Source organism: Pseudomonas marincola (assembly GCF_900682675.2).
GTDB classification, from domain to species: Bacteria; Pseudomonadota; Gammaproteobacteria; order Pseudomonadales; family Pseudomonadaceae; genus Aquipseudomonas; species Aquipseudomonas marincola.
Genome location: NZ_LR215729.2, coordinates 633732 through 690140, shown reverse-complemented (window position 1 = coordinate 690140; position 56409 = coordinate 633732). Strand labels below are relative to the sequence as shown.

The 56409-nt window shown below is 56.4% G+C and carries 54 protein-coding genes and 1 tRNA gene (2 of these 55 running past the window's edge); 26 read left to right on the top strand and 29 right to left on the bottom strand.

The window, feature by feature from the left end; all coding sequences use genetic code 11:
* On the top strand, positions 1-1383 hold the 3' end of the coding sequence (locus PMYSY11_RS03015) for an EAL domain-containing protein (RefSeq protein WP_239655531.1). The gene continues 2301 nt to the left of window position 1, outside the view; the window shows 1383 of its 3684 coding nt (coding positions 2302-3684); its start codon lies off the left edge, out of view; its stop codon occupies positions 1381-1383.
* A 15-nt stretch (positions 1384-1398) separates the two neighbouring features.
* Positions 1399-1475: transfer RNA gene (locus PMYSY11_RS03010), tRNA-Ile, on the top strand.
* A gap of 188 nt (positions 1476-1663) precedes the next feature.
* Here the strand turns inward: PMYSY11_RS03010 and PMYSY11_RS03005 are convergent.
* The 4 genes from PMYSY11_RS03005 to PMYSY11_RS02990 are packed head-to-tail and all read right to left on the bottom strand — an operon-like array spanning position 1664 to position 6828.
* A complete protein-coding gene (locus tag PMYSY11_RS03005) occupies positions 1664-2713 on the bottom strand; it encodes an XdhC family protein (protein ID WP_150548289.1) in 1050 nt (349 codons plus the stop codon).
* A gap of 15 nt (positions 2714-2728) precedes the next feature.
* Entirely contained in the window at positions 2729-4075 is a 1347-nt protein-coding gene (locus PMYSY11_RS03000; protein ID WP_150548288.1) for a c-type cytochrome, read from the bottom strand.
* A gap of 15 nt (positions 4076-4090) precedes the next feature.
* Positions 4091-6346: a xanthine dehydrogenase family protein molybdopterin-binding subunit gene (locus PMYSY11_RS02995; RefSeq protein WP_150548287.1), complete on the bottom strand. Its 2256-nt coding sequence runs from the start codon at positions 6344-6346 to the stop codon at positions 4091-4093.
* The gene (locus PMYSY11_RS02990) at positions 6346-6828 is read right to left on the bottom strand and encodes a (2Fe-2S)-binding protein (RefSeq protein ID WP_069902594.1); all 483 of its coding nucleotides are present in this window, start codon (positions 6826-6828) and stop codon (positions 6346-6348) included. The genes PMYSY11_RS02995 and PMYSY11_RS02990 overlap by 1 nt, the downstream gene beginning before the upstream one ends.
* A 651-nt stretch (positions 6829-7479) precedes the next feature.
* Here PMYSY11_RS02990 and PMYSY11_RS02985 point away from each other — a divergent pair.
* The 5 genes from PMYSY11_RS02985 (at position 7480) to PMYSY11_RS02965 (ending at position 13069) form a co-directional block, all read left to right on the top strand.
* On the top strand, positions 7480-8619 hold the full coding sequence (locus tag PMYSY11_RS02985; protein ID WP_150548286.1) for a Fic family protein: 1140 nt from the start codon (positions 7480-7482) through the stop codon (positions 8617-8619).
* A 104-nt stretch (positions 8620-8723) separates the two neighbouring features.
* On the top strand, positions 8724-9494 hold the full coding sequence (locus PMYSY11_RS02980) for a nuclease-related domain-containing protein (protein WP_150548285.1): 771 nt from the start codon (positions 8724-8726) through the stop codon (positions 9492-9494).
* Between the two features lie 38 nt (positions 9495-9532).
* The gene (locus PMYSY11_RS02975) at positions 9533-10453 is read left to right on the top strand and encodes a restriction endonuclease (protein WP_150548284.1); all 921 of its coding nucleotides are present in this window, start codon (positions 9533-9535) and stop codon (positions 10451-10453) included.
* 59 nt (positions 10454-10512) lie between these two features.
* Positions 10513-12216, top strand: coding sequence for an AAA family ATPase (locus tag PMYSY11_RS02970; protein ID WP_150548283.1), 1704 nt, complete (start codon positions 10513-10515; stop codon positions 12214-12216).
* Between the two features lie 25 nt (positions 12217-12241).
* Complete coding sequence (locus PMYSY11_RS02965; protein ID WP_150548282.1) at positions 12242-13069, top strand: hypothetical protein; 828 nt, start codon at positions 12242-12244, stop codon at positions 13067-13069.
* Positions 13070-13201: 132 nt separating this feature from the next.
* On the opposite strand, the gene PMYSY11_RS02960 is transcribed toward PMYSY11_RS02965, so the two are convergent.
* Positions 13202-13453 (bottom strand): helix-turn-helix transcriptional regulator, encoded by a 252-nt coding sequence (locus PMYSY11_RS02960; RefSeq protein WP_150548281.1) that lies wholly within the window; start codon positions 13451-13453, stop codon positions 13202-13204.
* Positions 13454-13994: 541 nt separating this feature from the next.
* Here PMYSY11_RS02960 and PMYSY11_RS02955 point away from each other — a divergent pair.
* On the top strand, positions 13995-14315 hold the full coding sequence (locus tag PMYSY11_RS02955; protein ID WP_150548280.1) for a hypothetical protein: 321 nt from the start codon (positions 13995-13997) through the stop codon (positions 14313-14315).
* 109 nt (positions 14316-14424) lie between these two features.
* On the opposite strand, the gene PMYSY11_RS02950 is transcribed toward PMYSY11_RS02955, so the two are convergent.
* Positions 14425-16023 (bottom strand): GMC family oxidoreductase, encoded by a 1599-nt coding sequence (locus tag PMYSY11_RS02950; RefSeq protein ID WP_069902587.1) that lies wholly within the window; start codon positions 16021-16023, stop codon positions 14425-14427.
* A gap of 125 nt (positions 16024-16148) precedes the next feature.
* On the opposite strand from PMYSY11_RS02950, the gene PMYSY11_RS02945 reads away from it, so the two are divergent.
* Positions 16149-17177, top strand: coding sequence for an AraC family transcriptional regulator (locus PMYSY11_RS02945; RefSeq protein ID WP_150548279.1), 1029 nt, complete (start codon positions 16149-16151; stop codon positions 17175-17177).
* Between the two features lie 19 nt (positions 17178-17196).
* Here PMYSY11_RS02945 and PMYSY11_RS02940 read toward each other — a convergent pair whose 3' ends face one another.
* The 4 genes from PMYSY11_RS02940 to PMYSY11_RS02925 form a co-directional block, all read right to left on the bottom strand.
* The gene (locus PMYSY11_RS02940; protein WP_239655530.1) at positions 17197-18216 is read right to left on the bottom strand and encodes a GGDEF domain-containing protein; all 1020 of its coding nucleotides are present in this window, start codon (positions 18214-18216) and stop codon (positions 17197-17199) included.
* Between the two features lie 221 nt (positions 18217-18437).
* Entirely contained in the window at positions 18438-19733 is a 1296-nt protein-coding gene (locus tag PMYSY11_RS02935) for a TRAP transporter large permease (protein WP_069902585.1), read from the bottom strand.
* A complete protein-coding gene (locus PMYSY11_RS02930; RefSeq protein WP_069902584.1) occupies positions 19723-20199 on the bottom strand; it encodes a TRAP transporter small permease in 477 nt (158 codons plus the stop codon). Before PMYSY11_RS02930 ends, PMYSY11_RS02935 begins: the two co-directional genes overlap by 11 nt.
* A gap of 96 nt (positions 20200-20295) precedes the next feature.
* On the bottom strand, positions 20296-21291 hold the full coding sequence (locus PMYSY11_RS02925) for a DctP family TRAP transporter solute-binding subunit (protein ID WP_069902583.1): 996 nt from the start codon (positions 21289-21291) through the stop codon (positions 20296-20298).
* 337 nt (positions 21292-21628) lie between these two features.
* On the opposite strand from PMYSY11_RS02925, the gene PMYSY11_RS02920 reads away from it, so the two are divergent.
* The 3 genes from PMYSY11_RS02920 (at position 21629) to PMYSY11_RS02910 (ending at position 26464) form a co-directional block, all read left to right on the top strand.
* Positions 21629-23095, top strand: a complete 1467-nt coding sequence (locus tag PMYSY11_RS02920; protein WP_150548277.1) for a sigma-54 interaction domain-containing protein — start codon at positions 21629-21631, stop codon at positions 23093-23095.
* 307 nt (positions 23096-23402) lie between these two features.
* Entirely contained in the window at positions 23403-24788 is a 1386-nt protein-coding gene (locus PMYSY11_RS02915) for a GntP family permease (protein ID WP_069902581.1), read from the top strand.
* Between the two features lie 113 nt (positions 24789-24901).
* Positions 24902-26464: an acyl CoA:acetate/3-ketoacid CoA transferase gene (locus tag PMYSY11_RS02910; protein WP_150548276.1), complete on the top strand. Its 1563-nt coding sequence runs from the start codon at positions 24902-24904 to the stop codon at positions 26462-26464.
* An 18-nt stretch (positions 26465-26482) separates the two neighbouring features.
* Here the strand turns inward: PMYSY11_RS02910 and PMYSY11_RS02905 are convergent, their stop codons facing one another.
* The 7 genes from PMYSY11_RS02905 to PMYSY11_RS02875 form a co-directional block, all read right to left on the bottom strand.
* Complete coding sequence (locus tag PMYSY11_RS02905; RefSeq protein ID WP_150548275.1) at positions 26483-26794, bottom strand: hypothetical protein; 312 nt, start codon at positions 26792-26794, stop codon at positions 26483-26485.
* 109 nt (positions 26795-26903) lie between these two features.
* On the bottom strand, positions 26904-28898 hold the full coding sequence (locus tag PMYSY11_RS02900) for a beta strand repeat-containing protein (protein WP_172970658.1): 1995 nt from the start codon (positions 28896-28898) through the stop codon (positions 26904-26906).
* 51 nt (positions 28899-28949) lie between these two features.
* A complete protein-coding gene (locus PMYSY11_RS02895) occupies positions 28950-29480 on the bottom strand; it encodes a hypothetical protein (protein ID WP_090515775.1) in 531 nt (176 codons plus the stop codon).
* A 321-nt stretch (positions 29481-29801) separates the two neighbouring features.
* The gene (locus tag PMYSY11_RS02890) at positions 29802-30650 is read right to left on the bottom strand and encodes a CsgG/HfaB family protein (protein ID WP_069902576.1); all 849 of its coding nucleotides are present in this window, start codon (positions 30648-30650) and stop codon (positions 29802-29804) included.
* 24 nt (positions 30651-30674) lie between these two features.
* Positions 30675-31088 carry a curli assembly protein CsgF gene (locus tag PMYSY11_RS02885; protein WP_069902575.1) on the bottom strand — a complete coding sequence of 138 codons (414 nt, stop codon included), beginning with the start codon at positions 31086-31088 and terminating at the stop codon, positions 30675-30677.
* Positions 31085-31474: a curli production assembly/transport protein CsgE gene (gene csgE / locus PMYSY11_RS02880; RefSeq protein WP_150548273.1), complete on the bottom strand. Its 390-nt coding sequence runs from the start codon at positions 31472-31474 to the stop codon at positions 31085-31087. The genes PMYSY11_RS02885 and csgE overlap by 4 nt, the downstream gene beginning before the upstream one ends.
* A gap of 5 nt (positions 31475-31479) precedes the next feature.
* Positions 31480-32115, bottom strand: a complete 636-nt coding sequence (locus PMYSY11_RS02875) for a helix-turn-helix transcriptional regulator (RefSeq protein WP_150548272.1) — start codon at positions 32113-32115, stop codon at positions 31480-31482.
* A gap of 117 nt (positions 32116-32232) precedes the next feature.
* Between PMYSY11_RS02875 and PMYSY11_RS02870 the strand changes: the two genes are divergently transcribed.
* From PMYSY11_RS02870 to PMYSY11_RS02855, 4 genes are all read left to right on the top strand, one after another.
* Complete coding sequence (locus PMYSY11_RS02870; protein WP_204881721.1) at positions 32233-32505, top strand: hypothetical protein; 273 nt, start codon at positions 32233-32235, stop codon at positions 32503-32505.
* 500 nt (positions 32506-33005) lie between these two features.
* On the top strand, positions 33006-33569 hold the full coding sequence (locus PMYSY11_RS02865; protein WP_069902571.1) for an NADPH-dependent FMN reductase: 564 nt from the start codon (positions 33006-33008) through the stop codon (positions 33567-33569).
* Positions 33570-34013: 444 nt separating this feature from the next.
* Entirely contained in the window at positions 34014-34607 is a 594-nt protein-coding gene (locus PMYSY11_RS02860) for a c-type cytochrome (RefSeq protein ID WP_069902570.1), read from the top strand.
* A gap of 11 nt (positions 34608-34618) precedes the next feature.
* A complete protein-coding gene (locus PMYSY11_RS02855; protein WP_150548271.1) occupies positions 34619-35677 on the top strand; it encodes a c-type cytochrome in 1059 nt (352 codons plus the stop codon).
* Between the two features lie 138 nt (positions 35678-35815).
* Here the strand turns inward: PMYSY11_RS02855 and PMYSY11_RS02850 are convergent, their stop codons facing one another.
* The 3 genes from PMYSY11_RS02850 to ettA form a co-directional block, all read right to left on the bottom strand.
* Positions 35816-36157: a cupin domain-containing protein gene (locus PMYSY11_RS02850; RefSeq protein WP_150548270.1), complete on the bottom strand. Its 342-nt coding sequence runs from the start codon at positions 36155-36157 to the stop codon at positions 35816-35818.
* A 38-nt stretch (positions 36158-36195) separates the two neighbouring features.
* Positions 36196-37602, bottom strand: coding sequence for an NAD(P)/FAD-dependent oxidoreductase (locus tag PMYSY11_RS02845; protein WP_150548269.1), 1407 nt, complete (start codon positions 37600-37602; stop codon positions 36196-36198).
* 215 nt (positions 37603-37817) lie between these two features.
* Positions 37818-39485 carry an energy-dependent translational throttle protein EttA gene (gene ettA / locus PMYSY11_RS02840; protein ID WP_069902567.1) on the bottom strand — a complete coding sequence of 556 codons (1668 nt, stop codon included), beginning with the start codon at positions 39483-39485 and terminating at the stop codon, positions 37818-37820.
* Positions 39486-39921: 436 nt separating this feature from the next.
* Between ettA and glyA the strand changes: the two genes are divergently transcribed.
* Positions 39922-41175, top strand: coding sequence for a serine hydroxymethyltransferase (glyA, locus tag PMYSY11_RS02835; protein WP_150548268.1), 1254 nt, complete (start codon positions 39922-39924; stop codon positions 41173-41175).
* A gap of 63 nt (positions 41176-41238) precedes the next feature.
* On the opposite strand, the gene PMYSY11_RS02830 is transcribed toward glyA, so the two are convergent.
* Entirely contained in the window at positions 41239-41745 is a 507-nt protein-coding gene (locus PMYSY11_RS02830; RefSeq protein ID WP_069902564.1) for a DUF3015 domain-containing protein, read from the bottom strand.
* A 200-nt stretch (positions 41746-41945) separates the two neighbouring features.
* Here PMYSY11_RS02830 and PMYSY11_RS02825 point away from each other — a divergent pair, with 200 nt between their 5' ends.
* Positions 41946-42317, top strand: a complete 372-nt coding sequence (locus tag PMYSY11_RS02825; protein WP_150548267.1) for a PilZ domain-containing protein — start codon at positions 41946-41948, stop codon at positions 42315-42317.
* A 16-nt stretch (positions 42318-42333) separates the two neighbouring features.
* Here PMYSY11_RS02825 and radA read toward each other — a convergent pair whose 3' ends face one another.
* From radA to PMYSY11_RS02810, 3 genes are all read right to left on the bottom strand, one after another.
* Positions 42334-43707, bottom strand: coding sequence for a DNA repair protein RadA (radA, locus tag PMYSY11_RS02820; RefSeq protein ID WP_069902562.1), 1374 nt, complete (start codon positions 43705-43707; stop codon positions 42334-42336).
* Positions 43708-43769: 62 nt separating this feature from the next.
* Positions 43770-44039, bottom strand: coding sequence for an HP1242/YdcH family protein (locus tag PMYSY11_RS02815; protein ID WP_090515753.1), 270 nt, complete (start codon positions 44037-44039; stop codon positions 43770-43772).
* 81 nt (positions 44040-44120) lie between these two features.
* Positions 44121-44369, bottom strand: coding sequence for an HP1242/YdcH family protein (locus PMYSY11_RS02810; protein ID WP_069902560.1), 249 nt, complete (start codon positions 44367-44369; stop codon positions 44121-44123).
* A 239-nt stretch (positions 44370-44608) separates the two neighbouring features.
* On the opposite strand from PMYSY11_RS02810, the gene mscL reads away from it, so the two are divergent.
* Complete coding sequence (gene mscL / locus PMYSY11_RS02805; RefSeq protein WP_090515751.1) at positions 44609-45019, top strand: large-conductance mechanosensitive channel protein MscL; 411 nt, start codon at positions 44609-44611, stop codon at positions 45017-45019.
* A gap of 77 nt (positions 45020-45096) precedes the next feature.
* On the opposite strand, the gene PMYSY11_RS02800 is transcribed toward mscL, so the two are convergent.
* Positions 45097-45873, bottom strand: coding sequence for a ferredoxin--NADP reductase (locus tag PMYSY11_RS02800; protein ID WP_150548266.1), 777 nt, complete (start codon positions 45871-45873; stop codon positions 45097-45099).
* A 177-nt stretch (positions 45874-46050) separates the two neighbouring features.
* On the opposite strand from PMYSY11_RS02800, the gene PMYSY11_RS02795 reads away from it, so the two are divergent.
* The 4 genes from PMYSY11_RS02795 (at position 46051) to PMYSY11_RS02780 (ending at position 49902) form a co-directional block, all read left to right on the top strand.
* Positions 46051-47175, top strand: coding sequence for a methyltransferase (locus tag PMYSY11_RS02795; RefSeq protein WP_150548265.1), 1125 nt, complete (start codon positions 46051-46053; stop codon positions 47173-47175).
* A 151-nt stretch (positions 47176-47326) separates the two neighbouring features.
* Positions 47327-48124 (top strand): transporter substrate-binding domain-containing protein, encoded by a 798-nt coding sequence (locus tag PMYSY11_RS02790; RefSeq protein ID WP_069902556.1) that lies wholly within the window; start codon positions 47327-47329, stop codon positions 48122-48124.
* A 148-nt stretch (positions 48125-48272) separates the two neighbouring features.
* On the top strand, positions 48273-49157 hold the full coding sequence (locus tag PMYSY11_RS02785; RefSeq protein ID WP_239655581.1) for an amino acid ABC transporter permease: 885 nt from the start codon (positions 48273-48275) through the stop codon (positions 49155-49157).
* A 19-nt stretch (positions 49158-49176) separates the two neighbouring features.
* On the top strand, positions 49177-49902 hold the full coding sequence (locus PMYSY11_RS02780) for an amino acid ABC transporter ATP-binding protein (RefSeq protein ID WP_172970705.1): 726 nt from the start codon (positions 49177-49179) through the stop codon (positions 49900-49902).
* A gap of 117 nt (positions 49903-50019) precedes the next feature.
* Here PMYSY11_RS02780 and PMYSY11_RS02775 read toward each other — a convergent pair whose 3' ends face one another.
* Genes PMYSY11_RS02775 through PMYSY11_RS02765 form a run of 3 tightly spaced genes read right to left on the bottom strand, consistent with a single transcriptional unit; the run spans position 50020 to position 52615 of the window.
* Complete coding sequence (locus PMYSY11_RS02775; protein WP_150548263.1) at positions 50020-50160, bottom strand: DUF2474 domain-containing protein; 141 nt, start codon at positions 50158-50160, stop codon at positions 50020-50022.
* Between the two features lie 11 nt (positions 50161-50171).
* Positions 50172-51179, bottom strand: a complete 1008-nt coding sequence (gene cydB, locus PMYSY11_RS02770; protein ID WP_069902553.1) for a cytochrome d ubiquinol oxidase subunit II — start codon at positions 51177-51179, stop codon at positions 50172-50174.
* 2 nt (positions 51180-51181) lie between these two features.
* Positions 51182-52615, bottom strand: a complete 1434-nt coding sequence (locus tag PMYSY11_RS02765) for a cytochrome ubiquinol oxidase subunit I (RefSeq protein WP_150548262.1) — start codon at positions 52613-52615, stop codon at positions 51182-51184.
* 267 nt (positions 52616-52882) lie between these two features.
* Between PMYSY11_RS02765 and PMYSY11_RS02760 the strand changes: the two genes are divergently transcribed.
* A complete protein-coding gene (locus PMYSY11_RS02760; protein ID WP_150548261.1) occupies positions 52883-54142 on the top strand; it encodes an MFS transporter in 1260 nt (419 codons plus the stop codon).
* Between the two features lie 6 nt (positions 54143-54148).
* Here the strand turns inward: PMYSY11_RS02760 and PMYSY11_RS02755 are convergent, their stop codons facing one another.
* A complete protein-coding gene (locus tag PMYSY11_RS02755) occupies positions 54149-54703 on the bottom strand; it encodes a DJ-1 family glyoxalase III (protein ID WP_150548260.1) in 555 nt (184 codons plus the stop codon).
* A 179-nt stretch (positions 54704-54882) separates the two neighbouring features.
* On the opposite strand from PMYSY11_RS02755, the gene PMYSY11_RS02750 reads away from it, so the two are divergent.
* Positions 54883-56178 carry an NCS2 family permease gene (locus PMYSY11_RS02750; protein WP_150548259.1) on the top strand — a complete coding sequence of 432 codons (1296 nt, stop codon included), beginning with the start codon at positions 54883-54885 and terminating at the stop codon, positions 56176-56178.
* Positions 56179-56256: 78 nt separating this feature from the next.
* Positions 56257-56409: the beginning of a tRNA (uridine(54)-C5)-methyltransferase TrmA gene (gene trmA / locus PMYSY11_RS02745; RefSeq protein ID WP_150548258.1), read on the top strand. It continues 942 nt past the right edge of the window; only the first 153 of its 1095 coding nucleotides appear in the window; its start codon is at positions 56257-56259; the stop codon falls past the right edge of the window.

Genomic DNA, 56409 nt, shown 5'->3' with positions numbered 1-56409 from the left:
CATTACGTTGGCGTGATAGCAGACATCACACCACTAAAACAGGCGCAGGCGCGTCTCGATTACCAGGCCCACCACGACCCGCTCACCGGCTTACCCAACCGCCTGCTATTTGAAACGCGCCTCAGCGCCGCCTTGCGTGACGCCCAAGCGGATAACCAAAACGGCGCCGTTTTGTTCCTCGACCTCGACCGCTTCAAACACATCAACGACAGCCTCGGTCATCCTGTCGGCGACCAGTTACTCGTCGTCATAGCCGAGCGCCTCAAGGAACAACTGCGCGATCTCGACACCGTGTCACGATTGGGCGGTGATGAGTTCATCATCTTGCTGCCCGGCCTCAACAACAGCCATGATGCCGAAACCATCGCCAACAAACTGCTCGCCTGCTTCACGGAGCCATTCAATATTCATGATCACACGTTCTACATCAGCGCCAGCATCGGCATCAGCCTCTACCCCGTAGACGGCGAAGACGTCGCCACAATCGTCAAAAACGCCGATGCCGCGATGTACCAGTCCAAAGCCAAAGGGCGCAATCGCGTAGAGCGCTACACCGTCGACCTGACCTCGAAATCCAGTGCGCGCATCAATCTGGAAACCGATTTGCGCCAGGCACTGGAACGCAACGAACTGGTGCTGCATTACCAACCAAAGCTCGACCTAGCCAGCCAAAGCATAATCGGCGCAGAAGCGCTGGTACGCTGGAATCACCCCGAATACGGCACGATGCTCCCAGACCGTTTCATTCCGCTGGCCGAGGACACCGGGCTCATTCTGCCTCTGGGCGAATGGGTTCTAAATGAAGCCTGCCGGCAGTTGCATGAATGGCGACAGACCCACGCAGAATTCGGCCCGCTTTCGGTTAACTTATCCAGCCTGCAATTGCACCAGCCGCACCTGACAGAAACGATCAGCACCCTGCTTGAACGCTACCAGTTGCCCGCAAACCTGCTGCAACTGGAGATCACCGAAACCTTCATCATGAACCGCACCGAAGGCGCTTTGCGCGCCCTGCACAAGCTCAAGAAACTTGGCCTGCAACTGGCCATAGATGACTTCGGCACCGGCTACTCCTCACTCAGCTACTTGAAGCAGCTGCCACTCGACGTGCTCAAAATCGACAAATCATTCGTCAGCGGCCTCCCCGCCGATCTCAGCGATGCCGCCATCAGCCGCGCCATCATCACCCTCGGCCGCAACCTCAACCTGACCGTAGTCGCAGAAGGCGTAGAGACCGAAGCACAGGTGCAATTCCTCACCTCGGAAGGCTGCGAGCAAATACAAGGCTACATCGTCAGCCCCGCACTAACTGCTGGACAATTCGCAGATAAATTCCTTCATCCGCGCTCCACCCTTGGCACCACAGGAAAGGCACCGGTATAATCCGCACGCTTCTGAGGGCCCATAGCTCAGTTGGTTAGAGCAGAGGACTCATAATCCTTTGGTCCACGGTTCGAGTCCGTGTGGGCCCACCAAATTTAAAGCCGCGCACTGCGCGGCTTTTTCATGCCTTCTGGAAAAACCTCTAGACCAGTCTCATAAGCCCAAAGGTACAATTCAGTACAGTACCGGTACAGCGGTGCGCTTTGGGAGTAAGAGAAGATGGCCTCCATCGTCAAAACAGAAGCAGGCACTCGGAAAGCTCTGGGAAGGCACCGGATTTTTAGGCATTTTCTAGGCTCATACTTTGTACTTTATCCGCACCACTTAAATCGCTCTCTGTCTTGGCTTTAGCTATCGAGAGTTCACCAGGTAATGCGACAGCATTCTTAACGGCAATCACCTCAGCCATCACACTAACCGCAATCTCCGGTGGGGTTTTACTACCGATGTAGATTCCGATCGGTCCGTGAAGGCGCTCGAGCGATTCCTGCGTCTCTCCAAAATGTTCGATCAGCCTATCTCGTCGGCTCTGGTTGTTACGCCGCGAACCTATGGCCCCTATGTAGAAAGCCGAGCTTTGTAAGGCTTCCAATAATGCAAGGTCATCCAGTTTCGGGTCATGGCTGAGGGCAATGATCGCGGTACGAACGTCAGGCGAAAACGCTCTGACTACGTCGTCTGGCATCTCTTGGATAACACCCACTCCCGGAACACTCCATGATTCTATGTATTGAGGCCTGGGATCACAGATAGTCACTTGGAAGCCATTAAACTGCGCCATCACCGCAACGTATTCGGCCAACGCACCCGCACCAATAAGCAACATGCGATAGCCAGGCCCCAAGGTACTGCTCATGCGTTGGCCGTCAAATGTGAATTGATCAGCAGTCGAGGTGTTGTGCAGATTGACCTGCCCAGTTCGCAGGTCTAATTCGCGGCGCACCAATTGGCCGGAGTCGAGGCCAGCTAGCAGTTGATCAAACGGCTCCTTGGCGGGCATGAACTCAAGCACCAGCTCCAACGTACCGCCGCATGGCAACCCAAAGCGATGCGCTTCGTCGGAGCTTACTCCGTAGCGAACCACCTCAGGCAGTCTTTGTGGCAAGCCTTCCGCACCATGAGCCGTTGTGTATTTGTGGATGAGGTCATCCTCTATACACCCACCGGACACGCTGCCAACCACTCGTCCATCATTGCGAAGCGCCATCATCGATCCCACTGGCCGAGGTGAAGAGCCCCACGTGCGCGCTACGGTCACCAGCAACACGCGGTCACCCGCAGACAGCCAGTCACGGGCAGTACGCAGGACCAGTAGATCAATACTTTCCATCAAGGCTCCTGAGGCTTATCGCATGTGCAAAACAATTGGCGTGGGGCTGGCTGGATCGGTATGTTCGCGCAGACGTGCGACTGCTTGCGAATCCACTTCCCCGCCACTATTGCTCCAAGTCGTGCGCACAAAAGACACAACCTGCGCGATCTCCAGATCCGTTAATTGCTCGCGATACGCAGGCATACGGTAGGCATCCGGCACCCCATCGGCGACCACCCGCAAAGAGCCATTGAGACTGATGTTAATGGCCGAGTCAGATACAGCAATCAACGCAGAAGTTGCACCCGCCAACGGCGGTATCCACGGGGCTTGTCCTTTGCCATCATTGCCATGACAAGAGGCACAGCGCGTCTCGTAGAGGTGCCCACCGGCGCTGGTAAATGCTGAATCCTTAGCGGCCATGTACTCCCAAGGCTTACCGTCACGCTCAGGGTCACCCGGCAAAGACTTGAGGTAGTGAGCGATCGCGCCCAGATCAGCGTCCGTCATGAATTGTGTTGAGTTATTGAACGCTTCAGTCATCGACCCATACACCACGGCATGCTGATTACGTCCAACCTCCAAGAACTGTGCGATATCAGCCTCGCTCCAGCGCCCGAGCCCAGTGTTAGGGTCATTGCGCAAACTCGGGGCGTACCAGCCATCAAGAAGCGCCCCGGCCAGGTACTGCTCGTCTGCATCACTCAGCCCCTTTTCATTGAATGCCAGACCACGTGGCGTATGACAGCTACCACAGTGGCCAGCGCCCTGAACCAGATAAGCGCCACGATTCCACTGCGCGTCCTGCTCTGTGTTCTCGGCGAAAGTGCCAGGCTCGGTAAAGAGCGTGTTCCACATTGCTATAGGCCAGCGCATGTTAAGCGGCCAGGGAATTTCACTGGGCACATTGGCGACCTCGGACGGACCCACACCTTGCATGAAGAAGGCATATAAGGCGCGTACGTCCTCGTCGCTTAGCTTGGCGTACGAGGGATAAGGCATTGCCGGATAGAGCCTGCGTCCTTCTGGAGCAACGCCATGTCTAACAGCGCGATCGAAGTCAGCCAAGCTGTAGCGGCCAATGCCTGCTTTGTCATCTGGGGTAATGTTGGTCGCATAGATCGCCCCTAGCGGCGTGGCCATTTCCAACCCACCGGAAAAGGCCGGGCCATCGGGCAGACTGTGGCAAGCCACGCAGTCGCTAGACCTGGCTACATATTCGCCGCGCTGCACGAGTGCAGCATCTGACAAGTTGGAGCTGGCTGCGCTATCGAAGGTAGAGTTGGGCACTCGGGTGCCGTACCAAACCAGCAAGCCCGCTACAGCAATACCGACCACTACAACCAAGCCGGCCGCTTTCACCAAATACCGATTACTCATGGGCAGCGGTTCCCGTCATGATGGTTGACTAAAGGTGTAGTTAGACATGGGCATGCTACGAATACGCTGTCCGGTGAGCCTGGCCACTGCGCTGGCCACCGCGGGGGCAACGGCAGGAAGCGGAGGTTCACCAATGCCGCCCATCTTCGCACCGCTCTCGATCACCTTCACGTGCACACGCGCCATTCGCGACGGTCGCAAAACTGGGTAAAGATCGAAGTTGCGTGCTCGCGGCTGGCCATCGATGTAGACCGTCTCCTCAACCAATGCCTGCGATAACCCCAGCGCTACAGCGCCATTAACCTGCGCTTCGATTATGGCTGGATTGACGATGCTGCCCGGGTCAATTGCCTGCCAGATATCGTGAACCCTGACCTGACCATTTTCTATCGACACTTCGGCAACCACTGCTGTTTCGGTTCCGAATGGCGAGGCCATGGCAATGCCCCGCGCGCGTCGTGAGCCATCTTCGGCGGTATATGGCCCGGGCTTCCAACCACCTGAAAGCTCAGCCACAGACTTCAACAGATGCGTCAGGCGTTGGTTGTCCTTCAACAGTTGCAGGCGAAGTTCGTATGGGTCATGACCGCCCTTCTCGGCCAACTCATCAAGGAACGTCTCATAGAAGAAATCGTTGAGCGAATTGCCCACTGAACGCCAGTAGCCCACCATCACCGGGCCCTTCACGTAAGCCTGAGCGATACGCTTATTAGCGATGGCATAAGCTTTTCCAGTCAGCCCTTCAAGGGCCGTCGGGTCTAGCTCTGGACCTTGTTCCCCTGCAATCCCTTCAGTCGGGCCTTCAGTTGCGCTTACTGCCTCTATAGCTACGGGAATGCCTTTATCATCAAGCGCTGCGCGGAACTTGACCACGGCTACAGGGCGCAGCACATCACGCAGAAACTCCTCCTCGCGGCTCCAGATCAGTTTCACCGGACGGCCGACCGCCTTGGCCAATTCGATAGCCTGCGGGAACGGGTTGGCGGTGTCATACAGGAAGTGCCGACCAAAAAAGCCGCCAATCAGAGGCGTATGTAGCTTGACCTTCTCAGGCTCAAGGCCCGTACGCTTGACGATGTCTGCAAGGAAAGCATCTTGCGCCTGGTTAGGTAGCCAAATATCCAGCGAGCCATCGGCATTGAACCGAGCCAACGCAGATGGGGGTTCGAGCTGAGCGTGATTCACGTGCTGGTTGTGGTAAGTGGCTTCGATAACAGTGGATGCCTTGGCCAGGATGCCAGCGGTATCCCCTTCATTTTCGGCATCACGGCCAGGTCCCGGCTCATTGGCCAATTGCTCACGAAAGGCCACGCTGGAGAAGCCTGCTGGCATGACCCGAAGCGGGGAGTCCGCTGCCGCCTCCTGCCATTGCACCTGAATAGCTTCGACGGCGCGCTTGGCATGCCACCAGCGCTCAGCGACAACAGCCACAGCGCCGGGCAAACGGTGGATCGAATGTACGCCCTTCATCGCCTTGACCTGCGCCTCGTTGCGCAAGGAACCTACGGTCATACCCAGACGTGGCGCATGTTGAACTGCAGCGTGGAGCATGCCCTCCACTTGCATATCGATGGCGTAGATCGCCTTACCGGTAGATTTCTCGTAACTATCCAGACGGCGTACTGGCTTGCCGATCCAGCGGAACTTGCTTGGGTCACGCAGCGTGATGCTCTCAGCATTGGGGACCGGCAAATCCAGTGCATCGGGCGCAAGTTCGCCGTAGCTCAGAGAACGACCCGAAGCTGCGTGCAATACATGGCCCGGTTCGGTCGTCAATTCGGAAACGGGCACATTCAGCCGGGTTCCGGCAGCCTGCAAGAGCATCGCACGGGCAAGCGCACCCAAGCGCCGCATCGAGGGATAACCCATCCGGACAGACATGCTGCCTCCAGTGATGCGCAGGCCGCTCTCCATTACGACATACGCCTCACCAGGCGGCGCGCTCTCAACTACAAAGGTCGATGGATCAGCGTCCAACTCTTCGCCAACGATCTGCGCCATTGCGGTGTACGTACCTTGCCCGCCCTCAATAAAGGGGCACAACAGGCGCACAGTGTTATCAGGGCGAATCTCCAGGAATGCGTTTACCTGTGTCCCAGCTGCGTTGGGCTCTGCGGCCATGGCCTGCATTCTTGCTGAACCGAGCGGCAGGCCGAAACCCAGTATCAAAGCACCAGCAGCGGTACCGGCAGACGATAACAAAAAGCGGCGGCGTGAGAGATTGACAGGTTCCCCAAGCGCTGGGGTTTCGGCATTAGTACGCTTGCTCATCAGACACCCTCCTCGTTGGGCGCCGCAGAGGAGCCGATGTTGTTAGCCAAATCGTGCACAGCGGCATTGATGGCGTTGTAAGTCCCGCAGCGACAGAGATTGACCATCGCTGCTTGGATCTGAGCGGTGCTAGGGGAAGGGTTCCGTTTGAGTAAGGCTGTCGCTGCCATCACCTGACCGGACTGGCAGTAGCCACATTGAGCAACCTGACGCTCGACCCACGCCGTCACTACTTGCTTACCAACCTCGTCAGACTCGATTGCCTCGATGGTCGTGACCTCCCGGCCGACAACACTCGCAACCGGAGTCACACATGAGCGCGTCACGTTGCCGTCTACCAGCACCGAGCAGGCACCGCACTGAGCCAGGCCGCAGCCGTACTTTGTGCCGGTCATGCCTAGGTCGTCGCGGATAACCCACAACAGCGGCGTGTCAGCTTCGGCGTCGACCTTGTAGGTCTTTTGGTTAATTCGTAGCTCCATGACTCACCTGCTATCACGATGGTTAGTATCTTTTAAGAAGACAGACACTTGGCTGCCAAGCTTTGCATTTATCTGACATTAGCACTGATGGCTCTAGTTCGGGCTTTGCAAACGGAGATAGCCGTTATTAGTCTTGCTTATCAATCCCCACGTGACCCGCATGAACCGCCCAAGCGACGGGTGTCTCATGCCCACAGGCACTCCTTTCGTTCTGGGGTCATCAGACGGTGAAACTAGCCTGCTGTGAATATCACCTGCACATCGCCTGCCCCAACGAATCAATGAGCCCTGATACAACTTCGATGTGGCCAAGGCGTGTCTATCCATGGCCACACTCCGTCGGAAGAATCAACTGGTCGCTCACACTTTCGAGCGCGCCGTGAAAACGGTGAACAGAGCCGCCAGTACCAGCGCCGCTGCACTGCGATAAAGATGCTTTGGTACGCTTCCCCAGCTACGACGGTGCAAACGCTGGAAATTTGAGCGCGATGCCTAAGGCCGGGCACGACGCACTGAAGGCGATATTCAGGGGCGTGTACATCCAGCCAAACAACTGGGCTGATGATTAGACAATGAGCCGAATAACTGACATTATCAGCTCACATAATGAGCCGAATAGATTCGCTAATCGGCTCACAAATGAGCAAGCCCATGAATGCCCCTCTCTGGATCTGGCAGCAACCCGGCTGGCCAAACTTCACCTGGCAACTAGAACCGCTAGTCCTGCTGCTTCGCGCCTGCAATCAGGCCCAGGGGTGTTTGTTAGGAATGCTAGGTGCAGTGGGCAGTGGCACTGAAGTACAGAGCAGCCTGGATGCTATGCTGCAGAACATCGTCACCTCTTCTGCCATAGAGGGTGAGCATCTGAATGTAGGCTCGGTACGCTCCTCCCTCGCTAGGCGTTTGGGAATCAGCGAAGAAGGCCGAGTCAGCGCACGCTCCGAAGGCCTTGCGCAATTGCTCCTCGATGCCACCAGCGCACACCAACAACCGCTCGATATAAAAAGGCTATACCGCTGGCACTGCTGGCTGTTCCCTGACGAAGATAACCTGCTGACTCGTCAGTTGCGGGTTGGTACGCTCCGCGGCGAAGAGCCTACGCAGGTTGTTTCTGGCAGGCTCGACCGACCTACCGTGCATTTTGAAGCCCCACCGCGCCCTGGATTAGAAGAACAGCTCGCAGATTTTCTAAACTGGTTCGAGAGCAGCCGCAACGATGCAGGTCTCGACCCGTTTTTGCGCGCCGGCATTGCTCACTTCTGGTTCGTCACCCTGCACCCATTTGATGACGGTAACGGCCGTCTTACCCGTGCCATTACCGACATGGCGCTGGCCCAGGGCGAGCAGCAAGCCATCCGTTTTTACGCCATGTCGGCGAGCATCCTCGACGACCGTGCAGGCTATTACCACATCCTCGAAATCAGCCAGAAAGACTCGCTGGATATCACCGCCTGGCTGCAGTGGTTTCTCGTAACACTGCTCAAAAGCCTGGAACAAGCACTTGCCCGCATCGACCGCATTCTGGCAAAGGCGCGCTTCTGGCAAACGCACCTAAGCCACACTCTTTCTGCAGAGCAAATCAAAGTGCTTAACCGCCTGCTCGATGGCGGGGAGCGAGGCTTTGAGGAAGGTATCAGCGCCGCTCAATACCAGGCCGTAGCCAAGGTCTCAAAAGCGACAGCCACTCGCCACTTGAGCGACCTTGTGGCGAAAGGCTGCATAATCCGGCTACCGGGAGGTGGCCGCAGTACTCGCTACCAAATAAATAGCGCAGCTAATCTGCCTACCTGAAATTTACGCAGGCGTCGCACTGCTTAACGACTGCAATACTTTCGTGCCTTTGCAGTTAATTTCGGTACTATCGGGTTATCTCTCAGGATTGCGAAAAGTAAGAAATGGATTTCTCTCCGATGATCGCCCAGGTCTGGGGCGTAGTTAGCTGGTTAATTCCGCTGGCATTGCTCGCAGGCCTTATCAAATCGCCCTGGTTCAAGGGCCACGTTGGCGAGCTACTGGTTCGGCTGTTTGCCCATTGGCAGCTGGATAAGCAGACCTACCGCCGCCTACATAACGTCACGCTCGACACGCCAGACGGCACCACGCAGATCGACCACGTATTTCTCTCGCCCTACGGCATCTTCGTGCTGGAAACGAAGAACATGAGCGGCTGGATCTTCGGCAGCGAAAAGCAGGCGCAGTGGACTCAGAAGCTCTACAAACGCACGTTTAAATTCCAGAACCCGCTGCGGCAGAACTACAAACACCTCAAAGCGCTGGAAGCCACCCTTGGCGTTAACCCCGAACACCTGCACTCGGTCATCACCTTTGTCGGCGGCAGCACCTTCAAAACCGAAGTACCGGCCAACGTGACCGAGGGCATCGGCTTTATCCGCTATATCAAGTCATTCCAGCAGCAGCTATTCAGCGAGGCTGAAGTCGACGCCATGCTGCACTCCCTGCAAACCGGCCGTCGCGCGCAAACACTCGCCACCCACCGCGAGCATGTGCAAAACCTCAAGCGCCGGAGTGATCCGACAGCCGAGCGGCAATGTCCGAAATGCGGCAGCGCCTTGGTTATTCGCACCCGTAAAACTGGAGCCAATGTCGGCCAACAATTCTGGGGCTGCTCAACCTTCCCCAAATGCAAAACCATGCAGAGCCTTTAGCACGCGGCCCTGCCATCAATCCTGCGCCTGGAGTAGCAATGTCCGTCCCTACCTACGACCAGTTTATTGAGCCGATCCTGCGCTACCTGGCCGCCACGCCCGAAGGCGCGACAGCACGTGACGCCCATGAAGCCGCAGCTGACTCGCTCCAACTGTCGGAAGCACAACGCCAAGAGCTAATAGCCAGTGGCCAAGCTACATACAAGAACCGTGCAGGATGGGCGCATGACAGACTAAAGCGAGCGGGCCTATCGAGCAGCGTTAAACGCGGATACTGGAAGCTGACAGATGAAGGCATTGCTTATGCCGCGCAACATTTGTACCCACTGAGCGCAGATAAAGTCGAACAACTCGCCATCGGGTTCATGAATGTAAAACTCAAAGCCCCAACAGATGCCGTCCCGCTTGATGACCAAGAACAGAAAGCACCGTCACCCAACTCAGCAACTGTAAGTCCAGATGACCGTCTAGAGCAGGCTTTGCGCGAACTGCGCGAAGCAACAGCTGCTGACGTGCTGGATAACCTCCTGCAAGTGAGCCCTAATCGCTTTGAAATCATCGTGTTGGACGTGCTGCACAGCCTAGGATACGGCGCTAACCGCAACGATCTGCAGCGGGTTGGCGGCAGCGGTGATGGCGGCATCGACGGGGTAATTTCACTCGACAAACTCGGACTAGAAAAGGTCTATGTGCAAGCCAAACGTTGGCAGGGCACAGTTGGCCGGCCAGAACTGCAAGCCTTCTATGGCGCTCTCGCCGGACAGAAGGCCAAGCGTGGCGTGTTTATTACCACCTCAGGCTTTACAGCACAGGCAATCGACTTTTCTCGTTCGGTGGAAGGCATGGTGCTGGTAGATGGCAATCGGTTGGTCAACCTGATGATGGATCATGAGGTCGGCGTAACGTCGCGCCTACTTAAGTTACCGAAGCTGGATAGTGACTACTTCGATGAAGTATGACTATGACCAGAGCCAAATCAAACAACTCTTCTACAACGAGTTAAGTCAGAATTAAAAATATGAAAGTATATTATCAAACCGGAAGCTCCTGGAATAGACCGCCAAGCAGACCAAAGTCAGAGCAAAATATTCTAACACTTTCATATAACAACTGGGATGACTTTGGCTCAAAGACAACACTGAATGCCGCTTTATTTTTTGAAGGCGAAAAATTACTCGAATTTTCATTAAAGACTTTGCTCAGCGACTCAAATTTTACAGCACAGCATCTAAACGAAAAAGTATCGAACGGCTGGGATGGCTTTTTCCCCATACCAGGAAGCGACTATATTTCAGTACCTAGCGATATAGATTTATATTCAGCCCTGATCGGAAAGATAGGAATTAAATCAACCATAAAAGTAATGGAATCAATCCGTGACGCCGGATACCTGAAGAACATTAAGCAGGATAAAAAAGCCATAAAGTTAATTGAGAAAGATGAATTTAAAAATTCATTGCTAAGAGAAGCTGGCGCAAGAAAATCATATAGTGACGGATGGCTGATCTTTGACCATGGCAGAAATTCTGCGATAGAGAATTTCTCTCTTAACCTAGAAAAGCGTAATGGCAGTTCACAGAGGGTCTCATTCGAGTTCAACTCAAAACTACTTCCATACGACATAAATGTTTTAATTGGCCCGAACGGGGTCGGAAAATCTCACTGTTTGAAATCCTTAGTTGAATACTGGCTTGGTGTAGATAAAGGAAGTAAGAAAGAGCTCGACAAAACCGGCCATGAGCCGTTTGATGAGACACCAAACATTTCCCGTTTGATACTTGTATCGTACAGCCCATTCGAGGAGTACACACTTGATCTTTCAGATGCCAACCTATTGGACAAAACCGCCTACAAATATTTTGGATTCAGACAAAATATAGAGCGAGACGGAGAGTCGCGAATAGGCATCAGTAGAAATCTACCCGCTAGTGATTCAGCGCACTCGCTACTTAAGGCCTTTGCTGACGACGAGAAATTTAGCTTCATGCCAAACTGGATTGGCAAGGTAAATATTATAAATAGTGTATTGCAAGCCGCCATTGGGTATGACGAGCTAGCACTTACGCTAACTGACGAAGTCGATAACGACGATCCTTTCTTACCAGACTGCTTTCGAACGATAAACGATTCTGACTATCTAATAGTAAACCGGGAAAATTATGATGCGCTTGAATTTTTCGACTTCTCTAACTCTATAAATTACCAAGCTGGCGTTACTTTTTTAAAAAATGGCACTCCTGTCGAACTTAGCTCCGGACAACGGCTATTTTGCTACATTGTAATTAATGTGGCCGGAGAAATTAAAAGGGATAGCCTTGTAATAATTGATGAACCAGAGCTATTTCTTCACCCCACCCTTGAAATCGAATTCATTTCCTTGCTAAAAAAAGTTCTTTCTGCATTCAGTTCAAAAGCTATCTTAGCGACGCACTCACTCGCAATAGCCAGAGAAATACCAACCAGATGTGTCCATGTTTTCCGAGAGCTTGAAGATGGGCTTGACGTCGTTAACCCTCCGTTCGAAACATTCGGAGGTGATATGCAACGTATATCAACTTACGTTTTTGGTGACGACTCAATATCCAAGCCATTTGACGAATGGTTAGAAATAAAACTAACCGAATATGGCAGTGCGAGCTCCTTGATATCAGCGCTAGGACGGGAAATTAACGAAGAAATAATAATAAAACTTCTAAATTCGGAGATTGGTAGTGGTCGCTAATATACCCCCTCCCAAGGAAGACTCCGTGGAAGTTTTCTTGAAAATCTTGGATGAACGCAAGCGGCACCTAGGCTTCTACCAACGCATAAAAAACGATTGGCAGAAGAACATTGAAATATACATTGAGCACAAAGGTAATCCGGCAAAAATAGCTGCTTTGGACTTACTACTTTATACGAAAGATGAAGATGAGGCCGAAGAGAGAAAGAAATCACTCATAGGCCTTTATAGCCCACAACAAGGAAAAATCCCACACGAAATACTATCTAAAATGCGTAGAGAACATGGGCTTATTTGCTGCCCGTCTTGTGGAGAAGCAGGTATTCCAGGGACGTTAGACCACTACCTACCTAAAGATGAATTTCCTGAACTTTCTGTACTATTGCTAAACCTCACTCCCATGTGTTCCGAATGCCAACAAGCCAAAGGAACACAATACAAAACTAATAACGGCTCAAAAAAATACATCCACCCATATTTTGATGAAGTTACTACACCATTATACAAAATTAATTTTCAACCGCCGTATAACAGCCCGAAATTCTCAATAGTCATGAATGGCGATATAGAGCCAGACCTACTAGAACTCGTAAATGAACACACTAGCGGGATCGACCTAATCCTAAGAATCAAAAAATTCTGCAATACAAAATATGTGCACTTACTGAAGTCTGCCAAGAGACATCGTGACAAAGGAGGACGTGTAGGTCTGGGCGAAATTATTGAAATACTATTACAGAGCGAAGAAGACAAATCAATAAACTGCTGGGAAGCTGTGTTCTATCGATCTGCGCTTGCAGACAAAGATCTCATTGACTATTTAGAGAACGGAGAGCTCCCAGACAATCTTTAACTCACATAAATACCAATGAAATTTACTGCCGGACTAAAGGAGCCTGAGGCTCCCCTCTAGCCCTCTGAAGAGGCTAAACCTGGTTTGCTCGTGCGGGTCAGTTTGTGAATTCCATTTGCTGCACGTCTGTCATCAATTAAACACTCCGTGGATTTCATCCAGCGTGGGCATTCTTGCGGGCACAACCGCAAGCTCACAGTCCAAGGCACCCAGGACTCGTGCATAGGCCATCATGCCCACCGAGAGGTCACCCCTCTCGATAGCGATAACCTTTTGCCGGGTGATAGAGGCCAGGGAAGCAAGCGCAGCCTGAGTCAGCCCGCGCTTTAGGCGGCGCTGGCGGATCTCGTTGCCAAGGCGTGTTGCGATAAGGGCGTAGTCCATGTCTGGTATACGTAACAAGTCAGAGTGGATGTAACGTATACACGACCATTTTCAATGGGCGAAGCGAATACGCTGCTCAAGCCCAAGAAACGACGCTACTCGGCCAAATAGCGATTTACCACCGATCACAATTCGCGACTGCGTTGGTGATAGGTTTCAACGCCTGATCCGCAACACAATCAACAGCATTAGCGCAGTCATCGTCAGATGGAAAGTCAAAACCTGACCGTTTCGCGGTACAAAAAACAGTACGCTGACGGTACAGTGCCCAGCTTTTACAGATTTCGCCTAATTACGCTTAACCAGCTCTACGGCGATGCTTTCAGCTAACTGTACCTGCGCTAAGCTACGCCCGATTTCACTGGACTTGCAGCGTTTCTAGGCAACTCATAATTCTTTAGCCCACGGTTCGAGTCCGTGTGGGCCAACCAAACAACGCAACGCACCCATCCCCCCAACAACCTTTCGTCCCATTTCCAGACGCACACTCGCCACTAGATATGTAAAATCGCCGGCTTTGTTAAAAGCTGGAGATGTAACGTTGGCTATTCACTACTCGCCCTCCCCTGACACTGTGGCTTGCGGCCGCACGGGTTCTAGCCTGAGCACTACCGGGGAAAAGGAGCAGGTTTCCTGCAAGCTTTGCCTGCGTTCTATTGAGAAGGAAGCGGCGCCTGCCGTGGCCCGCAGAACGCCAACGCTGGCTGAGTTGCGTGCGGCGGCCAAGGCCGAGAAAGCAGCGGCGGAACAGGTTAAGGCCAAGCCTGCTATGAGCGTTAAGGCTGCATGGCAGCAGCGCCTGCAGGAACTTCCGGGGCGTAATCGTCTGCCGCGTGGTGCTGCGCGCCAGAACTTCGTTTGATTTGATGGGTGGGGTTGTGCAATCGCTGAATGCCATTGCACAACCCCACAACCTTGCTGCAAAGAACCAACGGCTAGCGTTCAGCCGTGCTGCGAACGGGCAACTGTTGCTAGGCGTTCGTAGCTTGATCCTGCAATATCCACTCGGCCGCACGTTCGGCGATCATGATGGTTGGCGCGTTGGTGTTGCCGCCGATCAGCGTTGGCATCACCGAGGCATCAACCACGCGCAGGCCTTGAATGCCGTGCACACGCAGTTTGCTGTCGACCACGGCCATTTCATCTGAACCCATTTTGCAGGTACCTACCGGGTGGTAGATGGTGTCTGTACGATCACGAATCAGCTTGATCAGTTGTTCGTCCTGATCCTGATTAATGCCATACATTTCCTTTAGCTGCAGATGCGCCATCGGCGACTGGGCGATGATTTCGCGGGTCATCCGGAAACCCTTGAGCATGGTCTCGACGTCGTGGTCGTCACCGAGGATATTCGGGTCGATACGCGGTGCGTCTTTCGGGTCTGGCGAATTCAGGCCCATGCTGCCGACGCTCTTCGGCCGCAATACGCAGATGTGTGCGCTAAAGCCATGGCCCCAATGCAGCTTGCGGTTGTGGTTATCAATCAAGCCCACTACCGAATGCAGCTGGATATCGGGGCGGTCGAGGGTGGCGTCGGTTTTCAGGAAGGCGCCGGCTTCGGCAAGGTTGCTCGCCAATGGGCCTTTCTTGGTTCGGCTGTAGTCGTAAAGGTCTTTGGTCAGGCGCGGTGAAGCCCGCAGAGAAACGCCCATGAGTGAGCGATCGGTGCTCTTGTAGCACTGCACCACATCGGGGTGGTCCTTGAGGTTTTCGCCGACGCCCGGCAGTTCATGCTGGACTGGGATACCGTGCTTTTTCAGTTCGGCTTCCGGGCCGATACCCGAGAGCATCATCAGTTGCGGCGTGCCAAACACGCCACCGCAGAGCAATACCTCTTTGCGCGCGCTGATGATTTGTCGATTGCCTTTAACGCTCAGTTCGATACCCACTGCCTGCTTGCCTTGCAGCAGGACTCGTTCAGCCAGCGCACCGCTGATTACGGTCAGGTTCTTGCGCGCTTCACGTACCGGCTTGAGGAATGCGGTGGCTGCGCTCCAGCGACGGCCGTCGCGGATGTTGACGTCGAAGTAACCAACGCCTTCTTGTTCTTTGCCATTGAAGTCGGCATTGAAGGCATGGCCGGCATCGGTGCCGGCTTTGACGAAGTCGTGCGTGGTTTGCTGCACATCGGCGCGGCCCACATACAGCTCGCCGCCGGCGCCGTGATATTCACACTCGCCGCCGTAGTAGTTCTCACTTTTGCGGAAATACGGCAGCACATCATCGTAAGACCAGCCTTCATTGCCCAGGGCATGCCAGTCATCGAAGTCGGTTTTATGGCCACGGATGTAGATCATGCCGTTGATCGAGCTGCTGCCACCCAGCGTCTTGCCACGCGGCTGATAGCCCAAACGACCATTGAGGCCCGGCTGCGGCACGGTATTGAAGGCCCAGTTGACATGCTTGGTCGGCAGGATGACTGCGATCCCGGCTGGCATGTGGATAAACGGAGAGGAATCTTGTGGCCCGGCTTCGAGCAGGCAAACGCTAACGGCGGGATCGGCACTCAGGCGGTTGGCAAGTACGCAGCCAGCCGAGCCGGCACCTACGATGATGTAATCGAATGTCATCTGGCACTCCAATTGTTGTTGTTTTATGCGCCCTCGAACGCGACGCGAAAGCTACAGGTTCGATTTTCATCATTCAGTCTAGGTAATTATTGATCTTTGATGACTTTTATTTGATCTTTGGAACCATGACCGCACTGATCAGAACCACCTCATTCATCGGCTTTCGCGAATTGACCCGCGAACTGGGCGGCGACGCCGATGCAATGCTCGATCGCTTCCACATCAACCCCGCGCTGCTGGATGATGAAGACGCGCGCCTGCCACTCAGCGCGCTGGTTGGTTTACTTGAGCATGCCGCTAACAGCCTCGATTGCCCGGACTTTGGCCTGCGCATGGCCAAGTATCAGGACATGCAAATTCTCGGGCCCATCGCGGTAATCGCCCTGAGTTGCGCCACTGTTGGTCAGGCACTCACGGATATTGTGCGGTTTATCAGTTATCACAGCCCCGGCATCGAGCTTGAACTGAACACCCGCGATTCGCAGTTAACCCAATGGGTTATCACGCTCAATCTGCCGCAAGTTCGCTACAAGCGGCAGATGACCGAGCTGGCGTTGGGAGTGGCCTTGAATGCGATGAAGTTGTTGTGCGGCAGCAATTTCGCCCCGTATGCCGTCAGCCTGACCAGCTCCAGCACGCTGCCGCCCGCCACTTACCGGCGCTATTTCGCCAGCCGTGTTCTTACTGGCGAGGCGCACAATGCGCTGGTGATGACGGCTGAGCAACTGGCCCGGCCGATTGAGCAACAGAACTATAATCTGCACCGCACGCTTGAAGACTATCTTCAGCAGCACAGCCTGCAAAACGGCTCTGATCTGGTGGCGCAGGTAAACAAACTGATTAGCCGCTTGCTGCCCACTCATCGCTGCCGTCTGCCCACAGTTGCCGAGCAATTGGGTTTGCACCCACGCGTGCTACAGCGCCGGCTCGCAGAGTTGGACATGCATTTTGACGAGTTGCTTGAGGGCATTCGTAAGGAGCTGACTGAGCAGTATCTGGCCGAGCGGCACATGCCGATTTCGCAGATTGCCGGGCTGTTGGGTTACAGCGAACAGAGTGTGCTTAATCGGGCTTGTAAGCGTTGGTTCGGGCTAACGCCGCTGGCGTTCCGGCGCAAGTTGCTGAGCATGGAGGCGTCACACAATCAGCATTAAGAATTAAAGCTACGCCACGCTAGAGCGACGGATTTAATGAGTGCGCAGGCATTTCCGCCCCGCGATAATCGCGCCCGACCAACTGGTTACGCCCGCGACTTTTGCCAAGATAAAGACGTTTATCCGCACAACGATAAAGCTCGTTGGAGGTGCGGCCATCATGCGGCCATTCCGCCAGACCAAAAGTGGCAGACAGCGGCACGATATCTTCACCGTATTGCAAAGGCGTGCTGACGATTTGCACGCGCAACGCTTCAATCAGGTTGGCGGCGCGGTCGCTGTCGGTATTGCGCAACAGCACGCCAAACTCCTCCCCGCCCAAACGGCCAACACTGTCAGTCACGCGCAGGCGCTGTTTGAGCAGCGTGCTCATGTGCCTCAAGGCCTGATCACCGGCATCGTGGCCCCAGTCATCGTTAACGCCCTTGAAGTGGTCGATGTCCATGATTACCAGCACCAGCGGCGCCTGGCTGCGCTCCGCTTCGGCAATGCTGCCGTCGAGCACCTGCTGGAAACTGCCACGGCTCATTACCCCGGTTAATGCATCTGTCTGGGCGATGTATTCAAGCTGCGCATGAGCCGCTGCGCGCAAGGTTTCGTAAATGTGCACAAAGGCGATAATCAGCAGGCCGCAGGCCACGGCGTTGCCAAGATCGATCAAGCCCGCCGTATCCAAGGCCACCTTGTGTTGCTCGAAATACAGCACCGTCGGAATAATCATCAAAGGCGTGGAAAGCAGGAAGCCACGCGCCCGGCCCAGCAAGAGATACGACATCAGCGGAATGGTGTACACCCATACAAATGCCGCCTTGGAGGCATCAGGCATGATGATGATGTAGGTAATAAATGCCGATGTCGGGATGATGTAGAGGTAGATCCAGGGCGTCATGTTGCGCACATGCACAATCCGCCATGCGCCGTATAACAGCACGCCGGTCATCACCACTTCGAGCAGCGCAAACAGGTGGTTGCCGGCCAGAAACTGCAACACAGAAAAGCCGCCCAGCGTGACACCCGTCGACGCCAGAATGACCCGCATCAACGTTCGTTTGCCAGTTTCAGCCAGCCCGCTATTCGAGCGTTTCTCAATACTGGAGGATGGCATCCATTTCCCTGCGCTTCGTAATCAGGTGGTCCGACAACATTGCGAGCACTGCAACGAGTCGGCAACCCCTGAACAGCCTAACGCAACAATATAGCCTGATTACCGGCTTTTACACCGGCAATCCGAAAATACCTGACTACGGGTTCAACAATAGCTTAAACCGAGTAACCCAGCACACGCGGCAACCACAAGGCGATTTCAGGGAACACCGCTACCAGCACCAGCGCACTGCCCATGACCACGACAAACAGCAGCGCCCAGCCCACGGTTTGCTCCAGGCGGATTTTTGCCACCTCGGCGGTTACCATCAAGTTGATCGCGACTGGCGGTGTAAATTGGCCGATGGCAATGTTCATCGCCAGCAGAATACCGAACCAAACCGGGTTCCAGCCGAAGTGCTGCATCACCGGAATCAGGATCGGCATCAGAATCAGGTAGATCGAGATGGCATCCAGCAGCATGCCCGCCAGCAGCACCGCGACCATGACCAATATCAGCAACACCGTGCCGTTATCCGACAACGAAATCAGCCACTCGGCCAAATGGCGGAATGTGCCGAGCATGGTGCCAGCCCAGGCAAAAATGCCCGCCAGCGCGATAATCAGCATGACCACGCCCGAGATCACCGCGGCTTCACCGCACAAGCGCCACAAACTGCGCAAGTCCAGCTCGCGGGTTAGCCACAAGCCAACCAGCACGCCGTATGTCACGCCGGCCACTGCCGCTTCGGTCGGGGTGAACAGGCCGCTGCGCAGACCACCGAGAATGATCACCGGGGCAAATAGTGCCGGTAACGCCTGCTTGAAACTTTCCCACACCGCCGGGCGTTCGACCTCATCCGGCGACTCCCAGCCGTAATGGCGTGACAGCAACCACGCGGGCAGCAGCAAGACCAGCCCAGCGATGATTCCCGGGAACAGGCCCGCGGCAAACAGTGCGCGCAGATCAACACCGGGCACCACAATCGAGTAGAGAATCAGCGCGATTGAAGGCGGGATCAAAATCGCGGTCGAGGCCGACGCTGCAATCAGCGTTGCCGAGAAGGGTTTGGGGTAGCCGGCCTTGGTCATGCTGGGCAGCATCACCATCGCCACCGCCGCTGCATCCGCCGGGCCCGAACCACTCATGCCGCCCATGATCAGGCACACGAGAATCGCCACCAGCGCCAAACCACCGTGACGCGGGCCGATCAGCGCTTGGGCAAAGCGCACCAAGCGCAGCGCAACACCGGCTTTTTCAAACACCAAGCCGGTGAGGATGAACAGCGGAATGGCGATCAGCGGGTATTTGGCCACGCCGTTGTAGGTATTGGTGCCGAGTGTCGCGAGCATGTCCGGTGACAGCCCGGCGATGATGCCGATAGCACCCGACAAGCCCAGCGCGAAAGCCACCGGCACACCCAGTATCAGCAGCGCCAGAAAGCTCAGAATCAACCACATATCAGGGCTCATCGCTGATCCTCCCGCGCAGACGGTCGAGGCTCATTTGAGTCACCCGCCACAGCATCAACAGGCCGAGCAGCGGCAGCCAGATCACATACCACCAGTTAGGCAACCCCAAGCCCGGTGACTCGGAGTCCCATTGGAATTCTTCCCAGGCGAATTGACCGCCATAAGCAACCACCAGGCCGAGCACCAGCACAGCTGCCAGCCATTGCACGATGATTAGCGGCGTGCGCAGACGCGGAAACATCCGCTCCAGCATGCCGATGCGAATGTGGCGGTTACTGCGCAGCGCAACCGATGCGCCGGCAAAGGTCAGGATGACCAGCAGGAACACGGAAAACTCTTCGGTAAACGCAAAAGATGCATTGGTGAAGTAACGCACCACCACGTTGGCCAGGCTGATCAGGCTAATGATCACCAGCGCCAAGGTAGCCAGCGCACGCTCGAAGCGCGCGTCCGGTTGTTTTTTCATAAAGACCTCAAACAACCGCAAGCCCGGAGGCTTGCGGGTAAAACTCGATCATTGGGACGTATCGCAGAGCGCCGCAAACTGCGCCCCGCACAAGCATTATTGGGCGATTGCCGCTTCAGCAGCCTTGATCAGATCAGCACCGATTTTCGGCGCCCATTGTTCATGCACGCTGCGGGTTGCCTCGACAAATGCCTGACGCTCTTCGGCGCTCAACTCGACGGTTTCTACACCGCGCTCACGGATATCCGCCAGACGCTTGGCTTGCTGGCCACGCGACAGTTCGGTTTCCCACTTACCGGCGTCCAACGCAGCCTGGCGCAGCAGTTCGCGGTCTTCTTCCGGCAGGGTTTTCCACACGCGCTGGTTCACCGCGAAGATCAGCGGGTCGGCCATGTAGTGCCAAAGGGTAAGGTACTTCTGGCCGACTTGATCGACACGGGCAACGTCGAACACCGAGATCGGGTTTTCCTGGCCGTCTACTGCGCCAGTGGTGAGAGCCGGTTTGGCATCAGACCAGCTCATCTGAGTCGGGTTGGCGCCCAGTGCAGTGAAGGTGTCCTGGAACAACGGCGAGCCGACCACGCGAATTTTCAGGCCTGCCAGATCGGCCGGGGTGCGCAGCGGCTTGACCGAGTTGGACAGCTCACGGAAACCGTTCTCGCCCCACGCCAGCGGCACGATGCCGCGAGACTCGATCGCGCTGAACGACAACTTGCCCGCTTCGCCCTGAGTCAGCGCATCGAGGTCTTTGTCGTCTTTCATCAGGAATGGCAGAGAGAACAGGTTGAGTTCCGGCACTTGCGGCGACCAGTTGATGGTCGAGCCAACAGCCATATCAATCAGGCCAGAACGCATGGCCGAGAATTCTTTGGTTTGGTCGCCCGCTACCAACTGGGCATTGGGATACACGCGCAGGGTAATACGCCCCTCGGAGCGCTCGGCGACCAGATCAGCCCACTTCTGCGCTGCCTGCCCCCACGGGAAAGCGTCCGACAGAACGGTCGAAACCGAGTATTCGCGAGCTTGCGCGGAAACGGCAAGGGTTAAAGCGGCAGCAGAAGCCAGCAAGGTGAAGCAACGGGTGAATTTCATGGGACGTCCTTGGATGGATCGAGACTTTTTAATTTTTTGAATGCACGAACGTCAGCCATGTGGGCTGTGCACGGCAGATCCAGCGGCGCGCGGATAGCTCGCCAACGTGTGTCAGATAGACACCATGAGGGAGTGACGCGATAGGCGTCGACGCTTGCAGTTGGCCTTTTGAGCCTCGCGCAGGCGGATAGCCGGCTAACTATCTCAAAACAATGGCATAAACGCCATTAGCGCAAAGCATGAGAAGACCAATTGCATCAGGCTACGCCCGCGCCTTGCTGCGGGTCGGCTCAGATGCCCATAATCGCCCCACCCTCAATCCGGAAACCTTTCAGGCATGGCTATCTCGCACGGCGACCTCGACCAGAACGGGCTGATTATCGGCGTATCGCAGGAGCGTTTTCGCTCGGTGGCAATGCCGCTGCTGTTTGATCACCTGAACGCTCAATGCGAGGGCACCATTGCGGTCAACCGGCAGGCACGGATTGTCTGGATCAACGATAAATACGCCGCCAAGGTCGGCATCAGCGATCCGCGCAGCGTACTCGGTAAAGAGATTGAAGCGGTGCTGCCCGCCAGTCGCTTGCGCGAAGTGGTCGAGAGCGGCCAGCCGAGCATGCTCGATCTGATGGCGTTTGGCAGCGAGCATTTTGTGGTCACGCGCATTCCGCTGAGTGACGAAGACGGCACCGTGGTCGGCGCGCTCGGCTTTGTGTTGTTCGATCAGGCGCGGCATCTGAAACCGTTGATGGCCAAGTTCAATGTTTTGCAGAGCCAGTTGCTGGCGACTCAAAACGAACTCGCCAAAGCCCGCCGGGCGCGTTACACCATCGCCGGATTTATCGGCTCCAGCGCACCAGCCAGCGAGGTAAAACGCCAGGCCAGACGCGCCGCGCAGCTTGAATCCACAGTTCTGGTGCGCGGCGAAACCGGCACCGGCAAAGAGTTGCTGGCGCAGGGTATTCACAACCTGTCGCCACGTGCCAATGGCCCATTCGTAGCGGTGAATGTGGCCGCCATTCCGGAAACGCTAGTGGAAGCCGAGTTGTTCGGTACAGCGCCTGGCGCGTATACCGGCGCCGATCGTAAGGGCCGCATCGGCAAGTTTGAAGTCGCCAACGGTGGCACCTTGTTCCTCGATGAAATCGGCGATCTGCCGCTGCCCTTGCAAGCCAAGCTGCTGCGCGTGCTGCAGGAGCAAGAGATTGAGCCACTCGGCTCGAATCAGGTGAAACCGCTCAATGTACGGGTGATTGCCGCCACTCACATTGACCTTGAAGCCAAGGTCGCGGCGGGTCAATTCCGCGACGACTTATATTACCGCCTCAATGTGCTCGGCCTGAGAGTGCCGCCATTGCGCGAGCGCCGTGAAGATATTCCGGCGCTGGTTGAGCACCTGCTGGACGACATTGCCAACCGCTCAGGTCAGGCGCCGATGGAGCTGACCGAAGAGGCACTGAAACTGTTAGGCGAGCAACCGTGGAGCGGTAACGTGCGTGAATTGCGTAACCTGCTTGAGCGTGTGCAATTGGCAACGGAAGGCAGCGTGCTCGACGTCGCGCTGATTCAGCCATTATTGCGCGGCGCGGCGCCAGCTTCTCCAGCGCCAGCTGTTGCGGCAGATACCCAGCAGCCGATCCCGGAGCTTGCCACCAGCATGGCTCACGCCGAACTGGCTGCGCTTAAAACAGCGCTGCGGGCCTGTGACGGTAATCGCCGGCAAACCGCAATCCGCCTGGGGATTTCACGGGCCAGCCTGTATAACAAGTTGCAGCAACACGGCCTCAGCGAGCGCGACGCTTAACGAAAGTCCACTGCGCAAATGTCCAAATTATTGGACATATAATCGACAAATTCATCCAAAGAATCATACATGTCCAATTTTTTGGGCATATCGCGACATATCAAAACCCTCGCCAAATCGCCCCGCACAATCGCCTGACGGGCTGTAAACCCCAGCCTGCCTGCCGTGCAGGCTTGTCCGACTAAGGTCTTACGACAACTGGCACACCTTTCGCTCTATCACGCCAATGCTGCGCGCTGCTGACTGCGCGTAGCGCTACCCGGCGCGCCAAAGAGCACGACCTCAATAACAACAAAAGGAATTTACGATGGGTACCCTTGGTATTCTGATTTCCCTCGCACTGCTGATGTACCTCGCGTATCGCGGCATTAACGTGCTGATACTCGCTCCCCTTCTTGCGTTGCTCGCCCTGCTATTCTCCGGCGAAGTGGCCATGCTGCTGCCCACATACACCCAAGTGTTCATGAAAGCCATGGGCGGCTATGTCATTCAGTTCTTCCCGCTGTTTTTGCTCGGCGCATTGTTCGGCAAACTCATGGATGACTCCGGCTCTGCCCGCGCCATCGCCCACGGCATTGTTGCCAAGCTGGGCAGCGAGCGGGCGATTCTGGCGATTGTGCTGGCTTGCGGCATTCTCACCTACGGCGGCGTTTCGCTGTTTGTGGTGGCCTTTGCGGTGTACCCGATTGGCGCTGCGTTGTTTCGCGAAGCCGATATTCCCAAGCGCCTGATCCCCGGCGCGATTGCGCTGGGTTCGTTCACTTTCACCATGACCGCCCTGCCCGGCACGCCGGCCATTCAGAACGCGATTCCCAACCCGTTCTTCGGCACCGATGCCTTCGCAGCTCCCGGCCTTGGCATCATCGCGGGCCTGATCATGTTCGGCCTTGGTTCATGGTGGCTCACCAGCCAGGCACGCAAACTGAAAGCAGCTGGCGAGGGCTACGGCGACCACCGCGAAGACCCGGTTGAGCAAGACTACAGCCACACTCCCGGTTTCTGGTTGGCGCTGCTGCCGATTCTGATCGTGATCGGCCTCAACTATGTAATGGCCAAGCAAATCCTGCCGGGCATCGATGCCAGCTATCTGGCCAAGCCTGAATTTGGCGGCCTGGCTGATGCCAAATCACTGATCGGCATCTGGTCGATCATTGTTGCGTTGGCATCGGCGATCGTCTTGCTGATCGTCATGCACTGGCGTCGTTGGATGGACCTGAAGAAAACCGTCAACGATGGTGCTTTCGGCTCCATGTTGCCGATTCTCAATACCGCCGCCGAAGTCGGTTACGGCACCGTCATCGCCTCATTGGCGGGCTTTGTGGTTATCCGCGATCTGGTGCTGGGCGTGTCGGATAACCCGCTGATCTCGGAAGCGGTGGCGGTGAATATTCTCGCGGGTATTACCGGCTCGGCTTCGGGCGGCATGTCGATTGCGCTGAAAACCCTCGGCGAGCAATACATGACACTGGCCACCACCGCCGGCATCAGCCCCGAACTGTTGCACCGCGTCGCAGCAATGGCCTCTGGCTGCATGGATACCCTGCCGCACAACGGCGCGGTGATCTCGCTGCTGGCCATTTGCAAACTCACGCACCGTGAGTCGTACAAGTTTATTTTCGTCAACACCGTGGCCTTCCCGATGATGGCTCTGGCGGTGGTGATTGCCCTCGGAACACTGTTCGGTAGCTTCTGACCAGAGGCGACAAACGTGGCGCTCTCGACTTGCTGCCTGCCTCTGCGTGCAGCTCCAGCAAGTCCTTAGCGCTGCGCAGTTCCGTTATTGCGTATTGATTTGAGTAAAACCGCATGAGCAAGATCATGACGGCCGCCGCTGCGGTGGCCCGCATACAGGACAACAGCAACGTCGCCACCGGCGGTTTTGTAGGCATTGGCTTTGCCGAGGAAATCGCCGTGGCGCTGGAACAACGCTTCATTGCCCAACAAGCCCCGCGCGACCTGACGCTGGTGTACGCCGCTGGCCAAGGCGATGGCAAACAGCGCGGGCTTAATCATCTGGCCCATGAAGGTTTGGTGCGCCGCGTAATCGGCGGCCATTGGGGATTGGTGCCCGGCTTGCAGAAGCTGGCTGTGGATAACCTGATCGAAGCCTATAACTTGCCGCAAGGGGTTATCTCCCAACTGTTTCGCGATATCGCGGCGGGCAAACCGGGGCAACTGTCCAAGGTCGGTCTGGGCACCTTTGTTGACCCGCTGTTTGGCGGCGGCAAGTTGAACGCCAGAACCACAGTGGATCTGGTGCGGCACATGCCGATAGATGATCAGGACTATCTGTTCTATCCGGCGCTGCCGATCAACGTTGGCATCATTCGCGCCACCAGCGCCGATGCCGACGGCAACCTGAGCATGGAGCGCGAAGCGCTGACCATCGAAAGCCTGGCCATCGCCATGGCCGCGCATAACAGCGGCGGTTTGGTGATCGCGCAGGTTGAGCGGATTGTCGAACGCGGCTCGCTGAATCCGCGCGACGTTAAAATCCCCGGCATTCTGGTCGACTGCATTGTTGTTGCCGCCCCCGAAAACCATCAGCAAACCTTTGCCACCGGTTACAACCCGGCCTTCTCTGCCGAAACGCGGGTGGCAATGGACAGCCTGGCGCCGCTGCCGCTCGATGTGCGCAAGCTGATCGCCCGCCGCGCCGCGCTGGAACTTAAGGCCAACTCGGTGGTTAATCTGGGCATCGGCATGCCGGAAGGTGTGGCCGCCGTTGCCGCCGAAGAAGGCGTGAGTGATTTACTCACACTCACGGCAGAGCCCGGCGTGATCGGTGGCGTACCGGCATCTGGGCTGGACTTCGGCGCGGCGAGTAATCACAGCGCCTTGATCGATCAACCCTATCAGTTCGATTTTTACGACGGCGGCGGGTTGGATCTGGCCGTACTCGGGCTGGCGCAGGCCGATGTAGCGGGCAACCTGAATGTCTCGAAGTTTGGCAGTCGGCTGGCGGGCGCGGGCGGTTTTATCAATATCAGCCAAAACGCCAAACAGGTGGTTTTCGCCGGTACATTCAGCGCTGGCAAACAAGACATCCGTATTCACAATGGCCTGCTGCAAATCATCACAGACGGGCAAATGCGCAAGTTCGTCGGCGAAGTCGAGCACCGTACATTCGCGGGGAAACAGGCAGCAGAACGCGGCCAGCCCGTGCTGTATGTCACTGAACGCTGCGTATTCGAGCTCACCACCGAGGGGCTGGAGCTGATTGAGGTAGCACCGGGGATCGATATTCAGCGCGACATCGTTGAGCGGATGGATTTCAAGCCGATCATTCGCCAGCCCAAACTGATGGATGCGCGCCTGTTCCAACCACAAGCCATGGGCTTGAGTGCGCAATTGGCGACAACGCTTTAGCGCAAGAAATCAGCGCCGCTAAGTCTGCTCACCAGCACGACCATTGCTCTGCTGGCTTTCAGGAAAGCGCTGCTCCAGCGGCGCTTGCTCCTGACCATCAACCCACCAGTGCACGGTAGCCTCAACGCTGCGATCTGCGCTGGTACCCATGCGATTAAGTATCGGACACGCGCGCGTTGCGGTCGCCAGCAACGTACCGCCTTGTCGCGAGCGTTGCCTGCCCGCAGCCGACACCGTGAGTACTTCGAGGTCGTAGCGCACCTGTTGGCCGTCGCCGGTGAAGCACAGGCGCAGCTCCAACTGGGTTGCCGAAACCGGCTGCAGAAACAAAGAAGCCCCAGCCGGTGAGGCTGAGGCAAGGAGTAGGGACGTTAGTGCAATCGATAACACATTCGTTTCCTGCCAGAAGCCGCCCCGTTGCCGAGGCGGCTGACGGCGCTTAGTTTTGGTTGATGGTGCTCACGTTGCTCGCGCCAACCTGACCGACCATCGCGATGTTGCTGCTACCGCCTTGCGTCACGTTGCTGAGGTTAGCGGCGCCAACCTGACCCACCCAGGCCGAGTTGCCAGTGCCGGTTTGCACGATGTTGGCATCGTTACCCCAGCCGATCTGTGCAACCTGAGCGTAATGACCACCATTCTGGTCCACCGACGCGTCGTTGTTCTCACCAAGCTGACGAACAGTCGCATCGTTACCATTACCCACCTGGTCGATATCGGCCACGTTGTAATTGCCAGTTGAGAAACCATCAATCATGTTGCCGTTGCCAGACTGATCAGCAGTCAGCTCGTTACCCGTTCCATTCTGGCTGAAATACAGCTCGTTGCTGCTGCCATTCTGGTTGCCGGTCGCGTTGTTCCAGTTACCGTCCTGGGTCAGTTCGGCAACGTTACCTGAGCCGTCCTGCGTGCTCTTGGCAGTGTTCCAACCGCCAGTTTGATCAATCGTCGATGCATTGCCGTTGCCGCCAAACTGATCAACTGTCGCATTATTACCGGTTCCGTCCTGAGTCACATCAGCGCTATGGTCATTACCGTTCTGAGTGGTTGTGGCCACGTTCCAGTCGCCGGACTGGCTTGTATCCGCCTGATTGCCGCTACCCGTTTGCAGAGTAGTCGCCTCGTTCCAGTTACCAGCTTGAGCAACAGTAGCGCCGTTCTCAGAACCATATTGCTTAATCGATGAAACGTTCCAGTCGCCGACCTGCTCAACCGCTGCAACGTTTAACGAGCCATCAGCCTGATACACACCAGAGGTGTTGCCAGTGCCATCTTGCGAAACGTCAGCCCGGTTGTACTCGTTGCTCTGATCAACGGTGGAATTGTTCCAGTCACCGGACTGAGTTACATAGCCCTCGTTCGCCTTACCTCTTTGCACGGTGTCGGCGGTGTTCCAATTGCCGTCTTGATTGATGCTGGCGATGTTGTCGTTACTCTCACCCTGGCTAGTCGTCGCGGTATTACCAACGCCATTCTGGTCGATATCGGAAGTCTGACGATTGCGCGTTTGGCTAACAGTAGCCTTGTTCCAGTCGCCCGTCTGGTCGACAGTGGCAACGCTGCCGCTGCTTGGCTGGCTAATGCTCGCAGTGTTGAAGTCACCAATCTGATTGGCCGTAGCATTGTTTCCGTTATTGCTTTGACGCAACGAAATCAGATTGCTGTCACCCGTTTGCTGCAGGCTCGCCACCTGGTTTGAACCCGACTGGCCGTTGCCGCTTGGTGATTTGCTGGTGCCTGCCAGTATTCTGTTGTCGTTACCGACCGATGAAGTGGTTGCTGTGTTGCCGGTCCCGGTCTGGCCAACATAAGCCTTGTTGCGGTCGCCTTCCTGGTAGGTATTAGCCTGGTTGCTGGAGCTTGGGCTTAAACCGAGGAATCCTGAACTGTTCTGTGTCACCAGAACATTGTTAGAGCTACCGACTTGGGTAGCGCTAGCCGAGTTGCTTGAACCCACAATTTGTTGCTGCACCTCAGCAGTGTTGCCATTACCGTACTGATAGGTCGCGGCAGTACTGCCGGTCTGCCCTGTTTGAGTGGTAACCGCCTGGTTGGTGGTGCCTAGCTGCACTTGGCTTGCCCCTGCGCCAATCGTAAGCGTCTGAGTGACCTGCGCATCGTTGCCAGTACCACCCTGGAGTTGGAGCGCCCCTGAACCACCGGCGAGGTTTTGCTTAACAGCCGCGACGTTATCGAACCCAGCTTGCCCCTGAACAGCTAAGTTAGCGCCGCTGTTCTTTTGTGTAATGGTTGCATCGTTGCCAACACCCGCCTGCCCTTGCAGCGCGTAGTTGCTCAATGAACCGGTGGTTTGATCAACTTCGGCTTCGTTTTCAACACCCGCTTGAAGTTGCAGTGCATAGTTGTCTGCTGCCATGGCCTGGGCGCTGGAAAGTGCGATCAGTGCCGCTGCAATTGCGTTGAGCTTGAGCATGGTATTTCTCCTTTGATGCATCCGTTGCATGAGTCAAGTTAGTTGCCAATCTCAGCGGTACTGGCGTACTACGACGCTTCTGCCACTGCCGTTACCCCACTGGGTAACGCTACTTTGCAGGGCGTAACCGTCCTGCATGATCTGGGCGTTATTGCCCACACCGTTCTGTGTAATAAGTGCCTGATTGAAAGCGCCGTTCTGGATGATCAGCGCATCGTTGCCGCTACCGAATTGGATGATGCCGGCCGCGTTAGCTGCGCCTTGCTGGAGGATGTAGGCTTCCTGATCACTGCCGACCTGGACGATTCCGCCCAACAAATCAGCGCCGTTTTGCAGCATCACCGCTTGGTTGCTGCCGATCTGGGTGATCTTGCCGACGTTGCTGTAGCCCTGCTGCAATAACAGGGCTTTTTGCTCGCCAGACAATCCTGCCAGTTGCGCCGAGAGGTCCTGGCCAAGCTCTGTGCCCGCCATCAGGTCCTGGTTGTCTTGCAGATCTGCAGCCATCACGGCACCGCCTGCCAAGCCAAGGCCAAGCATGGAAGCCATGAGTAATGCGTTGATCTGTGAACGGAGGGACATGGGCGTTGCTCCACTTCAATTGAGCAACATTGTTGCCGCGGTAGTGGCACACCAACATCGCCCAATCGGTGTAAAAATCCGGCCCTCGTCATACAACAGGGATTAAGCCCCCTATCCAACCGATTAATACCGAGTAGTAACCGCGCACAATGTGCCCGCGCAATCGGGCTGCGACACTGCAGGCGCGTATTCAGGATTCAGGGAGTTGGGGTGTCAGCGAAGCCAAGGCGCAGCAGCGCTCAGCTTTACACTGCCCAGAAACCATTTGGCCCCTCCCGCTGAAAGCGGACGGGGCCAAATGGTGGCAAACTGGTTTAAGCCTCAGAGGCTGGTTTGCTGCTGGTCGAGAAACTTCACCAGATTGGTTTGCTCGATAGGTACGTTGTCTGCCATCACCCAAAGATTACGCTCGACACCCTGCGCAACCAGATGCGCGACAGCCGACTCAATGGCCGACAACACGCACAGCTGCGCGGGTTCATTGGTGGTGTAGCCCGCTTCTATCTCAAGCAGTTTCTTGAACTCGATAAATTTGAAGACCCCCGCGCTGCGGTCGACCGAGTAGATGGTTTTGGTCGTCATCACGTTAGATAACACCTGCCCGCCGCGCACATCGACGGCACGCAAGTTCACCGTCACCTGATCAACCTGATATTTCTCGGACACTCCAATGCCCAGGTAGCGCGCACCTTCACCACCCGTTCGCACGTTGGTGTCGTAGGCCACAATACCGCCCTCAAGAATGATGTTGGCCGCCATCAACGAAGGCAGTTGTGGCATTTGCGGGTTGTTGCCGCCTTCAGACTTATTCTGCGCCGCGCGAATAATTTTGCGCTCGGTCAGCACGTTTTGCAGGCCTTCACGCTCCAGCACGCTGAACCAGCCACTGGCCTGTAATGCGTCGACCAGCATACTGCCGCCGCCTTGGGTTACAGCGGTCGAAAACGAGCTTGAAGGCAGGGGTTTGTACTGGCCGGTCTGGTCGCGAAAACCATAAACGGCCGCGACCAGCTTGCCTCTTGGCTTAGGCAGTTGCAGCAGATCGTAATAGGTTGAGGCCCGGGGCGTCAGTGTCGGGGTATCGGCATCATGCTCGGCGGGCATCGGCTCGCGGACGGCACAACCTTGTAACGCAACCAGCATCAAAGCCGTCAATACGTAGCGTTTCATGTTTCAGACTTCCTTATCGGCAATTCAATAAGTGGCGTTAAGGCCGCTCACTTCAATAACTGAAACTTCACCTGTGAGCTTGTCGGTCACCTCAACACTGAGTGCGCCCGAGTCATCCACGATATTGATCAGGAAGCTGTCGGTAGACAGGCTGCCGGTGTTGCCATTACCGACATCTGTTAACAGTTGACTGAGAAGCCGTGACTGCAACTGATCGGTAAACCGGTCCAGCGCGCTGGGCTGCTCATAGGAAAAGTCCGGGGTATCCGGGTCTTTGTAGTCGTTTTGCGCCTGAGCGTTGCCGAGCAAGTAACTGCCATTGATCGGGTTGCCGCCAAACGAAGGGTTCACGGGTGTGTAGACCAACTCGGTTGCCGAAACCGCTGTCGAACAGCCCAGCAACACCCCCGCCGCGAGAGTCAATGTACGCCTAGTCATATTTCGTCCTTGTCCATATCAAACGTGTCATCAAAAAGTTGCTCCAACTTTTGCCGGGCAATGCCCTCCTGCACAAAGTCTGCGGCCTGATAAGCCGTCTCTTGCAGTTGCGAGGTGTTGGGCTGGAGGAAACTGCGATAGAGCATACGCCGCTCGAACTCGACCCAAATCAAGCTGCCCCAACGTGCAGACGGCCGCTCGACTACCACCAGATTGAAATCCATCGGGCTGGTATCGCGCAGGCGGTCAGTGAAGTGTTGGTAGAACTCGTGGCCAATTCGCGAAATGGTCTGATCCACCACGAAGCCTTTGATCTCGTCTTCCTGATTTTTGGCAACCGCATTGGCTGCCAGCAGGCACATCAGAACGAGCCATACAATCCGCATAGCCCTCACTCCCTGCCCAACTGATCGCGCAACAGATAAACCGCTTCAGCACGATTGGACACGCCGAGTTTGCGCAGCAGGTTATGCACATGGCTTTTGATGGTGTGCGGGCTCAGATTGAGCAATGCCGCCACATCGGTATTGGATAAGCCCTTGCCCACCAGTTGCATGATCTCCAGTTCCCGGCGGGTTAGCTCAGCCTCTTCGCGTTCTTGCGGCGCCCCGCGCAAGGAGCGTAACTGACCGACCAGCCGCTCCATCAAGGGACGCGGCAACCAGTCATTCCCGGCGAGCAAGGCGCGGATACCTTGCAGCAAATGCTCCCGCGTGACGTGGCTGTAGAACACCCCGCGCACCCATGGAAACTGCTCAAGAATCTGCTCGGCCTGCTCGGGATTGGTATTCACCAGTGCCACTGCGCAGCCGTCATCGACCAGAGCCAAAACACGAGAAAGTTCAGCGCAATCTACGCTTGCGGTATCCAGCAGCAGGAGGGCATTTCCGCTGCCAATATCTTCAGGCAGAGACTGCAGGGACAGACTCAGATCCGGCAAATTAGCCAGAAAATGCTGAAGCAATTGGCCCAGGAGTTGATGACGGGTTAGCAGCACTACATCTGCCCGATCTGACAGACCGAGCATAGGGTTGGACTCCACATCCATGTGATATCACCGTGACATCTTTTTTAATAATGTCTTGGAATGTAGCAGGATAATTTTGTCGCGAAAGTTCAATTTGGTATTAATACCATCTCGAAAATGAAAAAATGGAATATACAAAACCACATTTTTATCAATGACTTACCCGAGCAGATTGTCTATCTCAGGCGTTTCGTCAAAAAACAAGCACTCACGCGACCGATTATTTTGCTGCTGAACGAAAACCATTTTTATTTGCATAAATCGCGTTTGAGCACCCTGTCGCCCTCGCGTCTGCCGACCAAAACCGATGCCGTTGCAGCATCAGTCACTCGCTCGATAGCCTTCCACATGCGCTCATGCGCCAACCAAAAGACCAGCGAAACAGCCTGACCGACTCAAGCCTCAGCTCAGTCAGGCTGCATGTGCGGCGAAGGACTAATCCCTACGCACGCCGCTGGGTTTACCCGGCCTCTTCAACTGCAATAACGCCGCATCAATGGCCGCAACCGTGCAAGTTATCTGCCCATGAATACGCGGCGCAGGCGGGTTTGAGGCTATTACGCGCGGTTCATCCTCAGCCTCAAGCTGTGAATCTGGGTCATAGGTATTAAGTAGCGAGAAAGCAGCTAATGGACGCATATAAAACTCCTTCCGGGATTAATCGGATGCTCTGTCAGTGGTCAGAAGGCAGATCGAAAGGCCAAGCGGCCTGAGGAGATGATTGTTATAGCGTCAGCATCCGCCATGAAAATGACAATCAGATGGCATGCTGCTCGGCTAAACATTCGGCTGGTGAAGACAGAACGTCAAGCCTGCGTCGCCATAGTTCGACCGGAGGCGTCTATAGTTTGTGTAGTTTAACCATTGAGCTTTCGATTTGAGGAGTTTGTATGAGCGAAGTACGTCATGTTGCAGTTTTGGTCGGCAGCCTGCGCCGCGGATCGATCAACCGTAAACTTGCATTGGCGCTGGCAGATCTTGCGCCCGCATCACTGCAACTGGAAATCGTCGAAATTGGCGCGCTACCGCTCTATAACGAAGACATCGACGGCACTTCTGCGCCCGATGCCTATAACGTGTTCAGAGCAAAATTGAACGCCGCAGATGCCCTGCTGTTTGTGACGCCTGAGTACAACCGCTCGGTGCCAGCGCCACTGAAAAACGCCATCGACGTGGGCTCCCGGCCTTATGGCAAGAGCGGCTTCAGCGGTAAGCCTGGCGCTGTTCTGAGCGCATCACCGGGCGCTGTTGGCGGTTTTGGGGCTAACCATCACTTGCGCCAGTCCATGGTGTTTCTCGACGTCATGATGATGCAACAACCCGAAGCCTATCTGGGTGGCGCAGGGAGTTTCTTTGATGACGAAGGCAAGCTGACAGAGGGAATCACACCGTTCCTGCAGAAGTTCATCAACGCCTACGCGCAGTGGGTTGAGATGCATCCGAAACAGGCTTGAGCCGTAAAAACCACGTGCCTGGCTATTGGTCTCTGACCAGGCTGGGCGTGCTGGTTTGAATTTGGCGAATGCCAGATAAAAGAAAACCCCGCAGAGCGGGGCCTTATGCAGACTGTAGCTGACTTCCATGATCCGCTTGCTATCCGTGGCTGCAATCCATCGTTTCCATGCGGTACGGTGTAGCTGTACTTGGCGCTTCCTGCGCTGCGCGTCCTGCGCGATGTCCATGAGCAAAGACTACGCTCGTCGTTGAGCGCCAAATAGTCGTCTTTCCCGACATGACTTGTAAGCCTTTTCCTACAAAGCTTGATCGCCAAGGGCTATTGGCCCATTGCAATCCGTCAGAATCACGTCACATCGCAGATATTTTCACCTTTGCAAACAACTGCAGAGCGCTCACCTATGCTGTGAGTAATGCAGTTGGGTGACTGACGGGGACGTGTAATGCGAAATCTAATAATAGTGAGTGGTTTGCTAACACTGATGGCGGCAACCGCGCAGGCGGCTGATATACCCACAGAGGCGCAACAATGCGTGACATGCCATGGCGATAAAGGTCAGGGAACAGCGCAAGGCCCCATGATCGGTGGCATGAGCGAACAATACCTTGATGCGCAAATCGAGAACTTCATTGCTGGCAGGCGCAACAACACCTTGATGACACTCATGGCGCAGAGCCTGGTTGATCTGCCCGCACGCAAGGTTGCGCTGAGTTACTTTGCAGCGCAGGGCAGCCCACTCAAGGGGCAATTGCGCGGCGACAAGATAGCCTTGTCCGGCGCTGAAAAACTCTATTACCAGGGCGACTTGAAGCGTGGCCTGCCGGCCTGTTACAGCTGTCATGGCCCGTCTGCAGCTGGCGGAGGCAGCTTCCCGAGGCTCGCTGGCCAGCAGGCTGACTACTTGGCGGAGCAACTGATTGCATGGCGCAAACTTGAGCGCAGTGGTGACCACGACAACACCATGGGGCACATCGCCGCCAAGCTCAAGGAAGACGAAATCAAGTCCCTTGCCACTTACCTGTCAGCCATCCAATAGGGGTTAATGCCATGATGATCAAAAAAGCTTTGCTGGCGCTGACACTGTTAGGCGGCACTGGGGTGGCGATGGCCGATGCGTACTTTGCCGACATGCAGGAAGAAATTCCACCGCAGCCAAAGGCGACCAACCTGGGCTACTTCGTTCCACGAGACTTGAGCGAAATCCCCAAGGGAGCATTTGGCGACAAGATTCGCAAGGGCTATGAATTGTTCGTCAATACCCAGCAACTCAACGGCCGCTCGGTGGGCAACCAGCTCAATTGCACCAACTGCCACCTCGACGCAGGCGCCAAAGCCTATGCAGCGCCGATGTGGGCAGCCTATCTGGCGTACCCGGCGTTCCGTAAAAAGAATAACCACGTGAACACCTTTGCCGAGCGCGTTCAGGGCTGCTTCAACTTCTCCATGAACGGCAAGGCACCAGCAATCGACTCTCCCGAGCTGGTCGCCATCTCGGCATATTCTTACTGGCTGTTGATGGGTGGGCTGCTCGACATGTTCGGCATGCAAAAAACCGCAGTGCCTGAGCTGAGCGATGCGGCGCTGCAGCAAGGCGGCAACATCGACGACTTCAAATTACCTGGGCCTTTATCAGACAAGGTCAAGCTGGATAAACGCGGCCAAATGCCGGGCCGCGCCTTTGCCAAACTGGATAAAACCGATCAAGCGCCCTCGCCCGAGCGCGGCGCCAAGATTTATGCCGAGCATTGCGCGCTGTGCCATGCCGAAGATGGCCAAGGCATAAAAATGGCAGACGTCACTGTACTGCCGCCACTCTGGGGCGCGCAGTCCTACAACTGGGGCGCAGGCATGCACCGGGTAAACACTGCAGCGACGTTCATATACGAGAATATGCCGCTGGGCAAGGCTGTGCAGTTGAAGCCGCAAGAGGCATGGGATGTCGCGGCCTACATCAACAGTCGCGAGCGCCCACAAGACCCGCGCTTTGAAGGCGATGTCGCGGCCACTGCGAAGCAGTATCACGCCGACGACGATGGCTTCTACGGCAAGGAAGTCGAGGGTGAAATACTCGGCACTAAAGCCTTTCCAGCGACCACCGTAAAATAGCCCCCCCATAAAAAATGCCGGAGCGTTATGCGCGACCGGCATTTTTTATTCACTGAATAACTCAGGCACCCCGACGCGAGCGTGAACGCAGCTTGTAGCGATCCCCCGGATGAATCACACGGGCGTAACTGACACGCGTTAAAAGATCAGCACATAGCTCTTACGCAGAGTTTCCTGAATATCCCAGATTCCCATCGAGTTGGCCGGCAGCAAGATCGCATCACCGGCCTCGATCATGATGGGCTCTCCATCATCCGGGGTAAACGTGGCGCGTCCCGAGATGAAGTGGCAAAACTCCTGCTGGACGATCTGTCGCCGCCAGCGACCGGGCGTACACTCCCAGACGCCAGTCTCCACACCATCACTGCGCTCAACGCTATGAGTCGAGGCGATTGCCACTGGCTCGCCGACAGGCACCGCGACAGGATTGGACTCATCGAGCAGCAGCGTCGCGGTCTGTTTGAATTGGGTGATGCTCATCTTACGGCTCCAGTACTTTGCTTATTAGTGTGCTGCGCTTAGCGCATCAGGCTTTCCATGAAGCCCGCCAGATGCCCGGCAAACTTGCGCTGCCACGGCGCCGATGCACGCCTTGCCAGCACCTTGTCTTCATGCACAAAACTTTTGATGATCGCGTTGTAACCCAGCCAGCGCAGCGGCTCCGGTTCCCAGCCAGACAGGTTTTTCAGCGGCTTATCACCAAGCACCCACGGCTGTTGCGTCAGCTCGTTGCTCTGGCCGAGGATAAGCGCGGCCAGGGTGCGCCCGCCCAAGTTGCTGGCGCCCACACCTTCGCCGCCATAACCTCCGGACAGGGCAATGCCGGCACTGCGGTCGACCAGCATGTGCGGGTGAAAGCGTCGGGCCATGCCTAGATTCCCACCCCAGGCGTGGGTGAGTTCGACGTTGCGCAGTTGAGGGAAAAGCTCGCCAAACAAGTAGCGACGCAACTCGACTTCGTGCTCCTTGAGCGTGAAATCGCTGCGCAAACGCCCGCCAAACTGATAACCACCCCGCGCGCCGAATACCAGTCGGTTATCCGCCGTGCGCTGGCCATAGGTCACCTGCCGACTGTTCTCGCTAAAGGCCTGGCCGTGTTCCAGCCCGATCTGCGCCCACGTGGCGGCAGACAACGGCGCGGTCGCCACAATCAGGCTTTGCACTGGCAACTGATATCGCCCCAGAGGCGGCAATGAGCCGGCGTAACCTTCCACGGCCGGCACCAGCCAGTCGGCTTTCACCGAACCCTGAGCCGTGCGCAGCAAACCGGACTGCCAATGCGTTACGCGGCTTTGCTCGTAAATCTGCACACCAAGGCGCTCGACACACTCGGCCAGGCCACGCACCAGCCGCGCCGGTTGGATGGTCGCGCAATGCGGGCTGAAGAGTGCGCCGTAGGGGTTGGCAATGCGTATCTGGCCCGCCAGTTCTTCCGGCGCCAGCCAGCGATAATCATCTTCGCCCAACCCCAGTTTGCGGGCATCTTGCAACTGAGCACGCAAGGCGACTTCCTGCTCGGGATAGCGCGCCGCGCAATACAGCGAGCCGCCTTTGCGATAATCACAGTCGATGGATTCACGCTGAAGCACGTGCCCGACTTCATCCGGAATCCCGTGCAACAAGTTGTAAGCCGCATGCCGCGCCTCGGCCTCAAGGCCTGACAGCAGGCGTGCACTGCCGAGAATGTCACCAATCAGCCAGCCGCCATTGCGCCCGGAGGCACCGAAGCCCGCGGTCTCGGCCTCAATAATGACGACTTTAAGATGCGGCGCCTGACGCTTGAGGTAATACGCCGTCCAGAGGCCGGTATAACCGGCGCCGATGATGGCGACGTCCGCCTGCAGGTCTTCACCCAACGCGGGGCGCGGGCGCAGCGGCTGCTCAAGCTGATCCATCCACAGGCTAATCGTGCGCCAGTCAGTCACGGCGTTTCTCCGCTCAATATCGAATTGAGTGCAGAGTATTCATTTCGTCTGGGGCTTGTCGTGCGTGCGGGTACGCAAGGAATTTTCGGCCAATACCTCGCAGAGAATTACTCGCGGGTAAACGATTCGGGGATTAATTCAGGGCATAAAAAAACCGGTCGACTTGCATCGACCGGCTTTCTATTCACGCGGTACTGCTGAGAGAAGCCTGCGCGTTACTGCGCGAGCTTCTTGTGACGCACGCGGTGCGGTTGCGCCGCCGCATCACCCAGGCGTTTCTTACGATCCGCTTCGTACTCGGTGTAGTTACCTTCGAAGAACTCAATGTGCGAGTCGTCTTCGTACGCCAGAATGTGCGTGGCAACGCGGTCGAGGAACCAGCGATCGTGCGAGATCACAATGGCAGCGCCAGGGAAATCGAGCAACGCTTCTTCCAGCGAACGCAGGGTTTCTACGTCGAGGTCGTTTGACGGTTCGTCGAGCAGCAAGACGTTGGCGCCCTCTTTCAGGGTCAGCGCCAAGTGCAGACGACCGCGCTCACCACCGGAGAGGTCTTTGACAAACTTTTGCTGATCGCCGCCCTTGAAGTTGAAGCGACCTACGTAGGTACGCGACGGCACTTCATAGTTACCGATCTTGATCATGTCGGAGCCACCGGAAACGGCTTCCCAGACAGTCTTGCTGCCGTCGAGGTCTTCGCGGCTCTGGTCAACGCAAGCAAGTTGCACGGTTTCACCGAGCTCGATGCTGCCCGAGTCTGGCTGTTCTTTGCCCATGAGCATGCGGAACAGGGTCGACTTACCGGCACCGTTACCGCCGATCACACCGACGATGGCGCCTTTCGGCATGCTGAACGACAGGTTGTCGATCAATGCACGGTCACCATAACCTTTGCTGACGTTGACGAAGTCGATGACTTTGTCGCCCAGACGCGGGCCAGCCGGGATGTAGATCTCGTTGGTTTCGCTGCGCTTCTGGAATTCCTGCGATTGCATTTCCTCGAAGCGTTGCAGACGTGCCTTGGATTTAGACTGGCGGGCTTTGGCGCCTTTGCGCACCCACTCCAGTTCGTCCTTCATGGCCTTCTCGTGAGCCGACTGCTGCTTGGATTCTTGCGCCAGACGATCCGACTTGGCTTCAAGCCAGCCCGAATAGTTGCCTTCGTACGGGATGCCCGCACCGCGGTCGAGTTCGAGAATCCAGCCCGCTACGTTATCCAGGAAGTAACGGTCGTGGGTGATCGCAACCACAGTGCCCGGGAAATCGTGCAGGAAGTGCTCAAGCCAGGCCACGGAGTCGGCGTCCAGGTGGTTGGTTGGCTCATCGAGCAGCAGCATGTCGGGGGCAGACAGCAGCAGACGGCACAGTGCCACGCGGCGCTTTTCACCACCGGACAGGTGCTCGACCTTAGCATCCCACGCTGGCAGGCGCAGAGCGTCGGCGGCAACTTCCAGCTGACGCTCAAGGTTGTGGCCGTCGGAGGTTTGCAGAATGGCTTCAAGCTTGGCTTGCTCAGCAGCCAGCTTGTCGAAATCGGCATCCGGCTCGGCGTAAGCGGCATAGACTTCATCAAGGCGCGCCTGTGCATCCTTGATCGCGCTGACCGCTTCTTCAACCACTTCACGCACAGTCTTGCTTGGGTCGAGCAGCGGCTCTTGCGGCAGGTAGCCGACATTCAGCTCCGGCATCGGGCGGGCTTCGCCGTCGAATTCGGTATCAACGCCAGCCATGATTTTCAGCAGCGTAGATTTACCCGAGCCGTTCAGGCCGAGTACGCCAATTTTGGCGCCCGGGAAAAACGACAGGGAGATATTTTTCAGAATTTCCCGCTTCGGCGGCACAACTTTGCTCAGCCGATGCATGGTGTAGACGTATTGAGCCATGGATAACCTTGGGTCTCTATGTGGAAACTGATGGATGGCTGTCAGCTGTCGGACTGCTCACAGGGGGCGGATTGTGCGCCCGTGTGTGGCCCGAGAGTGTCCGCTGGTGGTTTACTGCACCTTTACAGCCGGCCTGCGGCGCCAGACATGAACAGTTTGCGCGCGCGTGCGACAAAGCTACCGGAACGGGGGCTTGAGGGCAAACGACAGCCGACGATTCGGCGCATTTTCAGCATCTTTTTGCGCATTATCAGCCTTGCGTCAACGGCGCTGTGCAGGCGCAAGAATCCGCCGCCGAATAAAACCTCGGCCAGCAACGCGCACATGAGGGCCGCTTGTCCGCAATATGACTGTGTTTCATACCCCTGAAACGGCTAGATAAGGTAATATTCGCCCCCTCTTTTAACAGCCCAGCTGATTTTCTCAGGGGATAGCCATGTTCAGCCGTGATTTGAATCTTGCCCGTTTTGACGCCGATTTGTTTGCCGCGATGGAGCAGGAAGCCCAGCGCCAGGAAGAACACATCGAACTGATCGCCTCGGAAAACTACACCAGCCCAGCGGTGATGGAAGCGCAAGGTTCGGTACTGACCAACAAGTATGCCGAAGGCTATCCGGGCAAGCGCTACTACGGTGGCTGCGAGTACGTTGATATCGTCGAGCAACTGGCAATCGACCGCGCCAAAGAGCTGTTTGGTGCCGACTACGCCAACGTGCAGCCGCACTCCGGCTCGCAAGCCAACAGCGCCGTTTACATGGCGTTGCTGAACCCGGGCGACACCGTTCTGGGCATGAGCCTGGCACACGGCGGCCACCTGACTCACGGTGCCAGCGTCAGCTTCTCCGGCAAGATCTACAATGCTGTGCAGTACGGCATCAACGACAGCGGCCTGATCGACTACGACGAAGTCGAGCGTCTGGCGGTTGAGCACAAGCCGAAGATGATCATTGCCGGTTTCTCTGCCTACTCGCAGGTTCTTGATTTCCCGCGCTTCCGTGAAATCGCCGACAAAGTGGGTGCTTACCTGTTCGTCGACATGGCTCACGTAGCCGGCCTAGTCGCTGCAGGCGTTTACCCGAACCCGGTTCCGTTTGCCGATGTGGTAACCACCACTACTCACAAAACCCTGCGCGGCCCACGCGGCGGCCTGATCCTGGCTCGCAGCAACGAAGCCCTTGAGAAGAAGCTGAATTCGGCTGTTTTCCCGGGTGGTCAGGGCGGCCCGCTGGAACACGTAATCGCCGCTAAGGCCGTGTGCTTCAAAGAAGCTCTGCAGCCTGAGTTCAAGGCTTACCAACAGCAGGTTGTGAAGAACGCTCAGGCCATGGCCAGCGTGTTCATCGAGAACGGTTATGACGTCGTTTCCGGCGGCACCGAAAACCACCTGTTCCTGCTCAGCCTGATCAAGCAGGACATCACCGGTAAAGACGCCGACGCTGCACTGGGTCGCGCCTTCATCACCGTCAACAAGAACTCGGTTCCGAACGATCCGCGTTCACCGTTCGTAACTTCGGGTCTGCGTATCGGCACCCCGGCAGTTACCACCCGCGGTTTCAAGGAAGAAGAGTGCCGTCAGCTGACCACCTGGATCTGCGAAGTTCTCGCTAATCTGGGCGACGAGTCGGTTGTCGAGCGCGTTCGCGAGCAAGTCAAAGCCCTGTGCGCACGCTTCCCGGTATACGGCAAGTAAGCACTGGCTGATACGAGAAAGCCCGCCGATTGGCGGGCTTTTTTGTGGCTTACAATCGTGCGATTAAGCCGGCGTCTTGGCGTAGGTAGCCAGTTGCGGATCACGGCTCATGACATCCATGGTCGCCGTCAGCACTTGCTCACTGGTGACATCCGGTGCCGAGAAGATCTGGTTGAAATTATCGTGGGTGACTTTGGCAAACTGGGCGCGGTGCTCAGCAGGTACGCCAAGCAATACGGCGTAAGCGTCGAGCGCCTCACCCTGACCTTGCGCCATATCGACTGCGATCGAGTCGAGCATGCCGTTCATGGCCAGCATCGAGCGGCCGCTGTAGCCGATTCGCGCACCGGCGGTGCAACCATTGGTGCCCGAGGTCACACCGAATGTAGCGTTGCCCGAAGTCCCGTTGGTGGTCATGCCCAACACGCTTGGGGCCAAACCGCGCTGGCCGTCAAACAGCATGTTACCCCAACCACAGCCATTGCCTCCGGGCGCGTCCGCATGCGCCGCGACACTGGCTACAGTCAACAAACCAAAAATCAAACCTTTGCTCAGCATTCGCTTGTCCATTTTTCTTGTGCTCCGCAAAAAATATTAAAAACTGCACATGCATAGTTGGCGACAGATCCGGTCCTGTCAAATGCGACTCATCCGTTAGAAACCCGCTCTAAGTCAAGATTACCCTCCAGAAGTGGTGGGACTTTTGTCGAATTACCAAACAATCTATCGGCCTTTGGCTATAGTCAGTTGATCGCAAAAGGAATACTTGCATGAGCGAACACGCTAACGATCGTCGGCGCTTTCACCGTATCGCGTTTGATGCCCCTACACAGATACTGCAAGGGAACGCACAGTGGGCCACAGAGCTGCATGATTTATCGCTGCGCGGCCTGTTAGCCGTGCGCCCGGCGGACTTCAGCGGCGACTCAGCGCAGGAATTTACCCTGCGTGTCGAGTTGGGAGCGGAGACGGTGGTCGAGATGGAGGCGACGCTGGCGCGCGATGATGGCGAACTACTTGCCTTCACCTGCCAGCATATCGACCTGGACTCAATCAGCCATCTGCGCAGACTGGTTGAACTCAATCTGGCAGACAGCGATCTGCTCGAGCGCGAACTCGCCGCCTTGGGCGAGAGCGCCTGAAACGCTGACCGAGCCATCAGTCAAACAGTGCATCCAGTGCTTGCTCCAACCGCGTAACAGCAATAACTTGCAGGCCGTTCGGAGCGTCTTTGGGAGCGTTGCCCTTGGGCACGATTGCCCGCTTGAAGCCATGTTTGGCAGCCTCTTTGAGGCGCTCCTGACCGCTTGGTACAGGGCGTATCTCACCAGACAAGCCAACCTCGCCAAACACCAGCAAATCATTGGCCAAGGGACGGTTGCGCAGGCTCGAAATAACCGCGGCCATCAGCGCCAGATCGGAAGCGGTCTCCAATACTTTTACGCCGCCCACCACGTTGAGAAAGACGTCCTGATCATAGGTCGGAATCCCGCCGTGGCGATGCAGAACCGCGAGCAACATTGCCAGCCGGTTCTGATCCAGACCCAGCGTTACCCGACGGGGATTGCCCAGATGGCTGGTATCAACCAACGCCTGCACCTCGACCAGCATCGGCCGCGTACCTTCCCATGTCGCCATCACCACACTGCCAGGGACTTCTTCCTGAGCGCGCGTGAGGAAAATGGCCGAGGGGTTGGTGACCTCTTTCAGACCCTTGTCGGTCATGGCGAATACGCCTAGCTCGTTGATCGCGCCGAAGCGATTCTTGACTGCGCGTAGCAGCCGCAAGCGGCCGTCCGATTCACCTTCGAAATACAGCACGGTATCAACCATGTGTTCAAGCACACGCGGCCCCGCCAAGGCGCCTTCTTTGGTGACATGGCCCACCAGAAAGATAGCCGTACCGCTTTGCTTGGCGAAGCGCACCAGCAACGCAGCACTCTCGCGAACCTGAGCAACGCCGCCCGGCGCAGACTGCAACTGCTCGGTGAAGATGGTCTGGATCGAGTCGATCACCATGACCTTGGGTTTTTCGTGACGCGCGGTGGCGATGATGCTTTCAATGCAGGTTTCGGTCATCACCTTGAGTTTGTCTTCCGGCAGCCCCAAGCGCCTTGCGCGCATGGCAACCTGCTGCTGCGACTCTTCACCGGTGACGTAAAGCGCCGGGAAACGCATGGCAACGCTGCACAGGGTTTGTAGAAGAATGGTCGATTTACCGATCCCCGGATCACCGCCAATCAAAACCACAGAGCCATCGACGAGGCCGCCACCGAGAACGCGATCCAGCTCGCCGGAGGCGGTGGAAAAGCGCGGCATTTCCTCGACGCTGACTTCGGCCAGGGTTTTCAGCTCAGTGTGTTGACCGGTCCAACTGGCGCGCCCACCTGCGCCGCTGCCACCAGAAGGCGTGGTGTCGAGAACGGTTTCAACCAGGGTATTCCAGGCGCTGCATTCGCCACATTGGCCGGCCCATTTAGGAAAGGTTGCACCGCATTCGGTGCAACCATACATGCGCTTGGCCTTGGCCATCACCCGACTCCTATGAACAAAGCCGTCATGATAACGCGCCGCAGCCTGATCGCGGCAAACTGTCAGCCGCCACAACCACCGCAACAGGTTTTAGTCGAAGCGTTAAGCTTACTGGCCACTTCATCCTTGAGGCTCACGCGGCGCTGTTTTAGCTCTGATAACTGCTCATCCGTGAGCAGGTCGATGCCGTCTTCGGCACGGCAAATCTGTTTATCCAGCGCCTCATAATCACTGGCCAGTCGTGCAAAGCCGGCATCGGCCAAGCGCAAGTTATGCAGCTCCTCGCGCAGTTGCGGGAAATCATGAATCAACGGGTGATGTTCAACGTGCATAACGTAGCTCCTTTGGATAACTACCTTGAGCCTATCCATACGCGCTACGTTGCTCATTGATCCCAATCAATAGCCTACCCGTTAGGCTTGGGCTTGTTTTTCCAGAGTCTGCAGGAGTTCGTCTTTAAGCGTAACCCGGTGCATTTTCAGACTGTGCAAAGCGCTATCGTCCATTGCCTCACGACCGTCCTCTACCGCAAAAATCTGCTTGTCGAGGCGCTCGTATTCTTCAGCTTGGCGGGTGAAGCGGCCATCGGCCTTGAGTAAAGCGCTCATCTGCGCTTCATACTGCGGGAACTCACGTTTCAGTGAATGTAGTTGCAACGGCATGGTGGCATCCTCCTCGCGTGTGTGTAGTAGGAGATTAGCTCAGGGAGCACGGCTCAACAGCCACCCCTTCTGCCGGGCCGCCAACCGGCCTCCTATCACCAGTTTGATAAGCGCATGAAAATGGCTGACAGGCCCGGTTCAGCCACAAAAAATAAAATCACGCTCGACTGTTGGTCATAACTGGAAACAATCATCCACTCGTTTAAACTGCGTTAATAACTAAGACCGAGGGACTGCAAATGAGTATGTTGAGCGAATTCAAAACGTTTGCCATGAAAGGCAACGTGGTCGACATGGCCGTGGGGATTATCATCGGGGCGGCCTTTGGCAAGATCGTCTCCTCATTTGTCGCCGACTTGATCATGCCATTGCTTGGCATGGCCGTTGGCGGTATGGACTTCTCTGACCTGGCGATCGTACTCAAGCCTGCGGTCGGTGAAGTGCCAGCGGTGACCTTCGGTTATGGCAAATTTATCCAGACCGTATTCGACTTTCTGATCGTCGCGTTCGCGATTTTCATGGCGATAAAAGCCATGAACAGCCTTAAGCGAAAAGAAGAAGCCGCACCTGCAGCGCCGCCAGCACCAACCATGGATCAGGAGTTGCTCACTGAAATCCGTGATCTGCTGAAAAAGCAGCAGAACCCGTAATCCCCGCCTGTAGGCAAACAACAATGGCGCTGATTAAAAGCGCCATTGTTGTTTTTGCAGGGTGTTCGTTTAGGCAATTACCAATAATTTTCGACTGCCACTTGGCCCGGCCTGCGCGTCAGACTGAGTTGCATATCGCGCTGCTTCAACAAGGCGCGAGTATCTTCAATCATCTGCGGGTTGCCACAAATCATCACCCGCGAATCATCCGGGCTCAGCACCGCGCCCGCCGCGGCTTCAAGCTCGCCCTCGTCGATCAGCTTGGTGATACGCCCGTACAGGCAGCCGGGCAACTGCTCACGGGTCACCACCGGCAAGTACTTGAACTTGTGAATGTACGGCGCCAGATGTTCGAGCTGGCCAAGGCCGTTGATCAAAGGCTGATAGGCCAGTTCAGCGCCCGTGCGAGCGCTGTATACCAGAACGATCCGTTCAAAGCGCTCCCAGACTTCCAGCCCCTGCAATATCGAAAGAAATGGCGCTAATCCGGTGCCACTGGCCAGCAGCCAGAGATCTCGCCCATCAGCGAAACGGTCGAGCGTGAGAAATCCGAATGCCTGCTTGTCGACCAGAAGCGTGTCGCCAACCTGCAGACGATTAAGCTCACTGGTGAATTCGCCGCCTGGCACCACAATCGAGAAGAACTCCAGGTAGTCATCATGCGGCGCCGAGACCATCGAATAGGCACGCCAGACCACCGAACCGTCGGCTTTATGAACACCCAAGCGGGCGAATTGGCCTGCATTGAAGCGAAATCCCGGATCACGCGTACAGCGTAAACTGAATAAGCTTGGCGACCAGACCTGCACGTCGGTCAAGGTTTGACGGGTGAATTTCTCTTCGCTCTGGCTCATGAGTTCCCCCTGCTGAATACGCCACCAGTTTCCTCCAATTGAGCCTCGATAAACACCGCTAGCTTCTAGGGTTACTGACCGATTGCGCCGCGGACTGTCGAGCCCCGAGACATTTGCCCGCGTAACACCGACAATACCCGCTATATATTGTTGTCCGCCTGCAAAACCGAGTATTCGATGCCTCAATTTCAAACGCCTTACGCCCAGCTCGATCTAATCCGCCAGCCCGAGCAACAGAATGATCCGCTGCAGGCATTTGATGCAGCCGATGAATACCTGCTCGCGCACTTGCATCCGCAGGCTCTTGCTAGCGATACACGGGTGCTGGTTCTGAACGACAACTTCGGCGCGCTGGCCTGCTCTCTGGCAACCCATATGCAGGTGACCAGCAGCGGTGATTCACATCTGGGTTTGCTCGGCTTGCAAGCCAACTTGCGGCGTAATCAGCTCCCGCTTGAGGCGGTTAACTTTGTGCAGGCCGACCAGCCACTGCAGGGGCCATTTGACCGCGTACTGATCCGCGTGCCGAAAACTCTGGCCCTGCTTGAAGAGCAGTTGATTCGTTTGCACGGCCAGCTCGCGCCTGGCGCTGAAGTGATTGCTGCGGGCATGGTCAAACACTTGCCGCGCGCCGCCGGCGATTTGCTGGAGCGTTATATCGGCCCGGTAAATGCCTCATTGGCAGTTAAAAAGGCCCGCCTGTTATTCGCCACACCAGAGCCTAAAGCGCAGCCGATCTCGCCCTATCCGAGTCAGTACGCACTGGATAAACCGGCCCTGCAGTTGGTCAATCACGCCAATGTGTTCTGCCGCGAAGGGCTCGACATTGGTACTCGCGCCTTCCTGCCGCACCTGCCCAAGCACCTCGGTAAAATCCGCGTAGCGGACCTCGGTTGCGGCAATGGCGTGCTGGCGATTGCCTTTGCCTTGGGCAGCCCGCAGGCGGAAGTGACCTTGGTGGATGAGTCGTACATGGCCGTGCAGTCAGCGCGCGAGAACTGGGCCAGTGCATTGGGCGATCGACCCGCGACCTTTCTCGCAGCCGACGGGCTGGCGCAGCAGGAAGCTGATTCGCTGGATCTGGTGCTGTGCAATCCGCCGTTCCATCAGCAGCAAGTTGTCGGCGACTTTCTCGCTTGGCGGATGTTCCAGCAAGCGCGCGCCGCGTTGGTCAAAGGCGGTGAGCTGTGGATAGTCGGCAATCGCCACCTAGGCTATCACGCCAAACTCAAGCGCCTGTTTCGTGGCGTTGAGCAGGTTGCCGCCAACCCCAAGTTTGTCATCCTCAAGGCCATCAAGTAATTTCCAGAGTTCTGGTGGCATTAATTTTGCTGATCAAATAGTCGTGCTTTTTAATTAGAAGCCGAAACTGCTATAACAAACGTCACCTAGTCGTAGGTGCATGAAAATAAATAAAGATAGCCAACGCGCTATTCACAATAAGGGGCTCACAATGCGCAAGCTTTTTACCGGTCTGGCAATTACCGCCAGCTTGTTAGGCGCTTCACTGACAGCACAGGCAGGCCCTGTTCTTGATGAAATCGTAAAATCCGGGGAACTCAAGGTTTGCTTCGACGCAGGCTACATGCCCTTCGAAATGAAGAGCAAAGCCGGCCAGTTCATCGGTTTCGACATCGATGTTGGCAAGTTGCTGGCCAAGCAGATGGGCGTTAAGTATGTTCCGGTCAACACCGCATGGGACGGCATCATTCCGACCCTGCTGACTGGCAAGTGCAACATGATTAACGCGGGCATGACCATCAACACCCAGCGCAACATGCGCGTAAACTTCTCGGACCCGTACATCGTTATCGGTCAGAGCATCCTGTTGAGCCCCAAGCTCAAAGGCAAGATCAAAGACTACAAAGATCTGAACGACCCGCAATACACCATCACCACCAAGCTTGGCACCACTGGCGAGCAAGCCATCAAGCGTCTGCTCAGCAAAGCCAAGATCAACGTCTTCGAAACCCAGTCCGACGCCGTACTTGAAGTCACCAACGGCAAAGCCGATGCCTTCATCTACGACCTGCCGTTCAACGCGATCTACACCGCTCAGAACAAAGACAAAGTGGTTCACCTCGATCAGCCGTTCACCTACGAGCCACTGGGCTGGGCTGTTGCCCAGGGTGACCCGGAAATGCTCAACGTGCTGAACAACTTCCTGCGTCAGATCAAGGGTGAAGGCACCTACGATCGCCTGTACGCGAAGTGGTTCCAGAGCGACACCTGGCTCGATCAGGTTCAGTAAGACCCTCAGGCCAGACTCACCCTCTGGCCTGATTTCTATCCGCAGTATTGCGTAGACCGTAAAGACTTATTTTCAGGAGGTCACTTTGTTGACCAGTCCACGACGCTGGCTTTGGCACGGCTTATCAGTGCTTATCATCGCAGGCCTGATGGGCTCGCTGTACATCGCCTCAAAGCAAATCAACTACAGCTGGCAATGGGGGCGCGTTCTCCCCTACATCGTCAACACCGCTCCTCTCGATCTACGCGCAAGTGGCAATGGCACTGTTAGCCAGGTAACCGAAAGCGCCATCACCGTAACGCTGGATGACGGTGGCAAGAATCAGGTATTCAAGGATTATGACCAGGCGGTTGCCGTTCAGGGTGACCTGGTATTTGAAGGCGACGTTATTGCCCGCACCACACAATGGCGCGCCGGCCCGCTGCTCAACGGCTTGTGGGTAACACTCAAGATTTCGCTGATCTCGTTATTCTTCGCGACGCTTCTGGGCCTGGCTGCCGGCCTGATGCGCGTGTCGAGCAACCCGGCTTGCCAGAATCTGTCATTCATCTATATCGGGCTGATTCGCGGCACACCGCTGCTGGTACAGATTTTCATCATGTACTTCTTCGTGGGCACCATGCTCAACCTCGACCGTTTTTCGGCGGGTGTAATGGCGCTGTCGATCTTCACCGGCGCCTATATTGCCGAGATTGTCCGCTCGGGCATCCAGTCGATTTCACCCGGCCAGATGGAAGCAGCCCGCTCGTTGGGCATGACCTACACCAAGGCCATGACCCATGTGATTCTGCCGCAGGCTTTCAAACGCACACTGCCGCCCATGGCTGGCCAGTTGATCAACCTGATCAAGGACTCGTCGCTGGTTTCGGTGATCGCGATTACCGATCTGACCAAAGCAGGACGCGAGGCCATCAGCGGCAACTTTGCCACGTTCGAGGTATGGATTACCGTGGCCGGCTTGTACCTGATTCTGACTACCCTGCTGTCCTGGATCATTGGACGCATTGAAAAGAGGCTCTCCGCCAGTGACTGAAGCCTATACCGGCAAAGACATGATCATTGCCACCAACGTCAACAAGATCTACGCCAACGGCTGCCATGCACTAAAGAACGTCAGCGCGACCATTTCTCGCGGCGAAGTGGTGGTCATTATCGGGCCATCCGGCTCGGGCAAGTCGACCTTCCTCAGAGCGCTCAATCAGCTTGAGCAGATCAATAACGGCGACATCGTGATCGATGGCATCAACATGTATGCCTCGGGCACCAACATCAACAAACTGCGTGAGCGGGTTGGCATGGTGTTTCAGTCGTTCAACCTGTTTCCGCACAAAACGGTTAAAGGCAACGTGATGCTGGCTCCGGTCAAAGTAGCAGGCCGTGACCCTAAACAAGCTGAGCAAGACGCCGAAAAACTGCTCAAGCGTGTAGGGCTTGGCGACAAACTCAATGTATACCCGGCGCAGCTTTCGGGCGGCCAGCAACAACGCGTGGCGATTGCCCGCGCGCTGGCGATGAATCCGGATGTCATGCTGTTTGACGAGCCAACCTCGGCGCTCGATCCGGAGATGGTCGGCGAGGTTCTTGACGTGATGAAGAGTCTGGCCAATGAAGGCATGACCATGGTCGTGGTGACCCACGAAATGGGCTTTGCCCGCGAAGTGGCAGATCGGGTGATGTTCATGGAAGACGGCGAGCTGCTGGTCAGCGATACGCCAGACAATATCTTCAGCAGCTCCAAGCACCCGCGTCTGGAGCAATTTCTCTCGAAACTGCTGTAGTGATGGCGTACATGTCGGTCTGAGTCGATGTGTCGAACCGTCGAACCATCGAACGCACAGAAAGCAAAAAGCCTGCAGAGATTGCAGGCTTTTTGCTTTGCGCGGCAGGAAACAGAATCAGGTCGTCATGCCCGCTGCGTTCATAAACCAGCGCAGCAGCAGCGATACCACGCCAAGCGCCAGAACGCTGCCTGCCCAAATCACGACCAGCCAAGCCAGACGCTTGGCCAGTGGTTTTTGCTGGTGAGAGTCATCCATTGTGCGAGCCCTCAATGATAGCCATCTTCAGCGGTGACTTTGCCGCGGAACACGTAGTAGCTCCAGGCCGTGTACATCAGGATGAACGGGATAATGAACAGTGCGCCGACCAGAATGAAGGCCTGACTTTGCGGTGGTGATGCAGCGTCCCAGATGGTCACGGACGGCGGAATGATATTCGGCCACAAGCTGATGCCCAGGCCGCTGTAGCCGAGGAAGATCAGCGTCAGGGTCAGCAGGAACGGCGCGTAGTTGGCGTTATTGCGCACCGCGCGCAGCAGCGCCCATGTGCACAAAACAACCAGCCCCGGCACCGGCAGGAACCAGAACAGGTTAGGCAGACTGAACCAGCGATGTGCAATTTCGGCGTGGGCCAGCGGCGTCCACAGGCTGACAATCCCGGTGACAGCCAGGACCACAAACACCAACGGGCGCGCCATATCGTGCATGTGCTGTTGCAAGCGACCTTCGGTTTTCATGATCAGCCAGGTGCAACCGAGCAAGGCATAAGCGGCAATCAGTGCGACGCCGCAGAACAGCGAGAACGGCGTCAGCCAATCCAGCGCAGCGCCCGCATACGTGCGGTTTACCACGGGAATACCGTCGATGTAGGCACCCAGCGTGACCCCCTGAAAGAAGGTGGCGGTCAGTGAGCCACCAATGAACGCCTTGTCCCAGATGTGCTGTTTGTCAGCCTTGGCCTTGAAGCGAAACTCAAAGGCCACACCGCGGAAAATCAGCCCGAGCAGCATGAAGATCAGCGGCAGATACAGCGCGTCCAGCACCACTGCGTAGGCTAACGGGAAGGCGCCGAATAATGCAGCGCCACCCAGCACCAGCCAGGTTTCGTTACCGTCCCAAACCGGTGCGACGGTATTCATCATCACATCGCGCTCACTCTTGTCCTTGATAAACGGGAAGAGAATGCCGATGCCCAGATCGAAACCATCCATGACCACATACATCATGACGCCGAAGGCGATGATGATGGCCCAGATCAGTGAAAGATCAATGCCCATGTTCAAGTCCTTTCAGTCTGAGAGTCGGTTGCATCCATGTCTTCGGATGCAGCTGACAGTGGCCGCGAGGGAGTGCGTTTCTGGCCGGGGCCGCCGTCGTTAGCCTGCGAGCCTTCACCCACAACCGGACCTTTACGCACCAGGCGCATCATGTAACCAAGACCTACGCCGAACAGCGCGAAGTAAACCACCACAAACAGAATCAGGGTCAGGCTCATGTGCCCAACGCTGTGGTCAGAAGCCGCATCAGCGGTGCGCATCAACCCGTAGACAACCCACGGCTGACGGCCGACTTCCGTGGTGAACCAACCGGCGAGAATGGCGATTAAACCGGATGGTCCCATCCACAGCGCCATGTTCAGGAACGCGCGATTTTCAAACAGCTTGCCACGCATGCGCAGCAACAGCGCCCAGCCACCCATCAAGATCATCAGCAGACCCAAGCCGACCATGATCCGGAAACTCCAGAATACGATGGTCGAATTTGGCCGGTCTTCTTTGGGAAACTCTTTGAGCGCCGGAACCTGCTTATCCAGACTGTGGGTCAGAATCAAACTGCCCAGCTTGGGGATTTCAACCTTGAAGCGGGTTTCCTCGCGCTCCATGTCCGGCCAGCCGAACAGGATCAATGGTGTGGCTTCACCCGGCGGGTTTTCCCAATGGCCTTCGATCGCCGCAATTTTCGCCGGTTGATGCTCCAGTGTATTGAGCCCGTGGAAATCACCGATGACCGCCTGAACAGGCGCCACGATCAGGGCCATCCACATCGCCATCGAGAGCATTTTGCGCACTGCCGGGTTGTCCCTCCCGCGCAACAAGTGCCAGGCAGCCGATGCCCCCACAAAGAACGCAGTTGCGAGGAATGCTGCGGTTGCCATGTGCAGCAGGCGGTAGGGGAATGACGGGTTGAAGATCACCGCCAGCCAGTCCACCGGGATCACCCGGCCATCGACAATTTCAAAGCCCTGCGGGGTTTGCATCCAGCTGTTGGAGGCGAGAATCCAGAACGTCGAGATCAGCGTGCCGACCGCCACCATCAGTGTTGAAAAGAAGTGCAGGCCCGGGCCTACGCGGTTCCAACCGAAGAGCATGACGCCAAGAAAGCCGGCTTCAAGGAAGAACGCGGTGAGCACTTCATAGGTCAGAAGCGGCCCGGTAACGGCCCCGGCGAAGTCGGAGAAGGCACTCCAATTGGTGCCGAACTGATACGCCATGACCAGACCGGAGACCACGCCCATGCCGAAGTTGACCGCAAAGATTTTCGACCAGAAATGGTAGAGATCACGGTAAACCGGCTGCTCGGTTTTCAGCCACAAGCCTTCGAGCACAGCCAGATAACTGGCCAGGCCAATGGTGATCGCGGGGAAGATAATATGAAACGAGATGGTGAAGGCGAACTGGATACGGGCCAGATCAATCGCCTCTAAGCCGAACATAGAGCATCCTCATAGGGTTCACCGAACCTGACAATGTACGACCAGGTTTACGGTTGAAACGTTCAGGCACGGCACGCAGTGCTGCGACGCTACACGGATAAAGCTAAGCAATGGGTGTAAAGCCACCCCGCGCAATGTTTTGACTTGTATCAATATGCATTAAAATAGTAGCGCTTTGTATCCGCGCACTTGCTGTGGTCTATTGTCGCGTAAGTCTAGACCAGCACCAGCGCTCCTCCCCCATCTAAACGCTTGAAGATGCCCTCAATGCCAAATCACGGCAAATTGCTCCTGCGCCAGCAAAAACCATTCATCGCTTTTTGGCTGGCGCGAGTCTGCACCGCCAGTGGCTTCCAGATGCTCACCGTGGCGATTGGCTGGCATATGTACCAGCTCACCGGCAATGTCCTCGACCTGGGCCTGGTAGGTCTGGTCGAGTTTTTGCCACGGGTGTTATTTATGCTGCACACCGGCCATGTTGCTGACCGATTTGACCGGCGCATGGTCGCGGCGCTGTGTCAGGCCGGGCAGGCGCTGATTGCTCTGAGTCTGGCGCTTGGCAGCAGCAGCGGCGATATAAGCCGTGAAATGATATTCGTGCTGGCGTTCTGCCTGGGCACTGCCCGCGCCTTTGAAATACCCGCCACCCAAGCATTGCTACCCAGTTTGGTGCCGGCAGCGCTATTCCCCGCAGCCGTTGCAGCGTCTGCTTCAGCCATGCAAACGGCGACCATTGCCGCCCCCGCACTGGGCGGTTTTCTGTATGCCTTGGGCAGTATTTGGGTGTATGCGCCCACCACGCTGATTTACGCCGTGGCCTGCGCCTTGATGCTCAGCCTGCCTGCACGGCAAACCGCGCTTAACAAACAGCCGGCTACGCTCAAATCACTGATGGCCGGAATCCAGTACATTCGCAGCCGCCGCGATATCTTCGGCGCAATCTCGCTCGACCTGTTTGCAGTGCTGCTGGGCGGAGCGACAGCGCTGCTGCCGGTGTTTGCCAAGGATATCTTGCTGACCGGCCCGTGGGGCTTGGGGCTGCTGCGTTCAGCACCAGCAGTCGGCGCCCTGCTGATGTCGTTCTGGCTGGCACGTTACCCGATCCAGCGCCAGGTTGGCCGTACCATGTTCACGGCGGTCGGGGTATTTGGTGTGGCCACCATTGCCTTTGGCTTATCGACTTCGTTCTGGTTCAGCCTGTTAGTTCTAGTGGTGCTGGGCGCTGCTGACATGATCAGCATGGTGATTCGCGGCGCGTTCGTGCAATTACATACGCCGGATGAAATGCGCGGACGGGTAAGCGCGGTCAACGGGCTGTTCATCGGTGCATCCAACCAACTCGGTGAGTTCGAGTCCGGGCTCACGGCCCACTGGTTCGGCACCGTACAAGCCGTGGTGCTGGGCGGTGTCGGCACGCTGCTGGTCACCGGCGTCTGGATCAAGTTGTTCCCGACTCTGGCGCAGCGTGACACCCTGGAGAAAACCGCCGCTGAACAGGCGGCCGATGATGCCCAGTCGCGGCCCTGAAAATGATTACTGAACCAACATGGCCTCGGCCACGCGCTTGCGCTGGCCTTTGCCGGCGACCTGCTCAACCAGTGTCAGGGCGAATTCCAACGCAGTACCTGGCCCTTGGCTGGTAATGCAGTTGCCGTCTACAACCACTGGCTGATCGACAAAACTGCAACCCGACAGGCGATCGCTGAACGCGGGGTAGCAGGTCATGCGGCGCTGGCGCAGCACACCGTATTGCTGCAAAGCGACGGCCGGTGCTGCACAAATCGCGGCAAATAATCGCCCTTCCCTGGCCTGCTGACGCACGCGCTCGGCCAGCGGTTCATGGTCAGCAAGACGCTGGGCACCCGGCATGCCGCCTGGCAATACAATCAGGTCAAACGCCTGCGCCAGCACATCGACCAGCATGGCATCGGCCGTTAAGCGCGTGCCGTGCGCACAGGTGACCATGCGCCGCCCTTCAATACTGGCGACGACCACTTCGATGTCGGCGCGGCGAAGCACATCGATCAGGGTTACGCATTCAATGTCTTCAACGCCGTCAGCAATTGTAATTACGGCTCGATGAGTCATGCCCACTCCTTATATAGAACGTTGGCCGGGCGTCCGGTCATAAATTCACCAGCAGATGGCTTACTGGTATGATGCGCGCCTTTTTCCGAACCACCAGCAAAATCATGCACAACAGCGTGTATGTGCTTTGCTTTCGGTCAGGATATTCAAGGCGTCGGTGACGCCACGGGGAGCCCAGTATGCTGGAAAGATTGTTCCAACTTAACGCACATAACACTACTGTACGCACAGAAGTGCTGGCAGGCCTGACAACCTTCCTGACGATGGCTTATATCCTCTTCGTCAACCCGAGCATTCTCGGCGAAACCGGCATGGATAAAGGCGCAGTGTTTGTCGCGACCTGTCTGGCAGCGGCTATCGGTTCGGCCATCATGGGCTTTATTGCCAACTACCCGATCGCTCTAGCGCCGGGCATGGGCCTCAACGCCTTCTTCACCTACACCGTGGTGCTGCACATGGGCCACACCTGGCAGGTGGCTCTGGGCGCGGTATTCCTTTCAGCCTGCATGTTCTTTCTGCTGTCGATCTTCCGTATCCGCGAGTGGATCATCAACAGCATTCCGTTGGCACTGCGTTCGGCAATTGCCGCGGGTATTGGTTTATTCCTGTCCCTGATCGCACTCAAGGAATCCGGTATTGTCGTGGCTAATCCGGCCACATTGGTGGGCATGGGTGATCTGGGCAAACCCGAGCCGCTGCTGGCGATTCTGGGTTTCTTCGTCATCGTCGCCCTTGAGGCGCGCAAAGTTACCGGTGCCGTGCTGATCGGCATTCTGATCACCACTGGCATCGGCATCGCGATGGGTGTTTCGCAGTTCGGCGGTTTTGTCTCGATGCCACCGTCGCTGATGCCAACGTTCATGCAGCTCGACGTTATGGGCGCGCTGGATATCGGTTTGGTGAGCGTGGTATTCGCCTTCCTGTTTGTCGACCTGTTCGATAACTCGGGCACCCTGATCGCCGTCGCGAAGAAAGCCGGGCTGATGCGCGCCGACGGTTACATGCCGAAAATGGGCCGCGCGCTGATCGCGGACAGCAGCGCGGCGATGGTCGGCTCGGTACTCGGCACGTCTACCACCACCAGTTATATTGAGTCTGCCGCCGGCGTAAGTGCCGGAGGCCGTACTGGCCTGACTGCTGTCGTGGTCGCCCTGTTGTTCCTGCTGGCCCTGTTCTTCTCGCCATTGGCGGGCAGTATTCCGGCATTTGCCACCGCACCTGCGTTGTTTTTCGTAGCCGTGCTGATGACCGCTGGTCTGGCTGAAATCGACTGGAACGACCTGACCGTCGCCGCACCAGTTCTGGTCACGGCTCTGGCCATGCCGCTGACGTTCTCGATTGCCAACGGCATCGCGTTTGGTTTTATCGCCTGGGCAGGTATCAAGCTGCTGGCCGGCCGCTGGCGCGAACTGAACCCGGCACTGGTTATTCTGGCCGTGTTGTTCGTCATGAAGCTGGGTTGGTTCAACGCCTGATCCAATTATCACAGCCACTTTATTATCGCCGCGGCTCAGTGATGACTTTCACTGAGCCGCAACAGCAAAGAGTTTGCCATGAGCGCGCCACAATTCGACCCAGCGGTTTACGCCACTCAGCTGGAAGAGAAGAAGCAACGACTGATCGACCTGCTCGCCCCTTTTGGTGCACCTGAGCCGCAAGTATTCGATTCCGCCCGTGAACATTACCGGCTGCGCGCCGAGTTCCGT

Bases quoted from the DNA above. Each gene is read 5' to 3' on its own strand.
- PMYSY11_RS02870 (WP_204881721.1), top strand. From the start codon at position 32,233: ATGAAAAAATGGAATATACAAAACCACATTTTTATCAATGACTTACCC.
- PMYSY11_RS02970 (WP_150548283.1), top strand. From the start codon at position 10,513: ATGAAAGTATATTATCAAACCGGAAGCTCCTGGAATAGACCGCCAAGC.
- PMYSY11_RS02960 (WP_150548281.1), bottom strand. From the start codon at position 13,453: ATGGACTACGCCCTTATCGCAACACGCCTTGGCAACGAGATCCGCCAG.
- PMYSY11_RS02855 (WP_150548271.1), top strand. From the start codon at position 34,619: ATGATGATCAAAAAAGCTTTGCTGGCGCTGACACTGTTAGGCGGCACT.
- PMYSY11_RS02945 (WP_150548279.1), top strand. From the start codon at position 16,149: ATGACCGCACTGATCAGAACCACCTCATTCATCGGCTTTCGCGAATTG.
- PMYSY11_RS02795 (WP_150548265.1), top strand. From the start codon at position 46,051: ATGCCTCAATTTCAAACGCCTTACGCCCAGCTCGATCTAATCCGCCAG.
- PMYSY11_RS02785 (WP_239655581.1), top strand. From the start codon at position 48,273: ATGGGCTCGCTGTACATCGCCTCAAAGCAAATCAACTACAGCTGGCAA.
- PMYSY11_RS02985 (WP_150548286.1), top strand. From the start codon at position 7,480: ATGAATGCCCCTCTCTGGATCTGGCAGCAACCCGGCTGGCCAAACTTC.
- PMYSY11_RS02930 (WP_069902584.1), bottom strand. From the start codon at position 20,199: ATGAAAAAACAACCGGACGCGCGCTTCGAGCGTGCGCTGGCTACCTTG.
- PMYSY11_RS02920 (WP_150548277.1), top strand. From the start codon at position 21,629: ATGGCTATCTCGCACGGCGACCTCGACCAGAACGGGCTGATTATCGGC.
- PMYSY11_RS02895 (WP_090515775.1), bottom strand. From the start codon at position 29,480: ATGTCCCTCCGTTCACAGATCAACGCATTACTCATGGCTTCCATGCTT.
- PMYSY11_RS02830 (WP_069902564.1), bottom strand. From the start codon at position 41,745: ATGGACAAGCGAATGCTGAGCAAAGGTTTGATTTTTGGTTTGTTGACT.
- csgE (WP_150548273.1), bottom strand. From the start codon at position 31,474: ATGCGGATTGTATGGCTCGTTCTGATGTGCCTGCTGGCAGCCAATGCG.
- PMYSY11_RS02790 (WP_069902556.1), top strand. From the start codon at position 47,327: ATGCGCAAGCTTTTTACCGGTCTGGCAATTACCGCCAGCTTGTTAGGC.
- PMYSY11_RS02900 (WP_172970658.1), bottom strand. From the start codon at position 28,898: ATGCTCAAGCTCAACGCAATTGCAGCGGCACTGATCGCACTTTCCAGC.
- ettA (WP_069902567.1), bottom strand. From the start codon at position 39,485: ATGGCTCAATACGTCTACACCATGCATCGGCTGAGCAAAGTTGTGCCG.
- PMYSY11_RS03000 (WP_150548288.1), bottom strand. From the start codon at position 4,075: ATGAGTAATCGGTATTTGGTGAAAGCGGCCGGCTTGGTTGTAGTGGTC.
- PMYSY11_RS02910 (WP_150548276.1), top strand. From the start codon at position 24,902: ATGAGCAAGATCATGACGGCCGCCGCTGCGGTGGCCCGCATACAGGAC.
- PMYSY11_RS02760 (WP_150548261.1), top strand. From the start codon at position 52,883: ATGCCAAATCACGGCAAATTGCTCCTGCGCCAGCAAAAACCATTCATC.
- PMYSY11_RS02940 (WP_239655530.1), bottom strand. From the start codon at position 18,216: ATGCGGGTCATTCTGGCGTCGACGGGTGTCACGCTGGGCGGCTTTTCT.
- PMYSY11_RS02825 (WP_150548267.1), top strand. From the start codon at position 41,946: ATGAGCGAACACGCTAACGATCGTCGGCGCTTTCACCGTATCGCGTTT.
- PMYSY11_RS02860 (WP_069902570.1), top strand. From the start codon at position 34,014: ATGCGAAATCTAATAATAGTGAGTGGTTTGCTAACACTGATGGCGGCA.
- PMYSY11_RS02775 (WP_150548263.1), bottom strand. From the start codon at position 50,160: ATGGATGACTCTCACCAGCAAAAACCACTGGCCAAGCGTCTGGCTTGG.
- PMYSY11_RS02925 (WP_069902583.1), bottom strand. From the start codon at position 21,291: ATGAAATTCACCCGTTGCTTCACCTTGCTGGCTTCTGCTGCCGCTTTA.
- PMYSY11_RS02885 (WP_069902575.1), bottom strand. From the start codon at position 31,088: ATGACTAGGCGTACATTGACTCTCGCGGCGGGGGTGTTGCTGGGCTGT.
- PMYSY11_RS03005 (WP_150548289.1), bottom strand. From the start codon at position 2,713: ATGGAAAGTATTGATCTACTGGTCCTGCGTACTGCCCGTGACTGGCTG.
- PMYSY11_RS02800 (WP_150548266.1), bottom strand. From the start codon at position 45,873: ATGAGCCAGAGCGAAGAGAAATTCACCCGTCAAACCTTGACCGACGTG.
- PMYSY11_RS02935 (WP_069902585.1), bottom strand. From the start codon at position 19,733: ATGAGCCCTGATATGTGGTTGATTCTGAGCTTTCTGGCGCTGCTGATA.
- PMYSY11_RS02780 (WP_172970705.1), top strand. From the start codon at position 49,177: ATGATCATTGCCACCAACGTCAACAAGATCTACGCCAACGGCTGCCAT.
- mscL (WP_090515751.1), top strand. From the start codon at position 44,609: ATGAGTATGTTGAGCGAATTCAAAACGTTTGCCATGAAAGGCAACGTG.
- PMYSY11_RS02915 (WP_069902581.1), top strand. From the start codon at position 23,403: ATGGGTACCCTTGGTATTCTGATTTCCCTCGCACTGCTGATGTACCTC.
- PMYSY11_RS02750 (WP_150548259.1), top strand. From the start codon at position 54,883: ATGCTGGAAAGATTGTTCCAACTTAACGCACATAACACTACTGTACGC.
- glyA (WP_150548268.1), top strand. From the start codon at position 39,922: ATGTTCAGCCGTGATTTGAATCTTGCCCGTTTTGACGCCGATTTGTTT.
- PMYSY11_RS02765 (WP_150548262.1), bottom strand. From the start codon at position 52,615: ATGTTCGGCTTAGAGGCGATTGATCTGGCCCGTATCCAGTTCGCCTTC.
- PMYSY11_RS02995 (WP_150548287.1), bottom strand. From the start codon at position 6,346: ATGAGCAAGCGTACTAATGCCGAAACCCCAGCGCTTGGGGAACCTGTC.
- PMYSY11_RS02865 (WP_069902571.1), top strand. From the start codon at position 33,006: ATGAGCGAAGTACGTCATGTTGCAGTTTTGGTCGGCAGCCTGCGCCGC.
- PMYSY11_RS02810 (WP_069902560.1), bottom strand. From the start codon at position 44,369: ATGCCGTTGCAACTACATTCACTGAAACGTGAGTTCCCGCAGTATGAA.
- PMYSY11_RS02850 (WP_150548270.1), bottom strand. From the start codon at position 36,157: ATGAGCATCACCCAATTCAAACAGACCGCGACGCTGCTGCTCGATGAG.
- PMYSY11_RS02975 (WP_150548284.1), top strand. From the start codon at position 9,533: ATGTCCGTCCCTACCTACGACCAGTTTATTGAGCCGATCCTGCGCTAC.
- cydB (WP_069902553.1), bottom strand. From the start codon at position 51,179: ATGGGCATTGATCTTTCACTGATCTGGGCCATCATCATCGCCTTCGGC.
- PMYSY11_RS02815 (WP_090515753.1), bottom strand. From the start codon at position 44,039: ATGCACGTTGAACATCACCCGTTGATTCATGATTTCCCGCAACTGCGC.
- PMYSY11_RS02950 (WP_069902587.1), bottom strand. From the start codon at position 16,023: ATGACATTCGATTACATCATCGTAGGTGCCGGCTCGGCTGGCTGCGTA.
- PMYSY11_RS02755 (WP_150548260.1), bottom strand. From the start codon at position 54,703: ATGACTCATCGAGCCGTAATTACAATTGCTGACGGCGTTGAAGACATT.
- PMYSY11_RS02990 (WP_069902594.1), bottom strand. From the start codon at position 6,828: ATGGAGCTACGAATTAACCAAAAGACCTACAAGGTCGACGCCGAAGCT.
- PMYSY11_RS02875 (WP_150548272.1), bottom strand. From the start codon at position 32,115: ATGCTCGGTCTGTCAGATCGGGCAGATGTAGTGCTGCTAACCCGTCAT.
- PMYSY11_RS02890 (WP_069902576.1), bottom strand. From the start codon at position 30,650: ATGAAACGCTACGTATTGACGGCTTTGATGCTGGTTGCGTTACAAGGT.
- PMYSY11_RS02980 (WP_150548285.1), top strand. From the start codon at position 8,724: ATGGATTTCTCTCCGATGATCGCCCAGGTCTGGGGCGTAGTTAGCTGG.
- radA (WP_069902562.1), bottom strand. From the start codon at position 43,707: ATGGCCAAGGCCAAGCGCATGTATGGTTGCACCGAATGCGGTGCAACC.